The sequence below is a fragment of the Paenibacillus sp. BIHB 4019 genome, from assembly GCF_002741035.1.
In the GTDB taxonomy this organism is placed as follows: domain Bacteria; phylum Bacillota; class Bacilli; order Paenibacillales; family Paenibacillaceae; genus Pristimantibacillus.
Genome location: NZ_CP016808.1, coordinates 7,030,001 through 7,087,671 on the forward strand (window position 1 = coordinate 7,030,001; position 57,671 = coordinate 7,087,671).

The 57,671-nt window shown below is 50.4% G+C and carries 55 protein-coding genes and 1 riboswitch (2 of these 56 running past the window's edge); of the genes, 15 read left to right on the forward strand and 40 right to left on the reverse strand.

From position 1 onward, the window contains the following. The 6 genes from BBD42_RS30415 to queC all read right to left on the reverse strand — a co-directional run. A protein-coding gene (locus tag BBD42_RS30415; protein ID WP_099521208.1) for a hypothetical protein crosses the window boundary here: on the reverse strand, positions 1 to 34 show its 5' end (the start). The gene continues 779 nt to the left of window position 1, outside the view; the window shows 34 of its 813 coding nt (coding positions 1-34); its start codon is at positions 32 to 34; the stop codon falls past the left edge of the window. Positions 35 to 187: 153 nt separating this feature from the next. Further along, a complete protein-coding gene (locus BBD42_RS30420) occupies positions 188 to 1,039 on the reverse strand; it encodes a hypothetical protein (RefSeq protein WP_099521209.1) in 852 nt (283 codons plus the stop codon). A 513-nt stretch (positions 1,040 to 1,552) separates the two neighbouring features. Continuing rightward, on the reverse strand, positions 1,553 to 2,050 hold the full coding sequence (queF, locus tag BBD42_RS30425; RefSeq protein WP_099521210.1) for a preQ(1) synthase: 498 nt from the start codon (positions 2,048 to 2,050) through the stop codon (positions 1,553 to 1,555). Positions 2,051 to 2,244: 194 nt separating this feature from the next. Then, entirely contained in the window at positions 2,245 to 2,982 is a 738-nt protein-coding gene (gene queE, locus BBD42_RS30430; protein ID WP_056040076.1) for a 7-carboxy-7-deazaguanine synthase QueE, read from the reverse strand. Next, entirely contained in the window at positions 2,975 to 3,460 is a 486-nt protein-coding gene (locus BBD42_RS30435; RefSeq protein WP_099521211.1) for a 6-pyruvoyl trahydropterin synthase family protein, read from the reverse strand. Before BBD42_RS30435 ends, queE begins: the two co-directional genes overlap by 8 nt. After that, positions 3,457 to 4,170, reverse strand: a complete 714-nt coding sequence (gene queC / locus BBD42_RS30440; protein ID WP_099521887.1) for a 7-cyano-7-deazaguanine synthase QueC — start codon at positions 4,168 to 4,170, stop codon at positions 3,457 to 3,459. Before queC ends, BBD42_RS30435 begins: the two co-directional genes overlap by 4 nt. A gap of 223 nt (positions 4,171 to 4,393) precedes the next feature. After that, positions 4,394 to 4,437, reverse strand: a riboswitch (PreQ1 riboswitch). A 203-nt stretch (positions 4,438 to 4,640) separates the two neighbouring features. On the opposite strand from queC, the gene BBD42_RS30445 reads away from it, so the two are divergent. After that, positions 4,641 to 5,435, forward strand: coding sequence for an AIM24 family protein (locus BBD42_RS30445; protein WP_099521212.1), 795 nt, complete (start codon positions 4,641 to 4,643; stop codon positions 5,433 to 5,435). Positions 5,436 to 5,515: 80 nt separating this feature from the next. On the opposite strand, the gene BBD42_RS30450 is transcribed toward BBD42_RS30445, so the two are convergent. The 7 genes from BBD42_RS30450 to BBD42_RS30480 form a co-directional block, all read right to left on the reverse strand. Beyond that, positions 5,516 to 5,923, reverse strand: a complete 408-nt coding sequence (locus BBD42_RS30450) for a VOC family protein (RefSeq protein ID WP_099521213.1) — start codon at positions 5,921 to 5,923, stop codon at positions 5,516 to 5,518. 22 nt (positions 5,924 to 5,945) lie between these two features. Then, complete coding sequence (locus tag BBD42_RS30455; protein WP_099521214.1) at positions 5,946 to 6,671, reverse strand: nucleoside phosphorylase; 726 nt, start codon at positions 6,669 to 6,671, stop codon at positions 5,946 to 5,948. Position 6,672: 1 nt separating this feature from the next. After that, complete coding sequence (locus tag BBD42_RS30460) at positions 6,673 to 7,344, reverse strand: sulfite oxidase-like oxidoreductase (RefSeq protein WP_099521215.1); 672 nt, start codon at positions 7,342 to 7,344, stop codon at positions 6,673 to 6,675. Between the two features lie 44 nt (positions 7,345 to 7,388). After that, positions 7,389 to 8,312, reverse strand: a complete 924-nt coding sequence (locus BBD42_RS30465) for an ABC transporter permease (protein ID WP_099521216.1) — start codon at positions 8,310 to 8,312, stop codon at positions 7,389 to 7,391. Between the two features lies 1 nt (position 8,313). After that, a complete protein-coding gene (locus tag BBD42_RS30470; protein ID WP_099521888.1) occupies positions 8,314 to 9,333 on the reverse strand; it encodes an ABC transporter permease in 1,020 nt (339 codons plus the stop codon). Between the two features lie 37 nt (positions 9,334 to 9,370). After that, complete coding sequence (locus tag BBD42_RS30475; protein WP_099521217.1) at positions 9,371 to 10,858, reverse strand: ABC transporter ATP-binding protein; 1,488 nt, start codon at positions 10,856 to 10,858, stop codon at positions 9,371 to 9,373. A gap of 171 nt (positions 10,859 to 11,029) precedes the next feature. Then, positions 11,030 to 12,100: a BMP family lipoprotein gene (locus BBD42_RS30480; protein WP_099521218.1), complete on the reverse strand. Its 1,071-nt coding sequence runs from the start codon at positions 12,098 to 12,100 to the stop codon at positions 11,030 to 11,032. A gap of 238 nt (positions 12,101 to 12,338) precedes the next feature. On the opposite strand from BBD42_RS30480, the gene BBD42_RS30485 reads away from it, so the two are divergent. Further along, positions 12,339 to 13,721, forward strand: coding sequence for a hypothetical protein (locus BBD42_RS30485; protein WP_099521219.1), 1,383 nt, complete (start codon positions 12,339 to 12,341; stop codon positions 13,719 to 13,721). A gap of 136 nt (positions 13,722 to 13,857) precedes the next feature. Here the strand turns inward: BBD42_RS30485 and BBD42_RS30490 are convergent, their stop codons facing one another. Beyond that, positions 13,858 to 14,328: a MarR family winged helix-turn-helix transcriptional regulator gene (locus tag BBD42_RS30490; RefSeq protein WP_099521220.1), complete on the reverse strand. Its 471-nt coding sequence runs from the start codon at positions 14,326 to 14,328 to the stop codon at positions 13,858 to 13,860. A gap of 226 nt (positions 14,329 to 14,554) precedes the next feature. Between BBD42_RS30490 and ilvD the strand changes: the two genes are divergently transcribed. Next, positions 14,555 to 16,240, forward strand: a complete 1,686-nt coding sequence (gene ilvD, locus BBD42_RS30495; RefSeq protein WP_056040057.1) for a dihydroxy-acid dehydratase — start codon at positions 14,555 to 14,557, stop codon at positions 16,238 to 16,240. A 167-nt stretch (positions 16,241 to 16,407) separates the two neighbouring features. Here ilvD and BBD42_RS30500 read toward each other — a convergent pair whose 3' ends face one another. The 3 genes from BBD42_RS30500 to BBD42_RS30510 form a co-directional block, all read right to left on the reverse strand. Further along, positions 16,408 to 17,268: an anti-sigma factor gene (locus BBD42_RS30500; RefSeq protein ID WP_172455677.1), complete on the reverse strand. Its 861-nt coding sequence runs from the start codon at positions 17,266 to 17,268 to the stop codon at positions 16,408 to 16,410. After that, positions 17,265 to 17,843: an RNA polymerase sigma factor gene (locus BBD42_RS30505; protein ID WP_099521222.1), complete on the reverse strand. Its 579-nt coding sequence runs from the start codon at positions 17,841 to 17,843 to the stop codon at positions 17,265 to 17,267. Before BBD42_RS30505 ends, BBD42_RS30500 begins: the two co-directional genes overlap by 4 nt. 121 nt (positions 17,844 to 17,964) lie before the next feature. After that, positions 17,965 to 19,362, reverse strand: a complete 1,398-nt coding sequence (locus BBD42_RS30510; protein ID WP_099521889.1) for a polysaccharide deacetylase family protein — start codon at positions 19,360 to 19,362, stop codon at positions 17,965 to 17,967. Positions 19,363 to 19,528: 166 nt separating this feature from the next. Between BBD42_RS30510 and ytvI the strand changes: the two genes are divergently transcribed. After that, on the forward strand, positions 19,529 to 20,674 hold the full coding sequence (gene ytvI / locus BBD42_RS30515) for a sporulation integral membrane protein YtvI (protein ID WP_099521223.1): 1,146 nt from the start codon (positions 19,529 to 19,531) through the stop codon (positions 20,672 to 20,674). Positions 20,675 to 20,681: 7 nt separating this feature from the next. Here ytvI and BBD42_RS30520 read toward each other — a convergent pair whose 3' ends face one another. Then, the gene (locus BBD42_RS30520) at positions 20,682 to 22,514 is read right to left on the reverse strand and encodes a peptidoglycan D,D-transpeptidase FtsI family protein (RefSeq protein ID WP_099521224.1); all 1,833 of its coding nucleotides are present in this window, start codon (positions 22,512 to 22,514) and stop codon (positions 20,682 to 20,684) included. A 177-nt stretch (positions 22,515 to 22,691) separates the two neighbouring features. Here BBD42_RS30520 and BBD42_RS30525 point away from each other — a divergent pair, with 177 nt between their 5' ends. Continuing rightward, a complete protein-coding gene (locus BBD42_RS30525; protein ID WP_099521225.1) occupies positions 22,692 to 23,648 on the forward strand; it encodes a phosphodiester glycosidase family protein in 957 nt (318 codons plus the stop codon). A gap of 5 nt (positions 23,649 to 23,653) precedes the next feature. Next, entirely contained in the window at positions 23,654 to 24,667 is a 1,014-nt protein-coding gene (locus tag BBD42_RS30530; protein ID WP_099521226.1) for a GtrA family protein, read from the forward strand. A 226-nt stretch (positions 24,668 to 24,893) separates the two neighbouring features. Here the strand turns inward: BBD42_RS30530 and BBD42_RS30535 are convergent, their stop codons facing one another. From BBD42_RS30535 to alaS, 9 genes are all read right to left on the reverse strand, one after another. After that, positions 24,894 to 26,945 (reverse strand): methyl-accepting chemotaxis protein, encoded by a 2,052-nt coding sequence (locus BBD42_RS30535; protein ID WP_172455749.1) that lies wholly within the window; start codon positions 26,943 to 26,945, stop codon positions 24,894 to 24,896. Between the two features lie 377 nt (positions 26,946 to 27,322). Continuing rightward, entirely contained in the window at positions 27,323 to 28,609 is a 1,287-nt protein-coding gene (locus BBD42_RS30540; RefSeq protein ID WP_099521227.1) for a peptidase U32 family protein, read from the reverse strand. Positions 28,610 to 28,635: 26 nt separating this feature from the next. Then, positions 28,636 to 29,568 carry a peptidase U32 family protein gene (locus tag BBD42_RS30545; protein WP_099521228.1) on the reverse strand — a complete coding sequence of 311 codons (933 nt, stop codon included), beginning with the start codon at positions 29,566 to 29,568 and terminating at the stop codon, positions 28,636 to 28,638. A gap of 14 nt (positions 29,569 to 29,582) precedes the next feature. Further along, positions 29,583 to 30,680: an endolytic transglycosylase MltG gene (gene mltG, locus BBD42_RS30550; RefSeq protein WP_099521229.1), complete on the reverse strand. Its 1,098-nt coding sequence runs from the start codon at positions 30,678 to 30,680 to the stop codon at positions 29,583 to 29,585. A gap of 89 nt (positions 30,681 to 30,769) precedes the next feature. Continuing rightward, positions 30,770 to 31,084 (reverse strand): DUF1292 domain-containing protein, encoded by a 315-nt coding sequence (locus BBD42_RS30555; protein ID WP_056040039.1) that lies wholly within the window; start codon positions 31,082 to 31,084, stop codon positions 30,770 to 30,772. Next, positions 31,084 to 31,380, reverse strand: coding sequence for a DUF1292 domain-containing protein (locus BBD42_RS30560; RefSeq protein ID WP_046234390.1), 297 nt, complete (start codon positions 31,378 to 31,380; stop codon positions 31,084 to 31,086). The genes BBD42_RS30555 and BBD42_RS30560 overlap by 1 nt, the downstream gene beginning before the upstream one ends. Positions 31,381 to 31,434: 54 nt before the next feature. Continuing rightward, a complete protein-coding gene (gene ruvX, locus BBD42_RS30565) occupies positions 31,435 to 31,851 on the reverse strand; it encodes a Holliday junction resolvase RuvX (protein ID WP_056040037.1) in 417 nt (138 codons plus the stop codon). Positions 31,852 to 31,872: 21 nt separating this feature from the next. Beyond that, complete coding sequence (locus BBD42_RS30570) at positions 31,873 to 32,136, reverse strand: IreB family regulatory phosphoprotein (RefSeq protein ID WP_056040153.1); 264 nt, start codon at positions 32,134 to 32,136, stop codon at positions 31,873 to 31,875. A 59-nt stretch (positions 32,137 to 32,195) separates the two neighbouring features. After that, the gene (gene alaS, locus BBD42_RS30575) at positions 32,196 to 34,829 is read right to left on the reverse strand and encodes an alanine--tRNA ligase (RefSeq protein ID WP_099521230.1); all 2,634 of its coding nucleotides are present in this window, start codon (positions 34,827 to 34,829) and stop codon (positions 32,196 to 32,198) included. 89 nt (positions 34,830 to 34,918) lie between these two features. Between alaS and BBD42_RS31650 the strand changes: the two genes are divergently transcribed. Next, on the forward strand, positions 34,919 to 35,152 hold the full coding sequence (locus BBD42_RS31650) for a hypothetical protein (RefSeq protein ID WP_150131620.1): 234 nt from the start codon (positions 34,919 to 34,921) through the stop codon (positions 35,150 to 35,152). Between the two features lie 275 nt (positions 35,153 to 35,427). Here BBD42_RS31650 and BBD42_RS30580 read toward each other — a convergent pair whose 3' ends face one another. Further along, on the reverse strand, positions 35,428 to 36,498 hold the full coding sequence (locus BBD42_RS30580; protein ID WP_056040033.1) for an AI-2E family transporter: 1,071 nt from the start codon (positions 36,496 to 36,498) through the stop codon (positions 35,428 to 35,430). A 403-nt stretch (positions 36,499 to 36,901) separates the two neighbouring features. Here BBD42_RS30580 and BBD42_RS30590 point away from each other — a divergent pair, with 403 nt between their 5' ends. Beyond that, positions 36,902 to 38,260: an Nramp family divalent metal transporter gene (locus BBD42_RS30590; RefSeq protein ID WP_099521232.1), complete on the forward strand. Its 1,359-nt coding sequence runs from the start codon at positions 36,902 to 36,904 to the stop codon at positions 38,258 to 38,260. Positions 38,261 to 38,287: 27 nt separating this feature from the next. On the opposite strand, the gene BBD42_RS30595 is transcribed toward BBD42_RS30590, so the two are convergent. The 5 genes from BBD42_RS30595 to cymR form a co-directional block, all read right to left on the reverse strand. After that, complete coding sequence (locus BBD42_RS30595; protein WP_099521233.1) at positions 38,288 to 38,827, reverse strand: HEAT repeat domain-containing protein; 540 nt, start codon at positions 38,825 to 38,827, stop codon at positions 38,288 to 38,290. Positions 38,828 to 38,924: 97 nt separating this feature from the next. Beyond that, on the reverse strand, positions 38,925 to 39,122 hold the full coding sequence (locus tag BBD42_RS30600) for a hypothetical protein (RefSeq protein ID WP_046234401.1): 198 nt from the start codon (positions 39,120 to 39,122) through the stop codon (positions 38,925 to 38,927). 3 nt (positions 39,123 to 39,125) lie between these two features. Further along, positions 39,126 to 39,671 carry a PRC-barrel domain-containing protein gene (locus BBD42_RS30605; RefSeq protein WP_056040027.1) on the reverse strand — a complete coding sequence of 182 codons (546 nt, stop codon included), beginning with the start codon at positions 39,669 to 39,671 and terminating at the stop codon, positions 39,126 to 39,128. A gap of 15 nt (positions 39,672 to 39,686) precedes the next feature. After that, on the reverse strand, positions 39,687 to 40,832 hold the full coding sequence (locus BBD42_RS30610) for a cysteine desulfurase family protein (protein ID WP_099521234.1): 1,146 nt from the start codon (positions 40,830 to 40,832) through the stop codon (positions 39,687 to 39,689). A gap of 21 nt (positions 40,833 to 40,853) precedes the next feature. Continuing rightward, on the reverse strand, positions 40,854 to 41,273 hold the full coding sequence (gene cymR, locus BBD42_RS30615; RefSeq protein WP_056040023.1) for a cysteine metabolism transcriptional regulator CymR: 420 nt from the start codon (positions 41,271 to 41,273) through the stop codon (positions 40,854 to 40,856). A 218-nt stretch (positions 41,274 to 41,491) separates the two neighbouring features. Between cymR and mnmA the strand changes: the two genes are divergently transcribed. After that, on the forward strand, positions 41,492 to 42,628 hold the full coding sequence (gene mnmA / locus BBD42_RS30620; protein ID WP_099521235.1) for a tRNA 2-thiouridine(34) synthase MnmA: 1,137 nt from the start codon (positions 41,492 to 41,494) through the stop codon (positions 42,626 to 42,628). A gap of 120 nt (positions 42,629 to 42,748) precedes the next feature. Here mnmA and BBD42_RS30625 read toward each other — a convergent pair whose 3' ends face one another. After that, positions 42,749 to 44,155 carry a hemolysin family protein gene (locus BBD42_RS30625; RefSeq protein ID WP_237163291.1) on the reverse strand — a complete coding sequence of 469 codons (1,407 nt, stop codon included), beginning with the start codon at positions 44,153 to 44,155 and terminating at the stop codon, positions 42,749 to 42,751. Between the two features lie 267 nt (positions 44,156 to 44,422). Here BBD42_RS30625 and BBD42_RS30630 point away from each other — a divergent pair, with 267 nt between their 5' ends. Both BBD42_RS30630 and BBD42_RS30635 read left to right on the forward strand, forming a co-directional pair. Then, a complete protein-coding gene (locus tag BBD42_RS30630; protein WP_099521237.1) occupies positions 44,423 to 45,025 on the forward strand; it encodes a copper resistance CopC family protein in 603 nt (200 codons plus the stop codon). Continuing rightward, positions 45,022 to 46,107: a copper resistance D family protein gene (locus BBD42_RS30635; protein WP_099521238.1), complete on the forward strand. Its 1,086-nt coding sequence runs from the start codon at positions 45,022 to 45,024 to the stop codon at positions 46,105 to 46,107. Before BBD42_RS30630 ends, BBD42_RS30635 begins: the two co-directional genes overlap by 4 nt. Before the next feature lie 97 nt (positions 46,108 to 46,204). Here BBD42_RS30635 and BBD42_RS30640 read toward each other — a convergent pair whose 3' ends face one another. From BBD42_RS30640 to BBD42_RS30650, 3 genes are all read right to left on the reverse strand, one after another. Next, positions 46,205 to 47,110, reverse strand: a complete 906-nt coding sequence (locus BBD42_RS30640; RefSeq protein WP_099521239.1) for a fumarylacetoacetate hydrolase family protein — start codon at positions 47,108 to 47,110, stop codon at positions 46,205 to 46,207. A gap of 27 nt (positions 47,111 to 47,137) precedes the next feature. After that, positions 47,138 to 47,701: a DUF4362 domain-containing protein gene (locus BBD42_RS30645; protein WP_172455678.1), complete on the reverse strand. Its 564-nt coding sequence runs from the start codon at positions 47,699 to 47,701 to the stop codon at positions 47,138 to 47,140. A gap of 65 nt (positions 47,702 to 47,766) precedes the next feature. After that, complete coding sequence (locus BBD42_RS30650) at positions 47,767 to 49,086, reverse strand: replication-associated recombination protein A (protein WP_056040013.1); 1,320 nt, start codon at positions 49,084 to 49,086, stop codon at positions 47,767 to 47,769. A gap of 439 nt (positions 49,087 to 49,525) precedes the next feature. Between BBD42_RS30650 and BBD42_RS30655 the strand changes: the two genes are divergently transcribed. Further along, positions 49,526 to 49,855: a carboxymuconolactone decarboxylase family protein gene (locus BBD42_RS30655; RefSeq protein WP_099521891.1), complete on the forward strand. Its 330-nt coding sequence runs from the start codon at positions 49,526 to 49,528 to the stop codon at positions 49,853 to 49,855. A gap of 58 nt (positions 49,856 to 49,913) precedes the next feature. Then, complete coding sequence (locus BBD42_RS30660) at positions 49,914 to 50,327, forward strand: cupin domain-containing protein (protein ID WP_099521241.1); 414 nt, start codon at positions 49,914 to 49,916, stop codon at positions 50,325 to 50,327. A gap of 185 nt (positions 50,328 to 50,512) precedes the next feature. Here BBD42_RS30660 and BBD42_RS30665 read toward each other — a convergent pair whose 3' ends face one another. Both BBD42_RS30665 and BBD42_RS30670 read right to left on the reverse strand, forming a co-directional pair. Further along, complete coding sequence (locus BBD42_RS30665) at positions 50,513 to 53,038, reverse strand: glycoside hydrolase family 95 protein (RefSeq protein ID WP_172455679.1); 2,526 nt, start codon at positions 53,036 to 53,038, stop codon at positions 50,513 to 50,515. Between the two features lie 46 nt (positions 53,039 to 53,084). Next, entirely contained in the window at positions 53,085 to 54,173 is a 1,089-nt protein-coding gene (locus BBD42_RS30670) for a Gfo/Idh/MocA family protein (RefSeq protein ID WP_099521243.1), read from the reverse strand. Between the two features lie 312 nt (positions 54,174 to 54,485). On the opposite strand from BBD42_RS30670, the gene BBD42_RS30675 reads away from it, so the two are divergent. Both BBD42_RS30675 and BBD42_RS30680 read left to right on the forward strand, forming a co-directional pair. Further along, complete coding sequence (locus tag BBD42_RS30675) at positions 54,486 to 56,168, forward strand: hypothetical protein (RefSeq protein WP_099521244.1); 1,683 nt, start codon at positions 54,486 to 54,488, stop codon at positions 56,166 to 56,168. Between the two features lie 286 nt (positions 56,169 to 56,454). Further along, the gene (locus BBD42_RS30680) at positions 56,455 to 57,108 is read left to right on the forward strand and encodes a FusB/FusC family EF-G-binding protein (protein WP_099521245.1); all 654 of its coding nucleotides are present in this window, start codon (positions 56,455 to 56,457) and stop codon (positions 57,106 to 57,108) included. Positions 57,109 to 57,284: 176 nt separating this feature from the next. On the opposite strand, the gene BBD42_RS30685 is transcribed toward BBD42_RS30680, so the two are convergent. Next, on the reverse strand, positions 57,285 to 57,671 hold the 3' end of the coding sequence (locus tag BBD42_RS30685; protein WP_099521246.1) for an alpha-L-fucosidase. It continues 966 nt past the right edge of the window; only the last 387 of its 1,353 coding nucleotides appear in the window; its start codon lies off the right edge, out of view; its stop codon occupies positions 57,285 to 57,287.

Genomic DNA, 57,671 nt, shown 5'->3' on the forward strand with positions numbered 1-57,671 from the left:
TGGCCCCGCTGAAATCACAACCATATATTTTCATCCATAAGCCCCTCCACCGTTACTCTCATTCTATTATAATACTTTATTAGCGTCTCCTTGCAATTTCAAAAAAATAGAGCTCGCACCATAAAAAAGATGGCTCCAGTAATAAAAACGGAACCACCTTTTAATTAATCCTGCTATTAATTGCCACTCAGTCCTCCGGCTCTGTTGTGTCGTAGCTCACAAAATACTTCGGCATTCCTCCTCCATTCCTTGCAGCATCTACAATATTTATCTCGAACCCATTTGCCCCATAGAGAATAGGTACTTCAATAGTGAACTCGCCATTTGCAGTAAAAGTTGCTTCATATATCTGATGATCAAGCCATGAATAAGCCGATACGCTTATACCTGAATAATCGCCCAGTATGTCAACGAGCAAGTCGCTAATAACACGCCCGCGAATCATACCAATTTGACCAGAAACAATAATTTCCGGACTATACAATTCGTGCACGGGCTCGCTCATATCTATAATGCATTCCGCCAGCTGATCAATTAAATAATCGTCCGGCCCCAAGCCTACCCGCGGGACGATTACATAATAGCCTTGATCCAACTGAAAGTAGGACGAGCTCGCTGTTACCATGCCATACCAATCGCTAAGTTTGTAGCTGCCCGGAGACATGCCGTTCACTTCCTCCAATATCTTCCCTTTCCACGTCAAGCCGTTCCCCACTACAGCATAGGCATCAAGCGAAAAATAGGAAAGCGGCTCGTTAATCGTATAACTAATGTCGGTATAGTCCATTTCATGATTAAAATCTGGAGAAAAAATATAAGGAGCAACCGCAACATCCGTTACTTGAGCTGGTTGCAATGAAAGCTTTTGATCTCCAATAGAAGATAATGGTACAAAGCCAGACGGCAATGTGATTGGCGCGTTTGTTGTGCCAGCCTCTACTGCCATCGCCCCTGTTGGAAATGAAAACAACAGCATAAAAGCCAGGGTGCAAAATAATATCTTTCTCCGAACAGCTAAGCGTTCAAAAAACAGCTGCATGAAACCCCTCCCGATTTCTATCTCAAATGAATACAAGCTTGAGGCCTTTTGTGCTCCTTCCCTATGTATTTATAAGTGAACGAAACCCAAATTATGTATATCATTGCGCAAGTGGCTTATTCCAAATGTTTAAAGCATTCGATTGAGTGCATTCAATGAGCATCTGAAAAAAAATGGGCCCTGCGTTACCAGTTGGTAACACAGGGCCCGCTCTTCGCTGCATGCACCGGTTAAAAAGGCAGGAGCACAATGCCTACTTTATTAGCTCTACTTTTTGGATGCATGCTTAGAAGCTTTCGCTTTCGAAATGCAGCTGTGGCCACGGCTTCCGCGACTACTACGACTTCCACGGCTGCGGCAGCTTTTGTGGCAGGAATCTTGATTCGCATCTACGTCGGAATACTTGTATTCGTACAAATGTTTTTCACATGGAACGCAATCATGGTCTACTATAATATACGAGAATGGGTCAGGCCTAGCTTGTGTTAAGGCCCTGCGACACAACTATCCCTACTAGCGGTTATCTATTTTTTCCGGGTATAAGTCATGGTTCATCAGGCGGTTTTCCGCCATTTGCTCGTATTTTGTGCCCGGCTTTCCATAATTGCAATAAGGGTCGATAGAAATGCCTCCGCGCGGCGTGAACTTGCCCCAGACCTCAATATAGCGGGGGTCCATCAGCTTGATCAGATCGTTCATAATAATGTTCACACAGTCCTCGTGGAAATCTCCGTGATTGCGGAAGCTGAATAAGTACAGCTTGAGCGACTTGCTTTCTACCATTAACACATCGGGAACATAGGAAATATATATCGTGGCAAAATCCGGCTGACCCGTCATTGGGCAAAGGCTCGTAAACTCCGGGCAGTTAAACTTCACAAAATAATCCCGGTACGGATGCTTGTTGTCAAAGGACTCCAAAATGTCAGGGGAATATTCGAACGTATAATTCGTTCCCTGATTGCCAAGCAGGCTAATCCCCTGCAGCTCTTCTTCTTTTCTTCCACTCATCGTTGTTCGCTCCTTCTCTTATCCTTCATTGCAAACCTTCTATTTCTAAACCCATCAATCTATGCACAGTGAACAAGCGTAACGTCTGTCGCTAACCTCTGGCGGCCAAGCTACCGTTTCGCGTAGAAATATAGAAAAGGGATGGAAAGAACCTATCCTTTCCTAATATTTAAATAAAGCGTTACTCCGCTTGGCTAAACGCCGCGTTTGTTGCCCCACACCCAGGCGTGCAGCTGCGGCAGCACCCTCACCTGATTCATGTCGCTGCGCACCATCACGCGCTCAATCAGCCATTCATACCGTTCCACGAGCTTGTCGCGCAGCTTGCCATTGTCGCCTTCGGCAAGATCATCATTGCCCGCTTGGACGAAAAAAAGCACTCCCGGATACCGCGCGTGGACACTTGCGGCATACGCCAAATCAGCGTCGTCAAATACGACGACCTTCAGGCTAAAGCTGCGTGCCGCCTCCGACAGCCGGCTTACGATCTGGTCCAGCATGTCCCAGTTGGTGACCATGCCGGAGCTGGGCGGCTTGGGCGACAACGTCAGCTCGTCAATGTCGAGCAGCCAGTCCTGCCACTTGCTGCCCTGCGTTTCCAGCGCAACCTGGATGCCTGCGGCATGCAGCCCCTGCACGAGCTCGCCCGCATGGCGAAGCAGCGCCGGATTGCCGCCGGACAGCGTCACATGCGAGAACGCTTCTCCGCCGACGGCGTGCAGCTCAGACATCACTTCCGCTGCGGTGAGCATGCGGATCTCATCCTTGCCTGTGCCGTCCCAAGTAAAGGCAGAATCGCACCATGCGCAGCTGTAGTCACAGCCGGCTGTGCGGACAAACATCGTTTTTTGCCCGATGACCATGCCTTCCCCTTGCACAGTCGGCCCGAAAATTTCCATAACCGGGATACGCGCTTCGGCCTGCTTAAGCATCGGGAGCAGCAGCCTTAGCTTGAATTTGTGCAGCCGCTAGCGGCTGCTCCGTCTTTTTGGGGCGGTAAATGACGTAGCTCGTTGGGGTTTCTCGCAAAAACACTTGAACACAGCGCGGCTTGTTCGCCAGCTGATCCAAATGACTTTGCGTAATTTCATAGATGGTGCGCGCAACGACTTCCGTTGTCGGAAAATGCTCCGCGCTCCGCGCATGGAAATGCTCGTTGTCATCATTTAAATACGTATGGTCAAAGCGGTCATGAATAAGCCGCTTAATGAGAGCAAAATTAACAAGAAAACCGGAAGCATCCAGCTCATCGCCAGCGATCGTCACATTGGCGAAATACGTATGCCCATGAATTTGGGCGCATTTGCCCGCATCGGCGCTCGGAATGCTGTGCGCGGCGGCAAAATGCATATCTTTGTTCAGCTCATAGCTGTAGGGATGTGTTGCGGAAGGGTAAATTTGCTGAATCACTCGGCCATCTCCTCCTTGCGAGAAGACAAATATTGCCGGAGGCCCTGCGATCTGAGCTTGCATGCCGGGCATTCGCCGCAGCCATCTGCAATGATGCCATTATAGCAGGTTAGCGTCTTGTTTCTGACGAAATCAAAGGCGCCCAGCTCATCGGCAAGCTGCCACGTTTGCGCTTTATTCAGCCACATTAGAGGGGTCTCAATGACGAACGGGTAGTCCATCGCGAGATTAAGCGTCACATTCGTTGATTTAATAAAGATGTCGCGGCAATCGGGATAGCCGCTGAAATCCGTCTCACATACGCCGGTTACGACCGTATGTGCGCCAATCTGCTTGGCAAGTATCGCTGCGAACGATAGAAACAGCAAATTACGGCCATCTACGAATGTCGTCGGCAGGCCGCCTTCTGTTTGTTCAATGGCAATATCGTCCCTCGTCAGCGCATTTGGCGCCAACTGATTAAGCAGTGACATATCCAGCACATGATGCTTGACGCCTAGCTCCTCTGCAATTTGTGCAGCAGAGTCCAGCTCCAGCTTGTGGCGCTGCCCATAATTGAACGTCACAGCCTCCACAACGTCATAACGCTTGAGAGCCCAAAATAAACAGGTCGTGCTGTCCTGCCCTCCGCTAAATACGACGACGGCTTTTTTCGCCGCTTGTCCGCCTGGTGCTGTTTGATTTTGCTTCACTTCTTGTGCGGCTTGCATTTCTTGTGTTGCTGTCATCTTTCATTCTCCTCTCTTCAATGCCGGCTAGAGCCGGGGCATGCAGAGAGATCCTTCGAACCTTTTGCCCATAAAACAAGGTGAAACGGCCAAAAGCCATCCTCTGGCGGTAAAGCTGCCGTTTCGCGATGAAATATAAGAGTGTATAAAGGTGAAACTTATACCTTCTTATATTTTAAAAAACGGAATTCATCTTGCCATTCCATTTTCCTTAGTTTTTTATAGAGGGAGTTCGCGAACCTCTCCTGTCGTGATGCGCCGTATGCGGCGTTCACTCCAGACTTTATATTTTCATACCTCTCGTACTATAGCACAGCTGCGGGCCGCTGAACAAGGGAAGACATTGGGCCCATACAAGGATAATCGAGCTTTTTGTCGAATATCATGAGGGACTGGAAATGCTTCACCTTCATCATCCTATAAAATGCATGCAGCAGGAGGAAGATACGTCAATGGCTTTTAAATTAAATAATGTGAAAGAAAACAAAAATGTCTTCATTCAAGATCAAATGGGCGGATTCAGCATTTTGGAATACAAAGAAGATCTCAGCTCCACGAATGCGCTGGAAGCACAAGCGAACTATTTTATGAATCAAAGCAATATGCGCAAAAAACAGCTGATGATTGAGCTGAGCAACAATGAAATTATGATGAGCGCAGGTGCCATGCAGTATATGATTGGCAGCATTGAAATGAATTCCGGCATTAAAGGCGTTGGCGGATTGATGCGCAATTTAGTCGCTGGCGCTGTAACCGGCACGTCCGCCGTTAAACCGGTATACAAAGGGACAGGCACGATTATGCTGGAGCCGACTTATCGCTATTTGTGGCTTATTGACGTGGATAATGACCATATTGTCATCGAAGACGGCCTATTTTTAGCTTGCCACTCGACACTCGAATTAAGCGTAAGCGCACGCAAAACCCTTTCCTCGGCTGCGCTTGGCGGCGAAGGGCTGTTTAATTTAAGCGTCAGAGGAAAAGGCGTGCTCGCTGTGGAAGCGCCCATCCCTTCAGAAGAAGCGGTAGTCGTCGAGCTGCAAAATGATGTGCTTAAAGTAGACGGCAACTTTGCTTTAATGTGGTCAAGCTCCCTTGACTTCACTGTAGAAAAATCCGGGAAATCGCTTTTGGGCTCCGCCGCTTCTGGCGAAGGTCTCGTTAACGTGTACAGAGGAACGGGCCTCGTATGGCTAGCGCCGCTTACCGACTATAAACCGCTGTCTCAAGCAGGAGCACGACGTTAATCCGATATACACACAAAAAAGACCGCGTTCCCTCATAAGGGAGCGCGGTCTTTCGTATGAACGCCTATTAAGAATGCCTATTAGCGGGCAGGCAAGTTCAATTGCCACGATACGCCATATTTATCCTCCAGCCAGCCGAACAACGTGCTGACCGGCGATGGCGACAATGGCATTAATACTTTGCCATCCTCCGCCAGCTTTGCGAAAACCTCGTTGATTTCCGCCTCGCTGTCGCAATTTACGAATAAGGAAAGCGCGGGAGTAAAGGCATGGGGATGCGAATCGCTGAGCTGATTGTCAATGCACATCACCTGCTGGCCTTTTATTGAGAAAATAGCGTGCAGCACCTTAGGCTTAGCGCCAGGCTCGCTTTGCGGATAATACTTTGCGCTTACAATGCCAGCATCCTCGAACGCGGAAACATATAGCTTCATCGCCTCGTCAGCTTGTCCCGAAAACATCAAAAAGGCAAATACCTTCTGTTCCATTTCTCCTTCACTCCCTCTTCATTTATGCGCTTGCCAGTTTCACAGCTGCGTTCAATGCAGCAGCGATTTCCCGTTCGATTGCTTCCGCTACAACGTTCGTATGCGGATCATATTCTTGGGCCAAATCTGCATCGGCATAGCCGTCCAAAGCTAGAATCGCCCCGGCGCGTGCGCCGCGCAGCGTGGCAATAATGTAGAGTGCGGCAATTTCCATCTCGACCGCAAGCGCGCCAGCCTGCTTATACTGCTTATGCGGAATGTCCACCACGCCTGTAAAGAAAGCATCCAGCGTGACGGTAATCCCTTTTTTCACGATGCCGCCTTCCGCCACAGCTGCCGCATAAAGGGCGCTGCTAACTTCATGATCGGCAACCGCTGGGAACCCATCCGGCACCAGCTGCCGCGTCAAGCCGTCTGCGCGAACCGCAGCCGTGCTGACAACTAGGCTGCCGGCCGGATAATCGGCCGAATAAGAGCCCGCTGTACCGACGCGGATCAGCGTCGTAACGCCGCCCTTGATCAGCTCCTCAAAGCATATCGCCGCTCCCGGCGAGCCTACACCATGGCTGACTACCGCAAGGCGCATTCCTTTGTAGGTTCCGACGAAGCTGCGGTATTCGCGGCTGAATGCCAGCTCGCGCTTTTCTTCCAAATGCCCTGCAATCGTCTCCGCGCGTTTCGGATCGCCGCAAACGATAGCAATAGCGGGCAAATCTTCAGTATTCACTTGTAAAATCGGCAGCAGCAAGCTAATCCCACTCCTTTTTATGCCATTCATCTTCAGGCAAGTCTATATCTTCTCCCGAGAAACGCTGCTCCTCGAACGGATCAGCGTAATTGTGGAAGCCGTTGCGCTCCCAGAAGCCTGGGCGGTCTTCCGTCATAAATTCAAAGCCGCGAATCCATTTCGCGCTTTTCCAGAAATACAAATGCGGCACCAAGAGGCGCAGCGGCCAGCCATGCTTCGGTGTCAGCTGCTCGCCATCATAGCTATGGGCGAGCAGCACATCCTCCCGCAATAAATCTTCAAGCGGCAAGTTCGTTTCATAATCCTGATCGGCATAAATCATCACATATTTGGCCTCCGGCTTCACGTGAAGCAGCGGCAGCAAATCCTTGAATTTGACGCCTATCCACTGCGTATCCAGCTTCGACCAGCGAGTCACGCAATGAATATCGTTTACTTGCGTCGTTTGCGGCATCGCCATCAGCTGCTCATAGGAAAACACCGTTTCCTGCTCTACGGCACCGCTAATTGTCAGCGTCCATTCTGCCATATTATACTCAGGCACTTCATTCTCATGCAAAATGGGAAAACGGTCCGTCAGCGCTTGTCCAGGCGGAACCCGGTGGGCGATTTCCGCGGCCACTTCAATATGCCGAACCGGCGCTTTTTTCAAACGTTCAGCTTTACTGATCATGCTCACTTTAACCTCCTTCAATTATGCGGCTTGCAGCAAGGAACCTAGCGCGAGCTTTCGTTTGCCTTGCGCGCCTCCGCCAAATAGCTTTTATCCTTGAAGAAAAACATTGCTATTATCGTTACCACATATGGCAGCATCATCGTAAAATGGACCGGCAGCGCATAGCCCTGCAGCCGGGTGCTGAGCGCATCCATAAAACCAAACAACAAGCTCGCTCCCGCAACGCCAAGCGGATTAGACTGGCCAAGCATCGTCGCAACTAACGCGATAAAGCCGCGGCCAGCCGTCATGCCTTCGGTAAACATCGTAACTTGACCAAGCGACAGCTGCGCTCCGGCAAGCCCGCATAAAACGCCGCACATCAGCACCGCTCCATATTGGATATGCGTAACCTTGATGCCGAGGCTTCTTGCGGCAACCGGATTTTGTCCCGCGGCAAGCAAGCGGAAGCCGGATACGGTTTTAAATAAATAATACTGCAAACAAGCGACGAGAACGATCGATAAATAGACGAGCGGCGAATGGCCGGATACGACATCCCCGACCCAAGGAATATCCTTGATCAGCGGAATATCCCACTTGGGCAGGCCGACCATGCTTTTATCGTAATAAGCGCCTTTGACATCAAAGATCGCCCGCAAGGAAAACGTCGTCAGCCCCAGCGCGAGAAAGTTAAGCGAAATCCCGACGACAATGACGTTTGCCTTCAAATGAATGGCCATATAGGCAAGCAATAAGGAGAACACGAGCACGCAGACGATAGCGAACAATACTGCAAGCCACACGCTGCCCGTCAAATGGTTGCCGACAATCGCCGAGAAGGCGCCAATAAGAATGAGCCCTTCCAAACCGACGTTAAACAGGCCGACCCGCGCGCATAACGCACCGCCGAGCGCTGCAAGCAAAATCGGCGTAATCATGCGGAGTGTCGAAGCGAACAGGGAAACATCAAACAGCTGATCCACCTTAAGCCCCCGCCTTCTTCTTTTTCTTAAAGAATGAATAAGTAAACTTTGCGGAAATAAACAAAATGAGTACGGCCTGAATAATACTTGATACTTCCAGCGGCACATCGGTATTGCGCTCGACGCCCATGCCGCCAGTTTGCAGCGCAGCCAGCAATATAGCAGCGAGCGCCGTGCCTAGCGGATTCGATCCGGCTAGCAGCGTCGCCATAATGCCTGACCAGGCGTACCCGGGAGAGGTAAGTGCGCCATCCAAATAACGGTATTGCGTGCCCAGCACCTCTCCGGCTCCAGCAAGACCAGCAAAACCGCCGCTGACGAACATGCTGTACAGCATCAGCCTTCCGCGATTAACGCCGCCATAGCTTGCGAATAACGGATTTCCGCCCATCATGCGAATTTCATAGCCTTTAACCATATAACGCATAAACCAGGCTAGCGCTATAGCCCCAATGAGCGCAAACAAAAACCCTGCATGCAGGCTCATCCCTTGAAACAGCTTTGGCAGCCACACGCTCTTATCCACCATAACCGTCTGCGCCATTGCTGCGGAGCCGGATCTGTCCATCAATGGGTAGGAAACGACATAGCCGGCAAATAACGACGCTATATAATTGAGCAATAAGGTCGTAATCAATAAGTTCATGCGAAACCGGGCATCCAGCCATCCGGCAAAAGCAGACCATAGCCCGCCGGCAATGACGCCGGCCAGCAGCGCTGCGACAAGCTTAAGCCAAGCTGGCCCCGGCAAATAAATCGCGGTCACTGCGGCGCTTAGCGCGCCGAGTACCATTTGTCCCTCGGAGCCCATATTGAAAAAGCCAGCGCGGAAGGCGAGCGCCACTCCAAGCCCTATCAACATAATAGGCGTAGCGCGGCTTAATGTATTGGTGAAAAAATAAAAACTGCCGAAAGCGCCCTTCCACATCTCGGCATATGTCTCGGTTATAGAACCGCCAACAATCGCAATGGCGATGGCGCCCGCTCCGAGACCGACAATGATGGCGAGAAGCGGCTGCATTAACGCCCCCAGTATTCCTTTAAGCTTGTCCACCCGTTTATCCTCCCGCCATTAACAGACTAATTTCTTCTTCCGTAGCCGTTAAGCCCGGCAGCTCGCCGACGATTCGGCCTTCATTCATAACGAGCACGCGGTCGGACAGCTTTAGTATTTCCGTCAGCTCAGATGACACGAGCAAAATCGCTCCGCCATTAGCCCGCCGCTTCAACAGCTCGCCATGAATAATTTCCATCGCGCCGATATCGACGCCACGGGTAGGCTCCGCCGCAATTAGAAATGGCGTTTCCTGGGCAAGCTCGCGAGCCACAATCAGCTTCTGCAAATTGCCTCCCGATAAATACTGCGCCTTCGTATGAATGGAGCCTGTCTTGATGCCAAAACGCTCGACCCAGCCGCTTACGAGCTGGCGAATCGCCGCGCCGCGCAATACGCCTCCACGCTGATAGCGGCTGGCGTGGCCCATAAGGCCATTTTCCAGCACCGTCGCATCCTTAGCCACGCCCCATTGATAGCGGTCCTCTGGTATATGAGCAAGCCCTTGCTCACGAATACTGCGTACAGACTCGCCCGTAACATCTTTGCCCCGCAGCAGAGTTTGGCCAGAATCGACAGGGGCAAGTCCCGAAATCGCCTGCAGCAGCTCCGATTGCCCATTGCCAGAAATACCGGCGATGCCCACAATTTCTCCGGCGTGAACACTGAGGCTCACTTGATCAAGCTTCGGCTTCCCATGCTCGCCTTTTATCGTTAGCTGCACCGCTTCCAGCACCTTCTCGCCACTAGCCGGGGCTTCCTTCTGCAAATCCAGCAGCTCGCGGCCAACCATCATCCGCGACAGCTCTTCAATGCTCGTATCCGCTGCATTGACCGTACCGCTAAGCTTGCCGTCGCGCAGCACCGTAATGCGGTCAGCTGCATCCATAATTTCCTGCAGCTTATGGCTGATCAGAATGAAGCTTTTGCCTTGTGCAGCCAGCCGCTTAATCGCAACCAGCAGTTCCTTGACTTCAAGAGGAGTCAGCACTGCCGTCGGCTCATCCAAAATAATGATTTCTGCTCCCTGATGCAGCACCTTCAATATTTCTACACGCTGCTGCAAGCCTAGCGAGCAATCCTCTACCTTTTTCCACGGATCAACCGGCATGCCATAAGAAGCGCCCAATTGCTCTGTTATCAGTGCTGCTTGCTTGCGGTCAAAGCGTGCTGTCTTGGCAGGCTCGCGGCCAATGACGATATTTTCAGAAATAGTGAACGTCGGAAAGAGCATAAAATGCTGATGCACCATTCCAATTTTACTGCTAATGGCATCCGATGGACTATGAAACGCCACCTGCTTGCCATCTACAACGATGCTGCCAGAAGTCGGCGTCTCCATGCCGTACAAAATGCGCATCAATGTCGTTTTTCCAGCGCCATTTTCTCCGACTAGCGCATGAATTTCCCCTTTACGCAGCGAAAAATCCACTTCGCTATTGGCTTTTAGCGCTCCGTAGGATTTTGTAATCTTATTCATTTGCAGCAGCATGCGGGCAGCTCTCCTCTCACAATAAACCAAGGTGAAACGGCCGCGCGCCGTCCTTTGACGGTGCGCGGCGTTTCAGTCCGAGAAATATAGAGAAAGTATGGCGAAATCATATACTTTCCTATATTTCAAAAACAAGCAAACCGGCTGCCCGCTGGCAGCCGGTGCATCTTCTTATTTCGCCGCTGGAAGCTCCACGACGATTTTGCCTGATATAATATCATCGGCAATGGCTTTCACTTTTGTTACCGTATCTTCGCCAACAAAAGGGCTAAGTGCCGATTTGCTGTCTTGTGTAACGAATGTAAGGCCTACACCTTTCTCCTTCAAGCCATAGTCAGTTGCTGTAAAGTCGAATTGGTCATTTGCGAATGCTTTAACCGTTTCGTAGGCTACTGCATCTGTGCCTTTCAATTGGGAAAGGACGATATGCTCAGGATCAAGCTCCGTACGGTCGATATCTTGACCGGAAGCGTACAGGCCTTTTTCCTTCGCTGCTTCAAATACGCCAAGATCGCCAACCGCCGACATGCCCGCTACGAAATCCGCACCTTGCGAATACTGCAGCAGCGCAAGCTCTTTGCCTTTTGCCGAGTCATTGAAGTTACCTACATAGTTAATCAAAAACTTTGCATCTGGATTTGTGCTTTTAAGTCCTTGTTCAAAACCATATGTGTATTTCTTAAGCAGCGGCGTGTCCATTGCTACTACTGCACCAACTACATTCGTTTTAGTGGAGAGGCCAGCAGCTGCGCCTAGCAGGTAAGCAGCTTCCTGCTCACGGAACACGACGCTGCGTACGTTCGGCTGATCCACGACTGTATCGATAATCGCAAACGGCTTGTCCGGATTTTCTGGAGCTACTTTATTAAGGGCGTCTTCCGCTTGGAAAGTTGCTGTGATGATCAGATCGTAATTGTCTGCTACCGCTGCGCGCAGGTTTTGCTCGAATGCTGCAGGGTCTGTCGACTCAATTGTTTTTACTTCTACATTAAACTCTTCACCGGCTCTTTTGAAGCCTTCATCCATCGATGCGAAAAACGGGTTAACGCCGATTTGCTCAGGAAGCACGAGCGCTACGCGCTTTTGCTTTGCATTTTCAGGAGAAGCTGTTGCTGTTCCAGCATTTGTAGCCGTGCCCGTATTTGTGCCGGTGCTGCTGTTGTTTGTTCCATTCGAGCCGCAAGCCGCTAGTAATACGACAACCATCAATAATGAAAATGTTAACGCCAGTGTCTTCTTCATCTGTGTACGTTTCTCTCCCTTAAAATAACGAGTATTTTTCTCTTTATCCTAGTAAGCTTATCGGATTTTGTCAATAGCGAATTTTCGACAAAACTCTTGTTTATTCTACATGATTTTCATGAACGTTAGTTATAAAAATACGATGTTGACACAAAATTGTAACAATGCTAGTATAATCGTACTATTCCGAGTCATTTAATATGATATGGAAAAGATTATCCAATACCGGAGGGAATTTATGAGCACAAAATATCCTGCACTAACCAGATCCTTATTGTCCGCTTCTCTGGCCCTATCTATTGCTTTATCATCGGCTGTTCCTATTTATGCAGCTGCCGCTACAACAACAGCAACAAGCACAGCAACAACTGCTGCTTCATCAGAAGCCAAGCTGTTCCTTAAAGAAAAGTTCGGCATAACGTTCACCACCAGCACGATTACAAAAGGACAGTTCATTAAAGCGGTAGCTGATGCGCTTAAGCTGGAGCAGCCGGAAGAGCTTCCTGCCTTCACCGATTTGGCTGAGACCAGCCCTTATTATGCTGCAGCAGCTGCCCTACATAAACAAGGCATTCTTACTTCAACAACCGTAAACGCTGAGCAAAAATTGACAGCAGCTTCCGCTTTGTATATCGCGGTTAAAGCAGCGGGATTGCAGGAGCTTGCCCATACATACCCGCAAGCGAAAATAACAGCTGGTCTGAAGAAGCTGAACATTCCGGCTTCCTCGCTAGGAACAGCAGCATCGCAGGAGCTTGCCGCAGCTGTTGATACGGGCTTGCTGCCAGCCTCCCAGTACAATGCAATCAAAGGCAAAGGGCTGACGCCGCAGCTTGCCGAAACGCTAATCGTGCAAATTCTTTCCTTTAAAGGGGAATACAAGCACTACATCGGCAGCATCAGCGATAGCACGATTTACGCCCAATTGAATGATGCTTTCAAAACTTCCAATATTATCCAGGCACCGGAGCTGCAAACGATTGTAGATACGGCGCTCAAAAATAATTTGGTAACGGGCTACAACTTGAAGGATGCGCGTTTTGATGCCAACTTCACGCCATCGCTATCCCTTACTTATGGACACAGCAACCTGTTGCATGTCATCCAGCTTATCGGACTGCTGCGCAGCGAAGGCATTGACGCCAAAGTTCAGCTTGAGCCAAAAACATCCGCCTACGTCTTCATGAAGGAATGGGGCGAGCCGCCAACAAAGGACACTGAAAACTATAAAGTGGTTCAAATCGAGAATGGCAATTATATTACGTATGCGAAGGAATTCGATATCGCCTTTGAATTCAACAATGCAGCGGATAAAGCCCGCTTCCAGCCTATTATTTTGCAATATGCGAAAAAAGACAAAGCCGATCAGCCGGGCCTGATTTATGGCTCATGGTTCCAGCCTCTTTACTATTCCTCAACCAAGCTTGATGAATACGAGGTCATTACGAACAATAAAATTACGGGAACCGGCTATTATTATGCCCAGTCCTTCTCGCTGAATGATCAGTCGAAAAATATCGTAGAGGGCTTCCATAAGCTCGATCCAGCGGTCAACATTAAATCCTATACGTTCTGGGTAGACAAGCCATTCCATAACTACTTGAATGGCGAAGGTCTATAAGCATAAGGCCAAACCATCTGGTGGTAAAAAGGGATAAGGGATTCCTTCGTGAAAACGAAGCGAATCCCTTTTTTTTGATGTGAACGCTGTTGAAAATCATCTGCAAGAAGGCGACAGCCCGGCCTTTCGGCGGGTTTTAAGCGTCGCTGCTGTCCTCGCGCTTGCGCTCCAAATTTTCACTCATTCTCGTGAACATGCTCACCGTAATGTCCATATCCTCCAGCGAAAACCCTTCATACAGCCTGAGCATGAGATCTTCGCGGACGCGCATAATGCCATCAACCAATTGCCGCCCTTCATCCGTTATGGTGAGCAGCACAATGCGGCGGTCCTCTTCACTGCGCTCACGGTCAATATATCCAAAATTAATTAAACGATCGGCGATACCCGTGACCGCACCGCTCGTAATTTGCAGCAATTCCGCCATAACTGATGCTTTCTGCGGCCCATGCTCGGACAAAAGCAATACCATCTTTGCATCCGTCATGCCCAGCCCTTTCACATTAAAACGATTCCACTCCGCATGGATTAGCCGTCTGAGCTGGCGAAAAGCCTCATCCATCTCGCGCATTTTTTTTATTCTTTTTTCCGAATTTTCCTGTTTCATCTAAATCCCTCACGATACTGGATTTCTTCACGGCCTAATGAAAATTTTTTTTCTAGCCATATGAAAACCACGATAATTATACTTTTCCTACTACTATAGCTTGTTTTTCCTTGATAGCCAAGCCAGAAGCCATTTATCGCATATAAGTCCATCAACCTTACTAGCCAATGCTTGTCCTCTGTGTTAAACTCAAAGGTATCGACTTTTCATACAGGAGGGAATTTTAATGGCACCTAAGAAGATGCGTTCAGACATGATAAAAAAAGGATTTGACCGTGCACCCCACCGCAGTTTGCTGCGTGCAGCGGGAGTAGCGGAGGAAGATTTCGACAAGCCCTTTATTGCTGTTTGTAATTCCTATATTGATATTGTACCTGGCCATGTTCATTTGCAGGAATTCGGCAAGCTGGTTAAACAAGCAATTCGCGATGCTGGCGGCGTTCCTTTTGAATTCAACACCATTGGCGTTGATGACGGTATCGCTATGGGACACATTGGCATGCGCTACTCGCTGGCGAGCCGCGAAATTATTGCCGACTCCGTAGAAACCGTTGTAAATGCGCACTGGTTCGACGGCATGGTCTGCATTCCAAACTGCGACAAAATTACACCGGGCATGATGATGGGCGCGCTTCGCGTCAACATCCCGACGCTGTTCGTCAGCGGCGGACCGATGAAAGCAGGTAAAACATCCGACGGCCGCTCGATCTCGCTCTCCAGCGTTTTTGAAGGCGTTGGCGCTTACCAAGCAGGCATCATCGATGATAAGGGCTTGCTGGAGCTTGAACAATTCGGCTGTCCGACTTGCGGCTCATGCTCAGGCATGTTCACCGCCAACTCGATGAACTGTCTTGCTGAAGGCCTTGGCCTCGCGCTTCCAGGCAACGGCACGATTCTTGCCGTAGCACCTGAGCGCAGGGAATTCGTTAAGCAATCGGCTACTCAACTGATGAAGCTGATTGAGCTTGGCATCAAGCCTCGCGACATCGTAACGAAAGATACGATCGATAATGCTTTTGCCCTTGATATGGCAATGGGCGGTTCCACAAATACCGTTCTTCATACGCTGGCACTTGCACATGAAGCGGGCATTGACTACCCAATCGAGCGCATCAATGAAATTGCAGAGCGCGTGCCGCATTTGGCTAAAATCGCTCCGGCTTCCGATTACCACATCGAAGATGTGCATCTTGCTGGCGGCGTTAGTGCTGTACTGAATGAAATGTTCAAAAAAGAAGGCACTCTGCATGGCGATTGCATCACTGTAACGGGCAAGACGCTGCGTGAAAACGTAGAGGGCTGTGAAATTCAAAATACCGACGTTATTCGGACCATTGATAATCCGCATAGCGAGCGTGGCGGACTTGCTGTACTGTTCGGCAACCTTGCTCCGGGCGGCGCAATCATCAAAGTCGGCGCGATCGACAAATCGGTTAACGGCTATCATAAAGGTCCTGCTATTTGCTTTGATTCCCAAGATGAAGCTCTTGCTGGCATCGCTAACGGCAAAGTTAAAGAAGGACATGTTGTCATCATTCGTTATGAAGGACCTAAAGGCGGCCCTGGCATGCCAGAAATGCTCGCTCCTACTTCGCAAATCGCTGGTATGGGCCTTGGCGCTAAAGTCGGTCTCGTAACCGATGGCCGCTTCTCCGGCGCATCCCGCGGCATCAGTATCGGCCACGTTTCACCGGAAGCGGCTGAAGGCGGGCCAATTGCTTTCGTACAAGACGGCGATATCGTTGAGCTGGATATGAACAACCGTGGCATGAACGTATTGATCAGCGACGAGGAGTTCGAGAAACGCCGTGCTGCATGGCCGGGCTTCGAACCAAAAATCAAACGCGGTTATCTCGCGCGTTATTCCCACCTCGTTACAAACGCCAGCCGTGGCGGCGTAATGAAAATGTAGTTTAAAGCTAGCAGCGCTTCGGCGCTGCTTTTCTTTTTGCCCCTATATAAAAGAAATAACGAAAAAGCACGCTTATCCGCATTAACTGCGAGCAAGCATGCTTTTTCTTGTATCGTCACGCCGATTTGCCGCTAAAAAAAGAGCTACTCTAGCTGGCCTGTCTGCAATTAGGAGCTAGACGTCTCGCTTTGGCTCAAAACTCCTGCAAGCACCATCGAGCCTCTAGGCTCCACCCCGTTCGCATCCGGCTCCTGCGTAATAGCAATTTGATCATATTCATCCGGATTAAAGGTAAAATAAAGCGCCCCTACCCCTTCATTCGGCAGAAACGTCCCCGCATTAACCGGCTTGCCATCCTTAAGCAGCCAAACCTGGAACGCTTCATTGCCTTGAAGCTTAGGCAACTGCTCGACCTGAACGATTAAATGCATCCCTTTGCTATCGACGCTAATCGTTGCCCGCCCCTCGGCTACAATGCCTGCTTCCGCCGGCTTAAGCGAAACGACACCGTTCACCTGTGAAGCAGCAGCTGGACTTTCCGCCGCCGCAATCTGCTGCTGCAGCTGCTCCAGTTGGCTCGATAAATCAGCCGCCTCATTTCTTAGGTGGTTAACCTGCTGCAATAAAAAGCCCGATAGAATAACAAACGAAGCCGCGACACCAGCCATAACACGAACAATCCAACGTTTTCGCAATTGAGCCTGTAATTCCGCTGTATGCTGCTGCGTTTGACCTAGCGACGCTTCATTCTCCGTGACTTCTGCCGTTGCCTGTGAAGGGATAGGGTCTGTCGCTGGCTCAGATTGCAGTACAGCAGCCAGAATACGCTGTCTCATACCGGCTGGGGGTTCTACCGAATCAACTGCAAGGGGCAGACGAGTGATAATAGGCTGCAACTCTTCCAACGTCCTCCTGCATTGCTCGCAATGCGACAAATGATGTTCAAATTGCTGAGCTGCTTCTGCATCGAGGCCTCCAATTGCATACATCTCCACGTCATCACAAAGTGAATCAATAGGTTTAATCATTGCCGCACTCCCTCCTTCCATGTATGTTCAAATCGTTTGCGCAGCTGGCGCAGCGCCAGCCTGACCCTGCTTTTAACGGTACCAAGCGGAATTTGATGCTTGTCCGCTACCTCTTGCTGCGTATAGCCCATATAATAGATCCACTCAACAACCTGTTTCTGGTCATCATTCAGCTGTCCAATGGCTTCTTTCATTTGCTCCCCTAGCATGCGATCCTCAACAACCTTCTCCGTTGTTAGTGGATCGACGGTTCGCTCCAAAATCATCTCTTCCTGAACCTGCTGTGGGCGTCTTCCTTGCTTTCTAATCCAATCGATTGCAAGATTGCGCGCGATTGCAAATATCCAGGTGCTGATCTTTCCGGATGCCTCCTCGGTTTCAACCCGTGAAGCCGCATTCCATATCCGCACAAACAGCTCTTGCACCACTTCCTCCGACGCCATAGCGTCCTTCAACATGCGATAAACGAATGAATAGACGGGACGTTCATAACGATCGTACAATTGCTCAAGCGCGGATGCATCTTGCCGTGCGATCTGTTGAATCAAATATTCATCAGATGTCGGTTCCCCCATGCTGGGATAGCCTCCTCTATAATTAAGTGGTCGTTACTATACCTACCAACGCAGTCCACCAAACGCACCTTTTTCTCTATTTGAAAACTCCGGCTGCCTGTAAACAGACGCCGGAGCCCAATTATATGACAGAGGTGCTGCCATCCACAGAAACAGATTCCACTGCTGCAGTTTGCGTCTTATGCAAGTTCGCCTCTTGCCCGGAGCTGACGCGCAGCAGTGCTGCTTGCATATTTTGATAAGCTTGCATTTTGCTCATTGGCATGAGCAGCAAACAAGGATCAAGCGCTTTTCTGCGCTGTTTGCTTTTCTTATTTCGTTGTTTCTTCGTCAACACGCGCATGAGCAGCCGCAAATAAATTCGGGTCGTGCGAGCAAATAAACCGTTAGGCAAAGGGAACACTTCAAAACCAAACCGATCAGCGCCCTGATGAATCATCGTAATGCCATATAATGCCTTCGCCTCGCCTGCCGCTGGATCACGCGCTAATTGGCTGGCAAGCATTGGCAATGCAGCTTCGACTTCTCGCAGCATCCGAATTCCAGCGGCAAGCGGCGTTGCCGCTTCTGCGGCAATGCCAGACAGCTTGCGGTTATCGAAATGCAGCTCCACAACGCGGTCTCCCTTGTTTAAACGCTGGCCATCTGCAAGCTCAATCGGTTGGCCGCTGTAAGCAATCGTTCGATAATGGAACGCCGGTGGTGAATCTTCCCCTACCTGCTTAAGTTGAAACAGGAGATGGAATACTCGCTCATATTGCAGCCACAGCGTTATAAGTGATTTTTTCCACCAAGACTGCTGGCGCTCCTTTGCCCGCTCTGTCAGCTTAATCATTTCTTCAATGGCAACAAAACGATAACCTTGCTTGCGGCCTTCCTGCAAATAAGCTTCAAGAGCGACCAGCATATTAGCAGGAGCCTCATGATGGGCACCGGGCGTTTGCCCGCAATCATGGAGCAGCAGCACTTCGCCAGGGCGGAGCTTCTTGAGCATTTTTCGCTTAAGCCGCTCCGCGCCCAGCCTCTTGTTCCAATCGCCGAACATCGATGACCATAATACAATTTGCAAATGTCCAATCCCAGCAAAATCAAACACATTGATAATGCCCCAAGGAGGCCGATAATAATTGGAACGGCTCCCCGTTGCCTCTCGTATTATTTCGCATGTACGCTCGATCTGACGCTTGACGGACCTTGGCCGCATAAACCAATTTGTTCGATGAACATAATTGTGGATGCCAAGCGTATGACCCTCCTCATGTATTTTGCGTAACAGCTCCGGGTGCGCTTCGCCATGTGCGCCAACGATGAAAAAAGTCGCTTTCGCATCATAGCGAGCCAGCAACTCAAGCAGCTTTGGCGTATAGACAGCATCCGGGCCATCGTCAAAGGTAAGGGCAATTTCCTTCTTTACCAGGCCTTTCTTAAAAACCCGAAATCCGAAAGTACGACTGATAAAAGCAGGGAGGAAAGCGTAGAACGAGAAAAAATAAAGAGTCCAGACAACCAAGTTCTCCATATATGTTTCCCCACCGTTATTAAAATTTTTGCTGCATGGAATCGGCGATAATCCAACAACGATAACTTTAATTGTATCATAAGGCATCAAAAAATAGGCAGCAAAATTAAAATTATAGTACAATCAAAGCGAGATATACGAAATTGGAAAAGAGAGGTTTTCAGTTATGCTACCGTTTTATAAAAAATATTGGCGAACCGCATTCGACATTGCACTAATCGCACTAACGGTTTATTTAATTATGCTTACCTTTAGTCATTTTTATCGATTGGCTACACCTATCATTTTCTCCTTTGTTATTTTTATGTGCATTGAGCCGCTGGCACGCAGGCTGAACAAGATCGGCATTAAGAAATCCATCGCTTCAGGCATATCGATTTTATTGTTTTCCATTCTTATTGTATCCGCCTTCTCGGGGCTCGGTTACATTATTTCGAAGCAGGGCTCCGAGTTTCTGGACAAGCTGCCCGAATATCAGGCCATTCTCAAGGAGCAGCTGGATCTTGGCACTTCAAAGGTGCAAAATAAAATTCAGGCCCTCCCGCCTGAGCTCGTCACGCAAATTACGGAATACATCCAGGGTGCTGCCGAATATGTGCCGAATTTGGTCAAAGTTTTATTTGCCGGAACCGTCGGCTACGTCTCCTCGTTCTCCAGCTTTATGTTCAACTTTCTGGTCGGTATTATATTAGCTTATTTCCTTAGTATTGAAATTAATGACTGGAAAAAAACAGCGGCGGATAAAACGCCAAAAACGTTTAAAAAAGCCTTTTTCTTTTTGCGTGAAAATGTATTAAAGGGCATTACCGGCTATTTGAAGGCGCAAACCAAGATGATTACGATTACGTTTTTCGTCATCTTCATCTCCCTCCTGCTGCTCGGTGTCAAAAATGCCCTTGTAGTCGCCGTCATCTCCGCTATTTTTGATGTGCTGCCGCTGCTTGGCGTAGGTACAATCTTCATTCCTTGGGTTATTTATTTGTTTATCGTGGGGCATACCTCGCTTGCGGTATGGCTGTCCGTATTGTATCTCGTCGTCGTACTGGCGAGACAGCTGTTGGAGCCAAAAATTACGGGTGATACGCTCGGCGTATCTGCATTTACGATGCTGGCGTTTATGATTATTTCGCTCAAGCTGTTCGGCATTGCTGGTGTCATCTTATCGCCCGTGCTCATTATTTTGCTCAAAACCTTATATGACCAAGGCTTCTTCCATCGCTGGATCAGAGCGCCGCAAGGCGAATTCGACAACCAGGTGCCGCCTCCAGATGCTGGAGGCCCAGGCAGTTCGCCAGTTCCTCCAAGCGTTTAAATTCGCTTTACCGCTTCGCTATAATATCCATGACGCCGCGAAACAGTTTCGTCGCCTGATTGCTTGTACCAGGACTTCGGTTCTCAGCAAGCACAGCGACGGCGTATCGCGGCGTATTTGTCGGTCCGTAGCCGATAAACCACTGGTGGACGCGCTCCTTCCCGCTGAGCAGCGTCTGTGCCGTACCGGACTTCCCGGCAACTGGCCATAGACCATCGCGAATAGAGCGGCCCGTTCCACGCTCAGTGACCGCCTTCATCCCTTCCAGCAGCATGCCTGCGGTTCTCGCATGTATAGGGGTCCCGGCCTGCCGAGCTTGCAGGGGCTTCAGCTCCACCATTAGCTGCCCGTTCGCATAACGGATTTCACTCACGATTCGCGGCTCCATCCGCTGTCCGCCATGTAAAATCGTCACGACCAAATTCGCCGCCTGCAGCGGCGTCATTCTGACATCCCGTTGGCCGATACCGCTTTGAGCCATAATGCCCCCGTCTACGTCAAGGGTAGGCTTGTCCTGCAATTGCTGCCAGATGCTCGCAGCAAACAACTGTCCGCCCTCCTCCTCGCCAAGCAGCCGCAAACGCCCGGCAAACGGGCCAAATGGTGATTCCGCATGCCAGCCAGCCGGTGCACCAACGCCAAGCGCCGCTGCGGTCTGATACAGCTCATAGCCGCTCAGCCGCTCAGCAAGCGTTGCAAACACAATGTTGCAGGACTGGGCTAATCCTTCCTCAAGCGTCAAGCTTCCGTGGCCGTCTTGCTTCCAGCACGTTAAACCATATTTTCCATACTTCCCGCTGCATGTGAACACTTCTTTTTCGTCGACAACACCAGCCTCAAGCGCCGCCGCTTCCGTTACGAGCTTGAAAATCGAACCCGGAGCAACCGCTTGGAGCGCATGATTCGACCAATCGGTTGCCTCATTGCGGTCCAACTGCTGAGGGTTCATCTGCGGCCGGGATACCATGCTGACGATATCTGCATTTTGCGCATCCAGCACGACGATCGCTCCTGCTTTCAAGCCATTTGCATCCGCATAAAGCTCAAGCTGCTGCTGGAGTTTTAAATCCAGCGTCGTCTTTACCTTCAGCGGATAATATTCGCTATCCGGCTGAAAAACCCTTAGACCCAGCCCCTGCAGCGGATGGCGCTTTCCATCGAGAAAAAAAGATACCGATGTGGGTCCGTTGCCTCTGAGCAGCGTATCCAGCGATTTTTCAAGTCCAGCCCCGCCGATTTCATCTGTCAGCTTGCGCTTGCCTGATGCCAGATCCGCCCTATAAGCCTGCTCCAGCCATTCCGGGTGCTGGCTTATAAAGCCTATAGCTTGTCTGGCATTAAACTGCGGCAAATACCGATTGTGATAAGGCAGCACCTTGACTCCATTAATATGGAGCTGCGAAAGTCCAGCCAGCTGGCTCGCGGACAAGCTCAAAGGCACTTTCTGTCCTTCCTCCCGCCAAAAATCAGCACCCTTCAGCGTATCCCATTTTTCCGCTAATTGATCGTAGGACACATGCAATAGCTTCGCCAGCTTGCGCAGCTCTGCCGCATCTCCCCGGGCCTCGCTCTCCACTGGAAACAGCGCCAATGCAGAATAGCTTTCCCCTGTAATGGCGCTTCCATAACGATCAATAAAATCGCCGCGTCCTGAATCGAGCACCAAATTTCGCTGCCGCTGTATTGCTGCCTTATGCTTCCAGTCGGTATGCTTGCCAATTGTCTGTACAGCAGGCTGCGCCAAGCTTGGCACCAATTGCAGTGTCGCCAGCCGGATCAAATAACCTGCCATTATAACCGTTAAAAGTACTGCTACAATTGCTGCACGTCGCTTGACCATTTCCGCAGCCCCCTTTTCCCTTCAGTATGGCCTTAATGCCAACGCATAAACAGCGTCGCCCTTTCCTTAAGCCCTTCTGCACCTGCTCCAGCTGCCAAAAAAATAGTTCAGTTTCATTTAAGGTAGCCCAAGTATGATAGCCATCAAGAACTTACAAGAAGAGGTGATGCTTCTATTATGAAGACGCAAAGGAAGGCAACCAAAAAGAAAAAACGGATATGGCTGATTGCAGCGATCGTAACGCTCTTAGGCGTTGGCTCATTGACATATGGTCTCGCAGACCGTTATTTGATCAAGCACGTCGAAGTCGTCGTAACAGACAATACCGCAGCATCCACCAGCTCAAACGAAACGGCCGCAACTACTGATGTCCAAGCCACTTCAGATGACTGGAATTACACCAGTGACGATATCCAAATCAAAATCAACCAAGTGCAGACCGGCTCTGGCTCAGACCTGATTACGTATTATGTCGCAGATGTCACCGTTAAAGATGCCAGCAGCCTGCGCTCCGCATTCGCCGATAACAGCTTTGGAACGAATATTGTGGAGGATACATCGGTCATCGCTTCCAGCAATCATGCTATTTTTGCAATCAACGGCGATTATTATGGCTTCCGTGACGACGGAGTTATTATTCGCAACGGCACCGTATATCGCGATGAACCGGTGCGGGATGCGCTGGCCCTGCTGAATGACGGAACGATCCAAACTTATGACGAAACAGAAACTTCTTCCTCTGACCTGCTTGCAGAAGGTGTCACCAATACGTTGTCATTCGGGCCGATTCTGATTCAAGATGGCAAAATCACTAGTGATTTCAGCAATGTTAAAATCGATACCAATTTTGGCAACCGCTCCATTCAAAATGCGAATCCAAGAACTGCGATCGGCATGATTGCCCCGAACCATTATGTGTTTGTCGTAGTAGACGGGCGGAAGGAAGGATATAGCCGCGGAATGACACTGACCGAGCTTGCTGACGTCATGGCGGGTCTTGGAGCTACAGAAGCGTACAACTTAGATGGCGGCGGTTCATCGACGATGTATTTTATGGGCAGAGTTGTCAATAATCCGCTTGGCAAAAACCAGGAGCGTGGCGTCAGCGACATCCTTTACATTGGAGAGGAGTAATCATCATGACCATTTTAATTCCGTCCTACGAGCCAGATCATCGGCTGCTTGATTTGATCCAGCAGCTGCATGCGTTCCAGCTTGAGCCCATCGTCATTGTCGATGACGGGAGCGGAGCCAGCTACCGTGAAATTTTCGAAGCGGCTGAAGCGTCCGGCTGTACCGTTATAACCCATGAGGTCAACCTCGGGAAAGGACGCGCCTTGAAAACAGGGTTCGGCTATATCCAACAATCCGGTCTGCCGGGCCATGTCGTCTGTGCGGATAGTGACGGGCAGCATCTGCCCCATGACATTAAGCGGATTTTCGAAAAGCTGCTCAGCCAGACAACGCCAGGCATTGTGCTGGGCAGCCGCCGGTTCAGCGGGACCATTCCGCTGCGCAGCCGCTTTGGCAACTCGGTTACTCGGTCAGTCTTCTCCCTCACTACGGGGACTAAAATTTATGATACGCAAACCGGCTTGCGCGGCTTTTCACTTGCAATGCTGGACTGGCTATGCCAGATTCCCGGCGAACGGTTTGAATATGAAATGAACATGCTGCTGACCGCCCATCGGGATGGATATAAAATTACCGAGGAATTTATTGATACCGTATATTTGGATCATAATAAATCCTCCCATTTTCGTCCGCTGATCGACTCTTTCCGCATTTATTTGCCGATTATAATGTTCAGCACGTCATCCCTGCTGTCGGCGCTGCTAGACTTCACGCTATTATTTCTTATTCAAAGTATTAGCCACAATCTATTCTTGTCCGTCGTTGCAGCAAGATTATGCAGCTCCATCTTCAACTATACAATGAATCGAAAGTACGTGTTCACGGGCGGCAAAGTATCCAAGCTTCATCAGTCGCTGCCTAAATATTTTTCGCTGGTTATTCTTGTGCTGCTCTTAAATTATGGCTTGCTATATTTTTATAATGAAACACTGATAATTCCCCTTGTCATCGCCAAACTGCTGACCGAGGCCTCTATATTCCTTTTCAGTTATTGGGCCCAGCGCAAGTATGTGTATTAGGGTGAAAAAACGGGCTACACTGCATGAAAAGCTTGGCTTCCGATCGCCATTACCCTTGCATTACTTCGAATAAGCCTCAATATGTAGAAATGCCGGGGCAAAAGCGAAAGCTGACGCTTCTCCAGCACAACCTTTTCATTCCGTTACGCATTTTTCACCTTAATTTTTCAAAAAAAGCCGTTTGAACGGGAAAGCACCCCGTTCAAACGGCTTTACATACAGCTTGCTATTCGATTTTGAATTTTGCGAGCGAATCTTTCAGCTCGCGCGATACGCTGCCCAGCTCTTCCGACAAGCTGACGAGACCATCGCTAATGCTAAGCTGCTCGCTGCTGAGGGAAGCTACCTCTTCCGATGTAGCCGAAGACTGCTGTGCTACTGCGCTGACATTCGTCATCGCCTCGGACAATACCTCCTGCGATTTGTCCAGCTCCCCGATGGAGTCCGTTACGGAATCCAGCTTGTGTACAAACTGCACCATCTGCTCCTGCACACCTACGAAAATATCCGTCGCCTGCTTCACAGAAACGATTTGCTCCTGGAATAAAGGATAGGCATCCGATAATACGCTAACCGTATTGTCAATTTCCCCTTGGATTTTTTCCGTAATTTGTCCTACGATATCAATTGATTGTCGGGATTGATCAGCCAGCTTGCGGATTTCATCAGCTACAACCATAAAGCCTTTGCCCGCTGCGCCTGCCCGCGCCGCTTCAATTGCCGCATTCAAGGACAAAATATTTGTTTGCTTCGTCAAATTGTTCAATACATCCAAAATTTTAACGATAGAGCCTGTGCTGTCTTTAAGGCTGTCTACCTTCTCCACCATAGAGCGGGTCATTTGCTCGGTCTGTCCAGTCTTATGGCTCAGTTCGCCCATGTAGGCCGCTCCGCGCTCACTCGCCTTCTCTACCTCACCAGCTGCACGCACAATTTCCGCATTCGCCTGCTTCACCGTTTCCATCTGCGTCGAAATATTGCCGCTCAAATCGCTGCCGCGCTCTGCCTCAACAGCAAGGCTTGAAGCGCCATTTGCGATTTCTTCGGTTGCGACTGATATTTCCCGTGAAGAGATCGCGGTCTTCCGTGATACATCCGTCAGCTCGCCTGCCGTATGCAGTACAGTATCCGCAGATTGCGTAGCCTGCTTCGCCAAATTAGTAATTTGCGTCATCATATCGTTGAAGCTGTCACTCAGCTCGCCGATTTCATCGGAACGTTTGCGAATAGCAGAACGAACCGTCAAATTGCCCCGTTGTCCCTCATTCATCAAATTGCGCAAGTTCGTCAGCGGCTGTGCAATCGTTCTAATGACGAGGAAGCCAATCGCAATCGCAAGGAATACAGCTACAATTGCAGTAATAATCGTCATATTGCGAATGACTTTAGCATCCTCTACCAGCGTATCTACCGGAATGAGGCCCAGCAGCTTCCAATCAACGGAATCAAATGTTTTATATACCGTCAGCATGGATTCGCCTGCGTTAGTGTTCAATTTTTTGGAGCCTTCTATTGCAGCGTCGCCTTCCGTTGGAAGAGCTACTGGAGCTGGCTGCCCAATGAGTTCATTATTAGGAGCCGCAATATAATTATTTTGACCATCTACAATTGAAAGCTCACTGCCAGGTCCCAAGGATACTTCTTTGAATCTTTCCTGGATGCTTGCCAAATTAATTTCAATCAGCAGCATATAGGAAACTTCATTAAGCGTGCTATCCTTCAAAAGACGGCTGATGCCAACCGTCGGCGCTCCGTTCGCACCGCCAAAGCCTTTCGGCTGGGTCTCAATCCATAGCGCCTTGCCGTTCGACTCCTGCACCTTGCCGAACCATTCTTCCTTCTTCATCGCATCGGAAGCAACAGAAGATGCATTTCCTGCTGTTACGACTGGCAGCTTGTTATCCAACGGCAGCAAGTAGAGTGCCTTAATGCTAGAATTTCCAAGCACGTAATCCTGCATTTTGTTCGATAGTTCTCGGCTTGCTTCAAAGCGGGTATAATCGTCCTCGCCATCACGCATTTTACCAATCAACGTATGTAAGTCTTTGTTAATCAAAATTTGCATCGTCATTTCTTCATAGTTGTCCAAAATAATGTTCAAGTTCGTCGTTACCTGGCTGACCGTCTGAAAGCTAGCCCCGGAAACTTTGCGCTCGACAATCGTTTTCGTTTGCGAATATGCAATTAGACCTACTGCCAGAACGCAGGCTACGATGCTGGCAAATATAATTAAAAACAGCTTCGTTCCTACGGATTTATTAACCTGGTTCAGCTTCATTTCCTTGGACAGCGATAAAAGCTGCTTGGATGAGCTTTTCCCGTATTTGCCTGTCTTAGAGATGATTTTTTTCATAATCGGTTTAGATCCGCTCCAAAATCCAGAAAGGGCTTTCATAGATTTCCCTGATTCTGCTTTTTCCCTCGCAATTTTCTTCGACTGAGTTTTGTCCTCATTTTTTTTCAATGATGACACCGCCTTTTTTATTTGTTACGGACTAGGTCTCTAGAAGCGTTCAATATGTTGTCAATGAATCCTTGTGCTCTCTTTTCTTATGTAGCCCCTAATTCTATATATCGGTTTTCATCTCACAAATAATTAATAAATAATAAAAAAAACACTATTTTCAAAAATCGAAAACAGTGTCCTGGTCCTAGTTATTTTTTTATCATTAGTTTACGCAGCATATCCATCGGTTCAACAGGTGCCAGCGTCTTGATGTGGATGCGCTGAAGCGGGTGTCTTGCGGCATCCAGTTCCTGCCCCTTGTCATCGGTCATCTGCGTAATCGTCTGTTTGAAGAAGCGTCCGCCGGGACCTACAAACTCAACTTCCTGTCCCAGTTTGAAGTGATTGCGCTGCTCAACAACCGCAACTCCAGTCTCTTCGTTGTATTCCAGAACAACCCCTGCAAAATCATAAGGAGCTGGCTTATCTTCCGGCTCATAAATATGATCCTCTGCACCCGGTGTATCGAGAAAAAATCCCGTGTTAAGCGGACGATTCGCCGCTTTGAAAATTTCATCCAGCCATTCCTGCTTCAGCACGAAATGTTCCGGATCTTCAAAATAGGAATCAATCGCTTGACGATACACATTTACAACGGTAGCAACATAGTGAATGCTCTTCATGCGGCCTTCAATCTTGAAGCTGTCTACGCCAACATCAATGAGCTCCGGCAAATATTCAATCATACACAGGTCTTTAGAACCCATCGTGAATTGATCTTCGCCTTCGGAATACATCGGCACATCATCAACAAACAAATCGTATTTCCAGCGGCATGACTGCGAGCAGCCCCCGCGGTTGGAGTCACGGTCGGTAAAGTGATTGCTCAGTACACAGCGGCCGGAAAAGGAAGAGCACATTGCGCCATGAATAAAAGCTTCGATTTCGATATCGACATGCTTTTTAATTTCTGCGATTTCTTCAAAGCTCGTTTCTCTGGCAAGAACGACGCGCGGCAGTCCTTCTTCCTTCCAAAACTGTACCGCCTGCCAGTTGAGCGTAGATTGCTGAGTGCTCAAATGCGCTTCCAGCTTAGGCGCTACTCGCGCAGCCGTCTCAATAATAATCGGATCAGCTACAATGATCGCTGATATGCCGACTTCCTCCAAATTGCGCAAATATTGTTCAAGCCCGCCGATATCCTCATTATGCGCATAAATATTCGTAGCAACGAACACTTTTGCGCCATAGCGATTGGCAAACTCAACGCCTTCCCGCATTTCCTCAAAGCTGAAGTTGCCTGCATTGGAACGAAGGCCGTATTTTTGCCCGCCAATATAAACCGCGTCAGCGCCATAGTGGATGGCGAATTTCAGCTTTTCCAAATTGCCTGCCGGGGCAAGCAGTTCAGGACGATCGAGCCTATGGCGTTTTCCCTGATAGCGGGTTTTCGCCGGGTTCGTCGCCCCTGAATATGTTTTTTCTGCGACTGTCATAGCAGCTGCACCTCCTGCTCAATTCCTCAATACACCTGTTCTTTATAAAAGAAACCAAAGCTCAGCTCACGCTGCGGATCTTGCGCTTCTTTAATCGGGTCCAGCCACTCATCCTCAAAACGGTAGCCTTCCGGATCAGCCATATAAGCGTCAATGACGTCGCGATATGCCCGAACTACGATTTCATTATATTCCACCGACTTGAGCAGCCCTTCAATCTTCAAGCTCTCCACGCCGATTTCCATCAGCTCATGCAAGTTTTCCAGCATGCAAATATCATCCGAGCTCAAAATATGCGTGCCGTTGGCATCCTCATATATAGGGAAACGCTCGTCTTTGCGTTCAGCTTCCATTACGTATAGCCCTTGCTCCTTGCTTGCGCTGCCAAGCTTGCCGGAGTCTTCCTGATGATCCAAATAGCTGTTCACGAGCGAGCGCTTGGAATGATAAATATTCGTCAAGCCGTGAACCTGCACCTCGATTGGCATTGTCGAGTTTTCTTTGATTTCAATAACCTGCTCCATATTCAGCTCACGGGCAAGCACAAACCGCGTAGCGCCGCGCTTTCTCCAATATTCAGCAGTCGCATAGTTCGTTGATGTCATCTCGGCATTCCAATGCAGCGGCATGTTAGGAGCAGCAGTCCGCGCAGCCATCAATACAGCGGGGTCACCGAACATAATGCCGTTGACTCCAGCTTCGGCCAGTGCCTGCAAATAGCCAGGCAACGATTCAACGACATGATTGTGAATCAAATTATTTACCGATACATAAATGTTAACACCATGTGGCGCTGCCAGCTTCACTGCTTGCTTGATCATTTCCAAATCAAATTGTCCAGCAAGGCGCATGCCGTAGCGTGCTTCTCCAATCAGGAAAGCATCAGCTCCGGCAGCAATCAGACGCTCCAGTTCCTCCAAGGATGAAGCTGTCGTTAATAATTCAGGCTTTACCGCCATGTTTCTTACACTCCTTACTTAGACTGCGCAGTTTTGTTGCTGTTGGCAATATTATTGTTATGCTCGCTAAAGGTTTTAGCAAACAGATGCTGTCCGGTTCCGTCTTTCTTGGTTACATAGAAAAAATATTCCGTTTCCTGCGGATAAAGCGCCGCTTTGATCGAGCTAAGGCTTGGCGCCGCAATCGGTCCCGGCGGGAGCCCATCTACCAGATAGGTGTTATAAGGGCTGTCAACTTTAAGATCCTTATTGTATAAACGTTCCTTCGGCTTATCGAGCGCGTATTGCACCGTTGCATCTATTTGAAGCTTCATTGGCTTGTTCAGGCGGTTATAAATAACGCTCGCAACGATCGGACGCTCCTCGTCAACGACGACCTCGCGCTCGACAAGGGATGCAATCGTAAGCAGTTGATGAATCGTCAGCTTGCGTTTCTCCAGTTGGATCGTCCAATCATTCGGAAGCTGGTCAAGCTTTACATCAAGCTCGGAAATCATACGGTTCAGTATTTCCTGCTCCGTGCTGCCCTTCTTCATTTCGTACGTTTCTGGAAACAAATAACCTTCCAGCCGGTGATGCAGCTTGGCATCAGCTGAAATTTCATTGACTGCATCCGCATTCGTCCACGTTTGCTGCTTATCGGCCAGCTCCAAAAATTTATCCTTGTCGATCAGCTTCTCTTCCGCCAGCTTATCGGCAATTTGCAGCACCGTAAGCCCCTCTGGAATCGTAAACCGGATCGTCTCCTGCTTGACGGTGCTGCCGCTGTTCAGCATAGCGATGACATCTGCCTTATCCATACCGGGATTCATCGAATAGGTGCCCGCTTGAAATTTGCCGCCTTCTTTCTCCAGCTTCAAATAATACTTAAAGATCAGGGCATTTTTAATAATCCCTTCCTCCTGAAGCACATCGGAAATTTGGCTCGCTGAGGCGTTGTTCGGAATGACAATCTGCTTGGCCTCTGCCGTCTTAGTTGGCTCTAATTGAAGCCACAAATAAATAAATGCGCCGCCCACCACTGTAGTGATAACGCCTAAAATGCTTAAAAATACGTAAAAAGCGATACGAACCTTGCTAGGCCTAGATGACTGCCTCTTTGCGTTGTCCAACCTGCTTTCCTCCTAATTCCCCAATACGTCGAGAAAAAGAGCGGTGTGCACCGCTCCTTTTCTCGATGTATACGTATAATAAAGCTTGCTTAAGGCCGCTCATCGCCAGCAAATAACAAATCGTCATAAGCTTCAGACGCCAGTTCCCATTCTTCATCATCCTCAATCGTTTCCAGCTCCGGCTCTTGGCCAGCTTCGCCAATGACGCGGAAAAGCTCCACTTCATCCTCGCCCTTCATCGCTTCCGACTGAAGCGCTGCATAAACGTAGGAGCCGAGCTTAAACTCGGCCTTGATGACGAAGGTTTCCATAACGCCGCCGCCCGCAAGGAGCTCGATTTGAGGACCGAAGGCTTCCCGCAGCCGCTCAAGCGGCTGCGGGATCAGTACCTCGCCTTGATCCATTAATTTTCTTCCTCCAATTCGCCGAGAAGCGTATTAAACGTCTCCTCCACGATGTTCCATTCTTCTTCATCTTCAATCGTGTACAGCTTAAGATCGTCGCCATCTTCCTCATAGCGGAAGGCGTAGACCTCATCTTCCTCTTCGCTCTCACCAACGAGCGGAACGACCATCATATATTTCTGATCAGAGCCATCCACTTCAAACTTCATGATGACTTCGAATTCTTCTTCATTGCCGTCTTCATCCGGAATATAAATAATTTCCGGCTCTTCGAACTGCATATCATCCTTTGTCATCTTAACCCTCACCTTTTCGTTTTGTGCATTGCGCCAAAATAGCTTTCGCTCCTGTTAACGCAAGCCCTTAGAATCGAGATAATTTTGTAAAATGAGCGTTGCCGCCATTTTGTCCACTACCAGCTTTCGCTTCTTACGGCTGACATCCGCTTCTATGAGAGTACGCTCTGCGGCTACAGTAGTCAACCGTTCGTCCCAAAGGTGAACAGGCAAGTGTAGTTTCTGTCGAAGCTGCTCTGCGAATTCAATACTAATTTCGCCTCGCGGACCGATGGTGTTATTCATGTTTTTCGGTAGTCCCAAGACGATTTCACTAACCTCATACTGCTGCGCCAATTCGGCAAGCCGATCCAATTCGCCATTGTCACGGCGCTTCTTCACGACCTCGAGCCCTTGCGCAGTCCAGCCAAAAGGATCGCTTACCGCAACACCAATGTTGCGATCGCCGTAATCGAGTCCCATTGTTCTCATTGCTTGTCCGGCTCCTGACTATTATGTTTTCTTATTGTTCAAATAAAACCGGACAAGCTCTTCAATGAGTTCATCGCGTTCCTTCTTGCGAATCAGGCTCCTGGCGTTGTTGTGCCGCGGAATATACGCGGGATCACCGGAGAGCAAATAGCCTACAATCTGATTAATCGGATTGTACTCTTTCTCCAGAAGCGCCTCATGCACAGACAGCAAAATGTCCTGTGAGGAGGTTTCCAAACTTTCCGGCAACACATCAAACTTCATCGTTTTGTCCATGGAACTCATCGCCAGCACCTCGCTTTCCAACTACATTTCAATGAGATTACTATCGATACACATTCCTATCATATCACATTTGCTTGGGCGAGAACCAGTTCTTCCGCAAGTTTCAATGCTTCTTCCAATTTGGAAGCGTCCTTGCCGCCAGCCTGCGCCATATCAGGACGGCCGCCGCCGCTGCCGCCGCACACTGCTGCTGCTTCTTTAATAATTTTGCCAGCGTGGAGGCCCTTCTTCACCAAATCGGCCGATACCGACGCTACGAGGCTGACTTTATCCTCTTGAACAGCGCCAAGAATAATGACGGCGGAAGGCAGCTTCAGCTTCAGCTCATCAGAAATGCCGCGCAGCGCGTCCATTGATGGCGCATTTACTTGAGCGCTAAGCACCGTAATTTCGCCAATCTGCTTCGCTTGCTGCTCCAGCGAGCCTGCTTCGATCCGGCTCAGCTTCGCTTGCAGCGATTCGTTCTCGCGGCCAAGCTCCTTCACCTGCGCATGCAGCGCTTCGATACGCTTAGGCACATCCCCATTGCTCGATTTCAGCAATGCTGCTGCTTGCCCCAGCAAATCAAGCTGGCTTTCCGTGTAGCTGTAAGCGTGACGGCCTGTAACAGCTTCAATCCGGCGCACGCCGGAACCTATGCCGCTTTCGCTAATCAGCTTGAACACGCCGATTTGCGAAGTGCTGGCTACGTGGCAGCCGCCGCAAAGCTCAAGGCTGTAGTCGCCGACTTGCACGACGCGGACGACATCGCCATATTTTTCACCAAACAAGGCCATTGCGCCCATTTCCTTCGCTTCTGCAAGCGACTTGTTCGTAATGGTCACATCGGTGCTGTTCCAAATTTGCTCGTTTACACGGCGCTCGATTTCTACAAGCTCCTCATCGGTAATGCTGCCAAAATGGGAGAAGTCAAAGCGCAGGCGCTCCGCTTCCACAAGGGAACCCGCCTGGTTGACATGAGTGCCCAGCACTTCCTTGAGCGCTTTATGCAGCAAATGGGTTGCCGTGTGGTTTTTAATGACGTCCTCACGAACCGCTTTCGCTACAGCCGCCTGCACTTTCTCGCCCGTCTTAACGGTTCCCGATACTACGAGCGCATGATGCACGCTTTGGCCATGCGGCGCTTTCGTCACGTCTTTCACTTGCAGCGAGAAGCCTTGGCCCGAAATAATGCCGCGGTCGCCAATTTGTCCGCCGCTCTCCGCATAGAACGGGGTACGGTCCAGCAGCACAAACACTTCGCTGCCTTCGCCTGCGCTGTCAATCAGCGCATCCTCTTGCACAATCGCCGTAATAGTCGATTCAATTACCAATTCATTATAGCCAACAAATTCGCTTTTAACCGTGAATTCGCCGAGTGCTCCGCCTTGAATCTTCATGCCGCCTGTATCCTGGCGAGCTGCCCGCGCGCGTTCACGCTGCGCTTCCATAGCTGCGTCGAAGCCTGCACGGTCAACGGTCAAGCCATTTTCCGCTGCAAAATCCTCCGTCAGGTCAAACGGGAAGCCATACGTATCATACAAGCGGAATGCATCCTCGCCGCCGATTTCCTTGCCGCCTGCTGCGCGCGCCGTGTCGACAAGCGTCGTGAGCAATGCCAGACCGTCGGATAGCGTTTCGTGGAAACGTTCTTCCTCTGTACGAATAACCTTCTCAATAAATTCGCGTTTGGATACAACCTCGTCGTAGTACACGCCCATCACTTCCCCGACAGTAGCGGTCAGCTCATGCAGGAATGGACGGTCGATGCCGATCGTTTTTCCATAACGAACCGCTCTGCGAAGCAAACGGCGAATAATATAGCCGCGTCCTTCATTAGAAGGCATAACGCCGTCGCCGACTGCGAAAGCGACCGTACGGATATGGTCAGCGATTACTTTCAGCGCCACATCATGCTCATCGTTCACATGATATTTCACCCCAGCAAGCTCGCATGTACGCTCAATAATAGGCATGAACAGGTCGGTATCAAAGTTCGAATCGACATCTTGCAAAATCGAAGCGAAACGCTCCAGGCCCGCGCCTGTATCGATGTTTTTGTTTGGAAGCGGCGTATAGCTGCCATCCTTGTTATGGTTGAATTGCGAGAATACGAGGTTCCATACTTCCAGGAAACGCTCGTTTTCGCCGCCCGGCCAGCATTCTGGATCGTTCAAATCGCCGTATTTGTCGCCGCGGTCATAGAAAATTTCCGTACATGGTCCGCATGGGCCTTCGCCGATATCCCAGAAGTTTTCATCCAGCTTGTAGATGCGCTCCTCTGGCAGGCCGATTTTTTTGTTCCAGAACGCGTATGCTTCCTCATCCTCCGGGTAAACCGTAACCGACAGGCGCTCTGGATCGAAGCCGATCCACTCCTTGCCCGTTAGAAACTCCCAAGCCCACGTTATCGCTTCTTCCTTGAAATAATCGCCAATGGAGAAATTGCCGAGCATTTCAAAAAAAGTATGGTGGCGGCGCGTTTTGCCGACATTTTCAATATCGTTGGTGCGAATGCACTTCTGCGAATTCGTAATCCGCGGGTTTTCCGGAATGACGCGTCCGTCAAAATATGCTTTCAGCGGCGCCATGCCTGCATTAATCCATAGCAGCGATGGATCGTTGTGCGGCACGAGCGATGCGCTCGGCTCGATCGTATGTCCTTTGCTTTCAAAAAAAGCGAGCCATTTTGCCCGAATTTCACTAGCCTTCATAGTTGATACGCCTCCAATAAGTTTCATTAATTTGCCCCTGCATTTTGCCGCCAAACCTGCTTTAAAACATCAAAAAGTCCCTGTCAGTTATGACAGGGACGAAAACTCGCGGTACCACCCTGGTTATCGCCGGCATAAGCCTTGCCCTATTTCTAGCGGCACAGCCTTGCAGCAGCAATCTCCTCGTATGGACGATAACGGGTCCTCCCGGTGAAGTTCATTCACACTCCGAAAGCAGCTTTCAGCCATCCTTCGCCATAAAAGCTCTTGCAGCCAACGCCGATTACGGCGAAGAAGCTTCATCTCTGATTGGCGGTCTATAGCTTACTTCTTTTTCATCAACGATTTCCATTTAAAATATAAGAATTTATAAGTTTTGCACTTATACATAGGCTTATATTTCTCCGACAAAACTCTTCGCGCGTCCCCGAAGGACGATGAAGTCATTTTTGCTTTAAATATAAGAATTTATAAGTTTCACTTTTATAAATGGGCTTATATTTCATCGCGAAACGCAAGCTCTGCCTCCAAAGGACGGCGAAAGCCGTTTACGCTTGAGATGTACTAAAAAAGAGTATATCGGCAGCAAGGCCTGCTGTCAAATAATCTTTCGCCGTACATAATAAGCAAACATATGCTGGACGATGACCTTAAGCGCTGCGAAAATCGGAACGGCGAGAATCATCCCCGCAACGCCCGCGACCTCTCCTCCGACCAGCAGAGCGAAAATAATCGCCAGCGGATGCATATGCAGCGTCCTCCCCACCACCTGAGGGGAAATGATGTTGCCCTCTAAAATTTGGCATAGCGTATTGATTACCGCAACGAGAATCATCATTTTGACCGATATGGTCGACGCCATCAGAATAGCCGGAATCGCCCCCAGAAACGGGCCCAAGTAGGGAATAATGTTCGTAATGGCGACAATGCCGGCAAGCAGCAGCGCATATTCCATTCCGATGATCGTGTAGCCGATATAGGCGAGCACGCCGACGATCAGGCAGACCAGAAACTGCCCGCGTATGTAGCTGCCAAGCGCCGAGTCGATATCCTTCATCAGCCGGACGGTGTTTTGGCGATGCGATTTGGGCACATACGTAATGATCGTCCGCTCAAACACCTCAAAATCCTTCAAAATGTAAAACGCCAGAAACGGCACAATAAAGGCAATGAACACCGTATTCAGCACCGACCCAATATTGTTGATAAAATGGATCAGCGTTTCCGAAAGCTTGCGCTCCATATGGAGCAGCGACTGGTTCATGCCATCGCGCAGGCTGTCCGGCAAAAACGACGTATTGTTAATGTCGGTCACCAGATTTTGCGCCTTAATCGTCAGGTCCGGCACCCGCTCGTTGAGCTCCTGCACCTGCATCGCAAGCATTGGAATAACATTGACGAGCAAGACGGTCAGCGCTGTGAAAAATACCGTATAGATGAGCAGCACCGCCATCGTTCGCGGAACTTTACGTTCATGCAGCATCGTCACTACCGGGTTCAGCACGTATGAAATAATCATGGCAACGATAAATGGCGCAAGTATCGCCTTGAGGAAAAAATAAATATTCATAAACATTGGCTTGACCAATATAAGCAAATACAGCGCCAGCAAGCCTAGAATTACATAGACCAACCACACAAACAGACGGCTTTTTGTGAACCGTTCCACTTTCCCTCACCCCCCGCTCGCTTACCAAGGTGAAACGGCTGTCGCCGTCCTTTGACGGCGGCTGCGCGTTTCAGTCCGAGAAATATAAGTCCATTCATAAGTGTGAAGCTTATAAATTCTTATATTTCAAAAGGCCCATAGGCCAATCTGCTACAGTATATGTACAAGCGGGGAAAATCATCCATGGTCATTGCAGAATCTCGCTTGGAAACGGGGAGCAAGCTAAATAGAGGTCTTTTTGCATCATACAAAATTTTGCTATCATTGACATATTGGGCTTTGAGCAGGGACATGCCCGAGCACTTTTCCATTGACAAAAATGTTTCCCAGGAGCAATATTGTTTCATAGAACAAACAAATGCGACAGCTCCAACATCTGAGCGTTAACGAAAGAAGGGTTTTTATGAGCACACAGTCCGATCAACTGGATAAAAAGTCTGGCTGGCTCCGCGCGAGTGGAAGTGTCAGCCTTGAAGAAGTGAATTCCTCTATTCATATACCGAAAAATGCAAGCGGCTTTCGCAAATTTCTCGCCTTCGCTGGCCCCGGCATGCTGGTCGCCGTCGGATATATTGACCCCGGCAACTGGGCAACGTCCATTGCGGGCGGCGCAAGGTTCGGCTACACGCTGCTAGCCGTTATTCTTATCGCTAACTTAATTGCGATTTTGCTGCAAAACCTGTCGGCAAGGCTCGGTATCGTGACCGGCCGCGATCTTGCCCAAGCGACCCGCGACTCCGTCGGCATCAAGGGCGCGGTCATTCTGTGGCTGCTCGCCGAGCTTGCCATTATCGCGACCGATCTGGCCGAGGTTATCGGCTCCGCTATCGCGCTGAATTTGCTCTTTGGCCTGCCCTTAATCGGCGGCATTCTCATTACGACGCTAGATGTATTTTTGCTGCTGCTTTTGCAGAAGAAAGGCTTTAGGCTTATTGAATCGCTCATCATTGTACTGATGGCTACGATATTCGGGGTGTTTGTGTTCGAGGTCATTATTTCGCGGCCGGATATTTCAGCGGTGCTTTCCGGGTATGTGCCGAAGTTTGAAATCGTGAGCAGCCCAGCTATGCTTTTCGTATCCCTGGGCATCCTTGGCGCAACCGTTATGCCGCATAATCTGTATTTGCATTCCTCCATCATTCAGACGAGAAAATATGAACGCACGGAAACGGGGCGCCGGGAGGCGATTAAATATTCCCAATGGGATTCCGGCGTTTCGCTTACGATTGCTTTTCTGATTAATTCCAGCATTTTGATTTTAGGGGCGGCAGCCTTTTATGGAACTGGCCTCAATGTAACAGAAATCGAAGGCGCCTACCAGCTGCTTAGCCCAACGCTTGGCGTCAGCATTGCCAGCACCTTGTTTGCCGTTGCCTTGCTCGCTTCAGGCCAAAGCTCAACGATTACGGGAACTTTAACGGGGCAAATCGTGATGGAGGGTTTTATTAAATTTACGATCCCTTCTTGGCTGCGCCGTATTGTGACACGTTTGCTAGCTGTCATTCCAGCTCTCATCGTCACTTGGCTGTTCGGCACGCGCGGAACGGGAGAGCTGCTGCTGTGGAGCCAGGTCGTTCTCAGCTTGCAGCTTCCCTTCGCCATTATTCCGCTCGTGCTGTTCACAAGCAGCCGAACCAAAATGGGCGTGTTCGCCAACAAGCCATGGGTCAAAGTGCTGGCCTGGCTATGCGTCGGCGTTATTACAGCGCTAAACCTGTTCCTTGTGCTTTATTTATTCGCCACTGGGCATGAGCTAGGGTAATAAGCGGCTCAACCCAGCGGCCTTCCTTTATTCTGGCTCCACGCGATTAGCCGATATCCAGTCAAGAGCTTCCTTTGCCGCGGAAGCCTCTACCGGGGTATCCGGCTTTTTTTGTGCTTGCTCCAGTCTTTCAAGAATAGAGTCATCCACTAAAGCCGGACTAATAATCGACAACGCCCATGCTGCCCAGAAGCTCGGCTGCTCCTGATTCTGTTCCTGATGCTGCTCCTGATTTTGCTTAGCTGCCCAAATCTGCTGGAGCGGTTTAACGCTTTCACTGCCTATTCTAACCAAGGTCAATGCGGCGGCCATACGCAGCTTCTCATTGTCTTCATCAAGCAGCGCCGCAACCTGTTCAGCCGCAGCTCCAGACAGCGGGCCCAGCTCGCCGAGCACAATAACCAGCATCGTACGCACAGGATCTTTTGCAGCCCTCAGCTGCACAAGCAACTCGGGTACGATTTTTCCGCCTTCGTTTTTCAGCGCATGGATCGCTGCAAGCGCATCTAGCGGATTTTCGCTTGCAAGCTTCGCTATTTGGGCCTGCACCTCATTTAATTCGGCCACTTTAACACCTCCTCGCCCTTCCAATGTCATTAAAAAAGAGAACAGCCAAATGACTGTTCCCTTCTAATTGTATGTCAGTATGCAACCATGCATAACACTAGGTCGCATGGATTTGTGGCATTTCATCTTCAAAAAACAGATCATCAAGTGAACTAAGCGTCCCGTCTTCCTCCACTTGGTACACGGACATCTTCTCTCCGTTGACGGTCAGTTCAATGAAGCAGCCCCAGCAATAAAATTGATGGGAACCTATTTTTCCTATATCTTTCGAATTGCAGTTGGGACATCTCATCATCTTTCATTTCTCCCTATTCTCCGAATTGGAAGCTGCGACAGGCTCCAATTCTGCTTCACTGACAGCAGGAACGATAATCGCGTCTTCCCCGAGCAGCACGGCATCTGAATCCTCGGGAGCTCTGAGCCACTTGCGCCCTTCCATCAGATCCGATATAAAACCGTCCGTAAGCTCAAAGCCTACTATTGGTGTACCCATAAATGGATGAAAATAAACGTCCGATACTTGTCCAAGCATCACGCCGTGTATAGTCACCATAGGCATACCCTTGAGCTGTACTTTACTGGTGCAAAACGTTCTGCCCAGCTGCTCAAGCTTTGTTTTCTGCACAGCTGCTTCGTCGGAAATAATAATCGCGTCTACACCGCATGTCAGCACCGCATTCCAGCTCACCGTCTTGACGACATTAGCGAACCAGCCGCTGCTTTCGAGCACGAGACCTGTAACGTTCCAGTGGGAGTCAAAAATCGCATCCTTGATCGTGCCTTCGCGCTTGCCGGAATGAATGACCAGCACGGGCAGACCGATCAATTGCTGTAGTTTAATCACGGCCGGGGAAGCCTCCTAGGCGTTATTACGGATGCGCTGCACAATCGTTGCAACTTTTTGCGCTGCGGCACCCAGTTCCTCCTTAGTATTCCCCAATCCGAAGCTGAATCTTACGGCGGAAGCCAGCCTTTCCTCCGGCAGCTTCATCGCCCGCAAAACGTGGGAACGCTCCAGCGCCCCTGATGTGCAGGCTGATCCGCTTGCCGCTGCAATGCCTGCCATATCGAGATTCATCAGCATCGTCTCGGTATCGACACCGATAAAGCTGATATTGACGATATGCGGAAGTGTCTGCTCCGCCGCGCCATTGATGACGATATTTATATCCACATTTTTCCTAAGCAGCTCTACCCATTCCATACGAAGCTCGCTTAAAAAATGTTGCTTGTTTTGCGCTTCGTTCACACAAATTTCAACCGCTTTGGCGAAACCGGCAATGCCGGCGACATTTTCAGTACCCGCACGGCGCTTGCGCTCTTGTGATCCGCCCTGCGTGGTCGCCTCAAAGGGGGTGCCGGCAGCGATATATAACGCGCCAACCCCTTGCGGGCCATTGATTTTGTGGGCGGAAAAGCTCATCAAATCGACCGGCAGCTCATTCAGCTCATAATGGGCCGTACCCAAAGCTTGCACAGCATCGACATGAAAAATAACGCCTCGCTCATGTGCCAGGCGCCCGATGTCTTCAATCGGCTGCAAACTTCCTACCTCATTATTGCCGTGCATAATGCTTATAAGCGCCGTATTCGGCTTTATAGCCTCAGCCACATCAGCAAGCGATACTTGTCCATGCTCGTCAACGGGCAGCAGCGTCAGCTCGAAGCCTTCGCGCTCAAGCGCTTCGCAGGGATGCAGCACCGCATGATGCTCAGCTTCTGATGTAATGATGTGGTTTTTGCCTTGCAGCGCCAGCGCGCGGACAACACCCTTAATCGCCATATTGTTGCTCTCCGTGCCGCCGGACGTAAATACTAGCTCAGCAGGCTTGCAGCCAATTGCGGCAGCGATCTGGTCGCGAGAGCGGTTAATATGCTGCCGTGCCGCGCGTCCGAAGGCATGCATGCTCGATGCATTGCCTCCCGGACCCTGCATCACTTCCAGCATCGCGCGCGCGACATCTGGATGCATTGGCGTCGTTGCGGCATGATCGAAATAGTGCATAGCTTGTCTATCTCCTTCTATTTAAATGTAGAACATGTAGCTGTCTGCTTTGCCTGGATCTTGGAAGCTGACCATGTCCTTAAGCGTAGTCGAGTCTAGTACGGAGGCGATGCTGTCGCGAATACGCAGCCACAGATCACGCTTCGCCGGGTCATCCTCTTCGGTAAAATCGACTGGGGAAATCGGGCCCTCCAGCACGCGAATGACATCTCCAGCTGTAATATGCTCAGGCTCCTTGGACAAAATGTAGCCGCCATAGGCACCGCGAATGCTTTTCACAAGTCCGGCGTTGCGAAGCGGGGCAACGAGCTGCTCCAAATAATGCTCGGACAAGCTATTGCGTTCAGCTATGCTTTTCAAAGAGATTGGTCCTTCGCCAAATTTTCCTGCAAGCTCCATCATTATCGTTAGGCCATAGCGGCCTTTCGTTGATATTTTCATAAAAGGGCACCTCGTTTTCATTAGTTGTGTTGCCTTAAGCAGCCATGACTGGATTTAAATCATGGTATTCCCATATAGCTTATATGTTAGCATATAGTGCAAGGAACATGCGAGAAAAGCTTGTCATTCTTCGCAAAAAAGTTTTTTGTGCAGCGATAAATGTATGCTACAATGAGAGATACTCGTTTTAGAGGTTGAATACAAGGCGGTGTAAGCAAATGGCAAAATCCAAACAAGAAACTAGAGTCGTTGTCGGCATGTCCGGAGGCGTAGACTCTTCTGTAACCGCACTGCTGCTGAAGCAGGAAGGTTATGATGTTGTCGGCATTTTCATGAAAAACTGGGATGATACCGATGAATTTGGTCACTGCACAGCAGAGGAAGACGCGGAAGACGTTCGCCGCGTATGCGACCAAATCGGCATTCCGTATTATACGGTTAATTTTGAGAAGCAATATTTCGATAAAGTATTCACTTATTTTCTGGATGAATACAAGCGCGGCCGTACACCGAATCCCGACGTCATGTGCAACCGGGAAATCAAGTTCGGCGATTTTCTCAAAAAAGCAAATGAGCTGGGCGCCGACTACTTGGCGACAGGCCATTACGCGCGCGTAGAACGTACGCCGGATGGCGAGACGAAGCTGCTGCGCGGCGTGGACAGCAACAAGGATCAAACTTATTTCCTCAGCGCGCTGAACCAGAAGCAGCTCGCGAAGGCGATGTTCCCGATTGGGCATCTGCCGAAGCCAGAGGTAAGACGGCTTGCTGAAGAGGCAGGCTTGTACACCGCGAAGAAAAAAGACAGCACCGGCGTCTGCTTCATCGGCGAGCGCAACTTCAAGGAATTTCTGAGCGGCTATTTGCCAGCCCAGAAGGGCGACATGGTCGACATTCGCAGCGGTGAAGTCAAAGGCAAGCATGACGGCCTGATGTATTATACGCTTGGACAGCGCCAAGGCCTTGGCATTGGCGGCTCCGGCAATGGCGAGCCATGGTTTGTAGCGGACAAAGACCTTGAGCGCAACGTTCTGTATGTGGTGCAAGGCGAGCAGCATCCGAGCATGTATTCGACTGGGCTAATTGCCAGCGGCATGAACTGGATTGCGCCAGAGCAGCCGGAAGCTCCTTTTCGCTGCACAGCCAAGTTCCGCTATCGCCAAGCTGACCAAGGCGTTACCGTGACACCTGGGGCTGACGGAACGGCACATATTGCGTTTGACCAGCCGCAAAAGGCAATTACGCCTGGCCAAGCCGTCGTACTCTATGATGGCGATGTTTGCCTGGCAGGCGGAACCATCGATATCGTAGAGAAGATTGAAGTCGACGAAACGGCATTCCTCGCCGCTCGTTAAGTATTATCCGCTTGCATGGCTAAATGCATTTGGCATAACAACATCAGCACAAAGCAAGGAACCTTTCCACCGATGGACATCGCCCGGAGGAGGAGGTTCCTTTTTTTATGTGCAGCGCCCTTAGGTTCCAGTTCCAGTTCCTGTTCCTGTTCCCTTCCCTTTTCCATCAATGTTTCCAGCGCCACCCTTTACCCCCTCATTTTCCTTGTCTGAAGGGGAAGCAGCGAGCCGGCTCACGCGAATACGGGAAATGCGGTAATGATCCGTCTCCTCGATGACGAGCTCGAAATGGTCGGCTACTTTTACACGGTTGCCTTTGCGGGGGAGGTTTTCCAATTGGGAATACATCCAGCCGCCAATCGTATCAAAGTTGTCACAGCTAATATTCGTCCCGAGGCAGCTGTTTACCTCCTCAATTTGCATCATTCCGCTAATCGAGTGGCTCCCTTCGCCAAGCGGCTCAATCATTGCCCGTTCCTCGTCAAACTCATCCTGAATTTCACCGACGATTTCCTCCATAATGTCTTCCAGCGTCACGATACCTGAAGTGCCGCCATATTCATCTATTAAAATCGCAATTTGCGATTTGCTCTCCTGCATTTGGCCAAGCAGCTCCCGAATGAATATCGACTCCGGAACCGTCATAATCGGGCGTAAAATCTGACGGATGTCGGTCAGCGTATGCTGCGCATCCTTCCATAAATCTTTAATATGGACAAAGCCGATAATATCGTCCTTGTCGCTTTCACAGACGGGATACCGCGTGTGCATTTCGGCAAGCGCCATCTGTTTATTTTCCTCAAGCGATAGCTGGGCATACAAGCAGATGACCTCCCGGCGGGGAATCATAATTTCTCTCGCATGCGTTTCTGTAAATTTAAAAATATTATCAACAAGCAGCAGCTCCGTATGATGAATGAGTCCGCTACGCTGGCTTTCCTTGAGCAGCAGCCGAATGTCCTGACTGGAGTACGCATGAACGGGGCCAGCTCCCATCCGGACATCGCCATCCTTAACTAGCCAACTAGACAATACGTCCAGCAGCCGCGCCATCGGATACACCATTTTATGAAAATAAAACAAAGGTGCGGCTGCGGCTGCAACGACCTGCTCTGCGCGCAGTCCTCCCAGCGCCTTCGGAACGAGCCCGCCGCAGACGCTGTGCAGCACGGCAGCCAGCAGCAAAGCGGCTGCTACCGCACCCACTTCCACTACGATTGGAGCGATTGGGACTAGCCCATTCACTCCATCAAGCCATGAACCAAAGAGCAGGCGGAACGCTGGAATACCCATCCAGCCCATTCCAAGCGATGCGACGGTTAGGCCAAGCTGGCATGCGTTTAAATAAGTACGAGGCTCGCGCAGCATGGCGGCAGAAACAGCAGCTCTTTTTGATAAACGGCGCCCGGCATGCAGCCTTTGCAGCTGATCGGAGCGCAAACGCAGCAGAGCCGCCTCCGCCGCAGCGAAAAAACCGTTAGCCAGCAATAACCCTGCAAACAGCACAACCTGAATCGTTTCACCCAATGCGGCTTCGCCTGCCCTGCCCCAGAAAATGCTCCGGTGGCGGTAGGCGCACCCCCTCGTCCATCTCTCGCCGTTTTCAGTGACGGTAATTATGTGTATTCGTCTTAGGCCGTACATTATTCAGCATGGACCTAGCGTTTTTTGCAAAAGTTCATAAAGTCGCCTATAATTTGCGGCAAGGGAGGCCGTATGTCCCCCCCCTATATCTGATATAATGCTAACAGCTTGCTACAACATATTAAGCTTTGGCTTACAAGGAGGAACAACATGAAACGAATCATTTTAATTATGCTGGCTGTTATTTGGCTAATTCCGGGTGCAGCTTTTGCCCATTCCAAAATCGAGCAGGCGACACCTGCTGTAGACGAAACGGTAACTGCATCACCTGCTCAAATTTCGCTTTCTTTCAATACCGATATTGAGAAGCTGAGCACATTCAAGCTCCTAAACGCGGCCGGCGAGCAAGTCGCAACCGATGAAGTCGTTGTAGATGGAAAAACGATGAGCGGAGCGGTACCTGCCGCGCTGGAAAACGGGATATACACGGTAAAATGGGCGATTATTGGCGCTGACGGCCATGCGATTGAGGGCGATTACAGCTTCACTGTCAATGCGCCGGAAGCTGCTGCAAGCGAGCAGCCCGCATCGGCATCCCCTTCCCCTGAAAGCTCGTCAACGCCTGATGCAGCGGCTAGCGAGTCACCTGCCCTTGAAACGGCAAGTCCTGCGGCAAGCGCTGTGCCGGCAACAGACACCGCCACCCAAACGGAGGGAAAAGCCAGCAGCTCCACAACGAGCGTAATCATCATTGTCGTCGTCATTCTCCTCATTGCCGTGATCGCTGCCGCTGCGAGAAGACGTAAAAAATGATTTATTTGAGCGAGACGCTTCTATATGTATGCTTTGCGTTGTTAATGGGCGCATTTACTTTGCGTCTCGTGCCGGAGGGCAAGCGACCGCAGGTTATTGTCCCTGATCGCTTGCTGCTTGCCTGCGCGCTCGCTATTCCTGTGCTTTCGTTTGTCCCGCTTGATCAAACGGCACGCACGTTCGCAGCAGATTTTGAACTCAGCTATGGGCAAATGATGAAAAGCCTGCTGCTTGATGCCGTAGCAGGCAAAGCCTTAATCTGGACCCTGCTTAGCTCCCTCGGCCTGTCGGTCCTGCTCGGAATGAAATCCTTCCGGCAGGACCGCCATATGCCGAAGGTTGGGCTGTTTATAACGTTGCTGCTTGCCGTATGGCTCGGTTATGCCAGCCACGCCTCATCGCTGTATGGGCTGAAAGGAATCGTCATTCACAGCGCCCATTTTATAGCCGTCACGATTTGGCTCGGCATTGTCATTACGATAAGCTTGTTTTCGAAGGATGAAAGCCACTGGGAGCCGTTTTTATCCTGGTTTTCAACGCTCGCCTTCGGCTGTTTTTTCGTAACCATTTCAGCGGGCATTACACTAATGACCTTTACGACGCCCGAATACGTAAACGCCTGGATGCTGCCGTATGGGCAAATGCTGTTAATCAAGCACCTATTGCTGCTGCCGCTGCTGCTGCTCGCGTATTCGAACGGCTTTGGCTACAAAAACAAGCTTAAGCATAACGCCGCTTTCCGCCCGCTCCCTTGGTTTAAGGCAGAAAGCATCGTCGCATTGCTGATTTTTATCGCCACAAGCGTGCTAGGGCAACAGGCTCCGCCGCATGAGGTGAAGGAAACGCTGCAAACAACAGCACCTTCTTCTCTGTTCACAACGATTTATAAAGGCAGCTTTAGCCCTGATATTACGCTTCATTTTTCACTTGGGCTAGATAGCTGGCTGTTGCTTGCATCAGCTGTTGTGATGATTGCCGGTTTTTTCCGGATGTACCGCAGCGAACAGCTGCTGCCTGCTTTTGCGATGGGTCTGCTGGCTGCTGCCTTTGGTTACGGCGCACTCATGTTTGCCATTGCCTGAGGAAAGGGATTGGAGAAGCACTTATAAAATTTATAGCAAAAAAAGCAAGGACGCTGGCGGCATTAGCCTGGGCTTCCTTGCTTTTTTATTGCGTTCATTATTGCTCCCGAACCATAAGATTCGTCAAGCTGCCGAGCTTTTCAATTTCGATCGTAACGCGGTCCCCTGCCTTGAGGAAGCTTTGCTTGTCCGCCGGATAACCGAGCATGACGCCTTCAGGCGTACCCGTCAAGATGACATCGCCCGGCAATAGCGTCATATGGCGCGAAACATAGCTGACGATTTCCTTGCAGCTGAAAATCATATCGCTCGTGTTCGAATGCTGGCGCACCTCGCCGTTTACGATACATTTCATATCCAGCTCATTTGGATTTCCGATCTCGTCCGCTGTTACGAGATAAGGACCGAGCGGCGCAAATTTGTCGCATGTTTTGCCGAGCAGCCACTGGCCTGTCCGCATTTGCAAATCGCGAGCCGACAAGTCATTGGCAGCGCAGTAGCCGAATACGTAGCTGAGCGCTTCCTCCTCCGTCACATGCTTCGCTTCTTTGCCAATGACAATCGCTAGCTCCGCCTCATAATCCACCTTCTCGGAGGCAATAGGAAGCGGCACTGCTTCTCCATGCGCAGCGAGCGTATTGTTGAATTTGCTGAACAAAATCGGCACCTCGGGAATGGCCGCATTGGACTCCTCCGCATGCTTGCGGTAATTGAGGCCGATGCAGAGGATTTTGCCAGGGCTTGTCACAGCAGGGGCAAACGTCAGCTCCGCTTCATCGAGAAATACCGGGCCAAGCTCCGCTGCGCGGCTTATCGCTTCATCCGCCAGACGGTGAAGGGCTTCAACGGCCTCCGCCCCGCCTTCAATGACCTGATGAATATTTTGAGGTACGGATGCACTGCCTTTACAAGCTACGCTGGCTGCCGCAACATCGAGAATGCCTTGCTCCGTCTTTACTCCCAAACGCTCTGCACCTTGCTCCGTAAATGTTAACAGCTTCATAGGTTTATACAGCTCCTTAGTTTGGCGTTATTTTGCGGAATCCGGGTCGGCGGCCCAGAAAAAGGTTTCTGCCGTTTCGTCTTGGTCGCACCCGCGTAAAGTGTAGACCTCATCCCCACGATCCGTCTGCTTCGTTCCTATTCCTTCGCAGATCGTGCTTGGCCTGCCTAAATCGGAGCCAAACGCATCCATTCCATTGTCAAAGGTATACAGGATCGCATCCCCATTATAGACCAGCTCATAAAAAATAGGATCGCCTTCTATTGTATACTCCGTAAGCCGAACCTTGCCCGACTGCTTAAGCGCTATATTTTCAATAAAAGCATCCCATTTGTCCAAATTGTAATAACGTCCATGAACATTTACAACGTCGCCATTATCAGCCGCCTGCTCCGCTAAATACGGCTCTTCGACCTTTGGAAATACGCTTTCCAAAGCGCCGCTCGGGTCCGTTATAGCTGTTGGCTCCGCTTCCTTTACGATTGGCGAGGGTTCCGTAACTGGCGAGTGCCCCGTCTGAACCAGATTATTGCTGCTGCAGCCTGCGAGCAAAGCAATTGCCGCAACTAAGCTTGCGTATTTCAACATCATGCCCACCTCCTGCCCTTCAGACGAAGGCTGGCAGAAGAAGGTTGCCATTTCTGTCCCTCAAGCGGCTATTTCTTCCCCTTCGGACGTTTCCGCAGCTCTTGGTTTTGCCGGATTTTATCCTCCATGCCCTGCTCGGTTGCCTGGTAAAAGCTCATTTCCCGCAGCTTGTCCGGCAAATATTGCTGCTGCACATAATGCCCCGGATAATCATGCGGGTACTTGTAGCCTTCGTGGCCAAGCTGCGCCGAGCCTTTATAATGGGTATCGCGCAAATGCAGCGGCACCTCGGCTGCGCCAAGCCCCTCCATCATCGTCATCGCTTTGCCGATGGCCAGCGCCGTCGCATTCGATTTTGGGCTTTCTACCGCAAACAAAATCGCTTGCGACACATTGTATTTCGCCTCCGGCCAGCCGATTTTGTGATAGGCGTCCATGGCCGTTACCGCCTGCACCATCGCTTGCGGATTCGCAAGCCCAATGTCCTCGCTGCAAGCGACGATCAGCCGGCGGATAAACGTCATCGGGTCCATGCCAAGCTTCTCCACCGCGTACAAAAACCAGAACAGCGCCGCATCGCTGGAGCCGCGAACGCTTTTATGAAACGCAGACAGCACATCGTATTGCGTCGATTGATCGGCTTTGACCGCGCGATTGCGAATTGATTCCTGCGCGACCTCCAGCGTAATATGTACCGAGCCATCCGGCTCAGAAGGCGTCGTCACCGCGGCCAGCTCCAGCGCGTTCAAGGCGCGGCGAATGTCGCCGCCTGCCATATTCGCAATATGCGCCAGCGCCTCCTCGTCGCAGTGCAGCTCCATAAAGCCCAGCCCGCGTCCCTTATCGGCCAGCGCCCGCTTCATCGACTCCAGCGCATGCTGCGGGCCGAGCGGCTCCAATTGGAACAGCGTCGAGCGCGACAGAAGCGCCCCATTTACATGATGGAACGGATTTTCCGTCGTCGCGCCAATAAAAATAATAATCCCCTGCTCAACCGCTGGCAGCAGCGCATCTTGTCTTGCCGTGTTGAAGCGATGCACCTCGTCGAGGAACAAAATGGTTTTTTTGCCATACATCGTCTTGCTCAGACGGGCTTGCTCAATTACTTCGCGCACATCCTTCACCGAAGCGTCAACGGCGTTCAGCTTGACGAACTCGCCCGCTGTCCGCTTGGAAATAATGTTGGCCAGCGTCGTCTTGCCGCAGCCCGGAGGGCCGTACAGCAAAATGGACGATACCTGATCCCCTTCAATCGCCCGGCGCAGCAGCTTGTCCTCTCCAATGATATGCTCTTGCCCAATATATTCATCCAGCGTCTGCGGCCGCATCCGGTCGGCTAACAGCCTCGCCCGCGGCGTCTCCGCTTCCTGATAAGAAAATAAATCCATCTGCTCACAACCCTCTTCCCTATTCCTATCGATCATAGCATATTCGCTTTTTATTGCGCCACTGGCTTCATCGCTGTGTAATTTCTATTAGAACATGGGTATTCATTACATAAGGAGGGATGCGCCATGCCATGGACAAAAGAAGACTATTCTGATTCACTCAAAAACGTTATGGCACCCGTTCGCATTCAGCTTTCGTTGATGTAAATAATTAAACAATTTTATAATATCTGTTCAGTAATTAACAAATCGCTCTAATCTAACAATTGCGCTCTTTTTCTGCAAGTGTTTATAATTATAGACGGATGTTCTTTATTATATCAATGTACATTACAAATATCGTCGTGTTAATAAAAAGCTTTATGAATACATTTCCGCAAAATTTGCGACAATGCAGCAAGCTATGCATAAAAACCGTCAAGCGAAAGGAGCCTATAAAATGCCAGATGAAAAAGAACTTACAGCCGCGCAGAAAATGATTGGTGATTTTGCACCAAAGCTGGTTCAGTTAAATGATGATGTTTTATTTGGAGATGTGTGGGAGCGTAAGGAGCTTTCGCCTCGTGAACGCAGTTTAATTACTGTATCTTCTTTAATTACGGGCGGCAATACGCAGCAATTAGGCTTTCATCTTAATAAAGCAATGGAAAACGGGCTATCGGAAGAAGAACTTAAAGAAGCCATTACACATCTTGCTTTTTATGCTGGATGGCCAAAGGCGATGTCTGCTATTATGGTCGCTAAAGAAGTCTTTTCGAAAGAGAAGTAACGAAATGGATGATTCGCCCTACCCAACAACTAAATGAATGAGACGAGGAGCATAAAAAATGGCCCAAGCAAAGAATTTAGCTGAAAGTGTCATCTTCCCGAAAGGTCAAAAAATCACGAATAACTATTTTATTGGAGGAGCTTGGCTTGAAATGCTAGTTCCTGCTGATTCTCCCCTCAATTGCCCGATTGGCAATGTAACGTTCGAACCAGGTGCAAGAAACAACTGGCATAAGCATGCAGGCGGACAAATTCTGCTTGTAACGGGCGGCACAGGCTACTACCAGGAAGAAGGCAAGCCAGCACAAGTCATTCGTGAAGGAGATGTCGTGGAGATTCCTTCGGATGTGAAGCATTGGCATGGAGCTACAGCGGATAGCTGGTTTGCACATATTGCGATAAGCACCAATATCCATATGGGCGAGACCGAATGGTTGGAGCCCGTAACGGATGAGGCGTATGACCAATTATAATTACCGGCTGATTCTAAAGCATATTGTCGGTAACCCGCTCAAGTTAATTCAGTAAGCCATCCTTTATATTCTGTATCCATGCTGAGTTTTTCACAAAAAAAAGACGCACAAAGCGCTTCCCCGCTTGTACGTCTTTTCTTTTTCTAAAGTTATTTATGACAATCACAGCAACCTCTTCATGCCGCTTATTCGCCAGCCCATATCGGATGAATAACATACGTTCTCCCCTGCTCCGCCTGAAAATAATACTGCAGCGGCGTACGCTCCTCCACCTCCGGCATGCCCTCTTCGCCCTGCGGCTGAATCCGCAGCGCTGCACCTGCATACAGCACACATGGGCCGCTGCGGTGGGCAAGCAGCTCTGCCGCCTGCAGCTTGCCATCACGCCAGGAGATGGCGACCTCGAAGCCGCCGCGGGCGCGGAGGCCGCTGACGCTGCCGGCTGGCCAAGCGTCCGGCAGCGCTGGCAGCAGCTGCAGCCTGCCCGCATGCGACTGCACGAGCAGCTCGGCCATTCCAGCTGTTACGCCAAAGTTGCCGTCAATCTGAAAGGGCGGATGCGCATCGAACAAATTCGCATAAACGCCGCCCCGCTTGAAATCCATTACCCCATCATCCGGGATAAGCGTGAGCATCCGCTTAATTAGCGCATACGCCCGATTGCCATCACCGAACCTTGCCCATAGATTGACCTTCCAGCCGAGGCTCCAGCCTGTTCCCCCGTCGCCACGCCGATCCAAGGCGATGCGGGCGGCTTCATAAAGCTCCGGCGTACTTTCCGCTGACCAGCCATCACCCGGATAGAGCGCATATAGATGCGATACGTGACGATGAAACCGATCCTCGTCCTCGTAGTCTTGGGACCACTCTTGCAGTTGGCCATGCTTGCCAATGCTTGCCGGGAGCAGCTTAGGCAGAGCAGCTTCCAATTGCTGCAAAAAGTGCCGTTCCTCTGCGTATTCATATTCCGCTTTCAAATCCGGTCCCCATTCCCGTTTCTGTCCCTTTCCCTTTCTCTGTTCCTGCTCCTGTTCCTGCTCCGCTTCAAAGCAGCTTGCCCTTTCGACTGCCGCACAAGCACTAATTTGCTCATGGGCCGCCAAACAATGCTCAAACAGCTCGCGAATGAGGCTCATATCCATCGTTGATGCAACGCTCAGCGCTGGCGTTCGTCCGTCCTCCAGCCGGAAGCGGTGCTCCGGCGAGGTGGAGGGGGAAGTGACGAGCATGCCCTGCTCGTTTTCAACCAGCCAATCCAAATAAAACTGGGCCGCGCCTTTCATAACGGGGTAAGCTCGCTGCGCTAAGTAGCCGATATCCCCGCCAAAGCGATAATGCTCCCATAAATGCTGGCAGAGCCAAGCGGCACTCATCGGCCAGTTCGCCCATAGCGGATTGCCATGCCCGTAATCGCCTGGTGGCGCGGATTGCCGCCATATATCCGTATTATGATGGGCAGTCCAGCCCCGGCAGCCATAATTAACCTCTGCGGTTGCCTGCCCCGTTACGGATAAATCGGCAATAAAGTCCAGCAGCGGCTCATGGCATTCGGCCAAATGGCACAGCTCCGCAGGCCAATAATTCATTTGTGTATTAATATTGAGCGTATAATTGCTGCTCCAGATCGGCCGGGCATCCTGATTCCATATGCCTTGCAAATTCGTCGGCTGCGTGCCTGATCTGGAACCTGCGATCATTAAATAACGTCCGTAATGAAACAGCAGCTCTACGAGATGGGGGTCAGTTGCGCCATATTCGGCGATTCTTTGATTCGTCGGAAAGTCTTCAGGCAAGCTGGAGCCTTCTAGCTGAAAAGCCACTCTGCCAAATAACGTTCGGTGATCGTCACCATGCGCACGAAGCAGCGTTTCGAATGGCTTCTCCACAGCCGCTGTCAAATAGGCGCCCGCCGCCAGCTCAGCATTTTTGCCCTCTGTCCCTGGGCAGCGGTCATAGCCATTAAAGCTGGTTGCCGCTGAGACATACAGTGTCGCCGTTGTCGCCCCTTCCACATGAAGCCCATCCGCGTCCGCCGACCATGAGCCCCCAGCGGCCTGAATGCCAAGGAGCGCAGCAAAACGCATAGCCTTCGTCGTATCCGGCTGCCCGTACCGAATCGGCTCATCCGTCTCATAATAATTCGGATAAACCTGCTCCGGACAATAACCGGTAAGTAGCAGACCGTCACGTACAGGAGCGGTGCGGCTGCGCAGCGGGCTGCTGAGACTTGCCTTGAAGCTCAGCTTCCCGGGCTCGCTTGCAGTCAGGTGGATAACGATTACCTGATCGGGATGCGAAGCGAATACTTCCCGTGTATAAACAACCTTGCCTATTCGATATATCGTTCTCGCGATTCCGTTTGCCATATCGAGCTCGCGCCTATATTCTTCCGTCAATTGCCCGTGATAAAAGCGGAGCTGAACATCGCCTAGCGGCATATAGCTTTGCGTATAAGGCCCCATTGTCGAAGCTTTGCTTATTCGCTCAGCCTCCTCGTAATCGCCCTCTTTGATACAGCGGCGTATGTCTGCCCAAGCCGCAAGCGCTAACGGATTATTCCAATTCTGCGGGCTTCCCGACCAAAGCGTATCCTCGTTCAGCTGAATGCGCTCCGCATCAACACCGCCAAAAACCATCCCGCCAAGCCGCCCGTTCCCCACGGGAAGAGCCTCCGTCCAAATGCTTGCCGGCTTGTCATACGTCAGCTTCATGCTGCTCCCCTCCCTATCCGGCCCCAATATGAAGCCTGAAAGCTTGCTAAACAATACCGAATTCATCCTTTATATCCTGAATGCGGACAAGCTGGCCGCCGCCGCTTGCGCTGCGTTCCATTGCTGCCATCAGGGCAAGCGTGTGTATCGCCTCTGAAGCGTCAGGAAGCGGAAGCTCGCCACTGTCTAAACATTCCGCAAAATATTCAATATAGTTTTGGTACTCGCCTGCATGATGGCTTTTGCCTTCAAAGCGGAAATAGTAGTCATGCTTGTCTTCAAACGAATAAGAGGCTGTGCCTTGCTCAGCAAAATGCGTATGGTAGCTTAAATTCGGATATTCCGCACGCGATATGCCATTCGTTCCGCGCAGCACGCAGCTTATAGATGGCTCGACCGCCTGCCCTAGAGTCGGCATTGTATAATTGCCGGAAATTTGCGCCATTCGTCCCTGCCCATCCCGCAGCAGAAAACGCATCGAGTCCCAAGTATCGACGGTGCCGTTGCCGCTTTCGCCGCCAGCATCTATGCTGCGGCCGAAGCCTACAACCTCCGTTACGCCGGGCAAATACCAGCGAACGAGGTCAACAGCGTGGATCATAAAGCCGTACATCCAGCTAAAGCCTTTTTGGCGGCTCCAATCCTTTTCAAGAAACCAGCGTCCGTCGGTTATATATTGCGCCTCCACCATTTGAAGTGCGCCATGCCGCTCCTGCTCGTAATCGCTGCGCTGATGAAGCATCGGCTCGAAAAACCGCGAGCTTTGCCCTACAAATAAACGCTTGTCTGTCCCTTTCATGATGGCCAGCAGCTCCTGCGTGCCCTCCAAGGAAGGCAGCAGCGGCTTCGTGCAGATGGCATGCTTGCCCGCCTCCAGTGCTTGGCGGATATGCGTCAAATGCAGCTGGTCTGGCGTATATATCGCAATGACGTCAATTAAAGGGTTTTCCAATAAATCGCTATATTTGGTTGTCCAGCCATGAAAGCCGAATTCCTCCGCCCGCTGCTGGCAAAGCTCCTCATTTAAATCGCATACCGCCACCAGCTCATACCGCTCGCTCGCCAGCGCCGCCGACATAATGCTGCGTCCTTCCCCAAGCCCAATTACACCTAACCGATAACGCTGTTTAGTCATCTCATTCACGCATCCTTTGCTTTTTGTAAAATGGTAAAAGGCTGCTGATGGCGTGTACGCTGCAGCTCCCGCTTCTTCTCAAGTATAGCGAAGCGCCTTGCCGCTTACTTGTCTGGACAAGGTCGTTTATTTGCGATTTTGTTCAAAAATCGGCATGCTTCCTCCCTTTAGCCTGAGCCACCACTTCTGCCCCACGCTTTATGAACAAGATTGCAAACCAGCCTGCCTTTTTAGCAAAGAAAGCGTTTCCTCCGTCATGTTAAAATGGAGCCAGCAAAAAATCTTACATCCAAGTAAAGGAGAATTTGGCTCATGAAATTCGGCATGCAAGGAACGGTCATCGGCTGGCAGGACCCTTGGGCGCAGACGGCTTCAGAGCTTTATATGCGCACGGGAACAGGACAAATCTATCCTTCACAGGACCCTCCGCCAGGAAGGCAGGCTTTTATGGAGCAGCTTAAGCAGCTGCAGGCCGATTTTTACGTGCATCATGTGTTTCCCGGCCTTGAGGGCCAGCAGGAGCTGCTCGCTGACATGCTCGCCTATGGAATGGAGCTTTGCCTCGGCAATGAATATGGCAACATTAACGGCCCGTGGGAAGAGGGAACGAACCGCTACGACATTCCAGACGAGCAAATCCGGCTGGCAGCGGCAAGCGGACTGCTCATTGGGCTGCTCTTCGATGAGCCTGAGCATTTGCAGATCAATGCGGCGCAGTATCGCAAGGATGGCTGGTTCCCGCATTGGAGCAGCCTAACAATGGAGCAGGAAAACGTCGCTGCTTTGCGGGAAGCCTTGACCGCTGCGGTTGCAAAGCGCGATGCCCATGTCCGCTCTATTGTGACCGAGGTCCAAGTGCCAAGCCCCTCACCCGGCACTTCTAATGTGCCGCTCATTTCCGAGCAGGTATTTCCCGTGTTGTTCCACGCCCAGGCGCGGGGAGGGATGGCCCTTTGCCCCAAAATAATGAAGGAGTCGTTTCAATCGCTCCAGCTCGCCACGGCGCTAGGTGCAGCCAAGCAGTACAATCGCCCTTTGTGGCTGTGCGCCGATTTATGGGGACCGGATGCCGGCGAATGGCCGATTCGCACCCCGGGCTTTCCCGGCCATTCGCCAGCGGAGTTCGCCTCCGCACTCAGAATGGGTTATTTAATGAGTCCTACCCATTTATTTGTTGAAAATGTTGATGCGCTGATGCGATTCGACGGACACAGCTTTCAGCAAACTGCGTTTGGAGACGTCTGGCAGCAGTTCAGGCAGGAATTTGTCGCTGCCCACCCGCTGCCTTACAGCCACATGGATGCCAGTGCCGACATCGCCTTCATTCACTCCGACGACAGCAACTATGGCCAAAATGAGCGGCCCTTCGGCAGCTTGGCTGCTGCCATGCCGCAGGAAAGCCAGAGCATTTTTCACGTATGGCATTTGCTCAGCCACCGCACCATTCCGGCACATGGCAGCTGTATGCACATTCCCGGCTATACGTTCCCGCGCCATCGCTTGAAGGCCTCCATCGCTGAAGAGCGCTTCCCGCTATGGAAGGGAGCGCAGCTTCCACCAGCACCAGCAGCAGCCGCTGCAAACAGGGATGGAACCGCAGCGGTTCATCCATTATTTTTCCCGCTCAACAATGTGCTCGTTTACGATGAATTCGCGGCCGAGCCGCAGCTTGCCGGCGCCAAGCTCATTATCGCAGCTGGAAGCTCGCTGTCATCCGGCACGCTTCGCGCCATGAGGCGGCGCGCCGAGCACGCAGGCGCGGTCGTCCTTGTTGCGTTGTGGCTGCTGCCCGAAGCGTGGAAGCAGCGCTGCATCTTCCCCGGCGGCGGCGCTTGGCTCCCGACGGCTGACTTTCTCAGCGACGAAACGGCGGAGCTCGCCCGCCCGTTTCTTGGACGGCCCGATTGCTGGGTTCAGCGCTTCGGGAATAAGGAGGTTCATTTTCACAAAGGGGATCACGGCGGATTTACACTGGATTTCGAGCTTAATGGGTAGCGCAAAGCAGCTTGAAAGCATGCTGTGGATGGGATTTGCTATTGAGAAGCGGGGTTATTTTGACTATAATAAACGGTAATTCAATATAAAAGGAGGTCGGTATGGATGGCAATTAGAGATTGCCGGATTGGCACAGCCCACTGCGGAGCAGGTTTTGGAAGCGATACTTTGCATGGGCGCACTCATAACGGATACGTTATCGCCTAGCCACGCTTATGTCGTTTCTAATACTTGGCTTTGCACCTTATTTTCTGCACGATCAAAACAAATAAGGGGCTGAACCTAAATGAATAAACCATTTATTAGAAACCATCAATATAATGTGATTAAAAAACAAGCCGGCATTTTGCAGCATGCGCTCGGCACAGTTGCCGACCGTAAAATTTTGGAGTCCGTTAAATATACGACCGAATCTAAAATTTTGGAGATGTTCCCAGACGCAGCCGCCGAGCACAAGCAAATGCTTGAAGCCGTCTCGACGCTGCAGACGAAAGAGGATTTTGCCAAGTATTTGCGGGAATTGGAAGCCTATTTAACGGAGTTTCCGGCCATTACGGCCAAGCAAATCCAGAAGCTTTTTCCCAAAAATAAAAAGCTCAAGCTGCCCGATCTAGCCGCTATCGACTATCGCTATGTCACTTATTTAAGCTGGATCGATATTGCGAGCAACAAGCTGTTTATCGTTTATCCGGCAAATGGCCAGTTCGTTGGCGTCGAAGGACGCTACAACCCGACGAACAAGAAAAACTATTGCTTTGTGTGCAATCGGTTTGAGGAGCTTGCTTTATTTTCAGCCATAACGAAAAAAAGGCCTGCAGGCGCATCCCCCGACTACTACAAAGCTGTTGGTAACTACATGTGCGCCAACAGCCATGACTGCAACAACAATATTACCGATACGACCGCACTTGAAAAATTTATTGAGGCGGTAGTTGGGTAAATAGCGGAATGGTGCTGCGCTGTTTGACATGAACACAGCAGACAGTGTCCGGCCATGTAACGGCTTCAAAGCGCGTACCGATGCTCAATCGGTACGCGCTTTTTGTATGAAAGCGGAATAGTAAAAGCCGCTGACGGTGAATACCTATACAGGCATCCTGTCAGCGGCCGATGTGATTATTTTAAAAACAGTTCAATAACCGGAACGGTGACGTTCGGTTTTTTCACTGGCAGCTCCAATGTAAGCGTATCGGCAGCCCGCCCTTCGTTAAAGGCGCCTGCCTCCATCGTCATTTCCTGCTCGCCCTGGACCATCCGGATTTCAGAAGCATCATGGAGCAGCTGGGCATAGGCGATTTTGCCCGAGAAGCCGTATAGGTGCAAATGCTTGAACGGCCAGCTGAAAATATGCAAATACAGCCGATTCGTCGATGGGTTATACGTAAAACGGCAATCCTGCGGGCTGGCATATTCCTCCGGCGCTGCCGTACAGCCATAGATGGAACGGTTGTGCCGCCGCATCCAGGCGCCAATTCCCTTCAAGCGCTCCACCGCGCGTTCATC

Bases quoted from the DNA above. Each gene is read 5' to 3' on its own strand.
- BBD42_RS30420 (WP_099521209.1), bottom strand. From the start codon at position 1,039: ATGCAGCTGTTTTTTGAACGCTTAGCTGTTCGGAGAAAGATATTATTT.
- queF (WP_099521210.1), bottom strand. From the start codon at position 2,050: ATGAGTGGAAGAAAAGAAGAAGAGCTGCAGGGGATTAGCCTGCTTGGC.
- queE (WP_056040076.1), bottom strand. From the start codon at position 2,982: ATGCTTAAGCAGGCCGAAGCGCGTATCCCGGTTATGGAAATTTTCGGG.
- queC (WP_099521887.1), bottom strand. From the start codon at position 4,170: ATGCAAGCCGCACAAGAAGTGAAGCAAAATCAAACAGCACCAGGCGGA.
- BBD42_RS30445 (WP_099521212.1), top strand. From the start codon at position 4,641: ATGGCTTTTAAATTAAATAATGTGAAAGAAAACAAAAATGTCTTCATT.
- BBD42_RS30450 (WP_099521213.1), bottom strand. From the start codon at position 5,923: ATGGAACAGAAGGTATTTGCCTTTTTGATGTTTTCGGGACAAGCTGAC.
- BBD42_RS30460 (WP_099521215.1), bottom strand. From the start codon at position 7,344: ATGATCAGTAAAGCTGAACGTTTGAAAAAAGCGCCGGTTCGGCATATT.
- BBD42_RS30470 (WP_099521888.1), bottom strand. From the start codon at position 9,333: ATGCAGCCGCTTCTCGCCATCATTGTCGGTCTCGGAGCGGGCGCCATC.
- BBD42_RS30475 (WP_099521217.1), bottom strand. From the start codon at position 10,858: ATGCTGCTGCAAATGAATAAGATTACAAAATCCTACGGAGCGCTAAAA.
- BBD42_RS30480 (WP_099521218.1), bottom strand. From the start codon at position 12,100: ATGAAGAAGACACTGGCGTTAACATTTTCATTATTGATGGTTGTCGTA.
- BBD42_RS30485 (WP_099521219.1), top strand. From the start codon at position 12,339: ATGAGCACAAAATATCCTGCACTAACCAGATCCTTATTGTCCGCTTCT.
- BBD42_RS30490 (WP_099521220.1), bottom strand. From the start codon at position 14,328: ATGAAACAGGAAAATTCGGAAAAAAGAATAAAAAAAATGCGCGAGATG.
- ilvD (WP_056040057.1), top strand. From the start codon at position 14,555: ATGGCACCTAAGAAGATGCGTTCAGACATGATAAAAAAAGGATTTGAC.
- BBD42_RS30500 (WP_172455677.1), bottom strand. From the start codon at position 17,268: ATGATTAAACCTATTGATTCACTTTGTGATGACGTGGAGATGTATGCA.
- BBD42_RS30505 (WP_099521222.1), bottom strand. From the start codon at position 17,843: ATGGGGGAACCGACATCTGATGAATATTTGATTCAACAGATCGCACGG.
- BBD42_RS30510 (WP_099521889.1), bottom strand. From the start codon at position 19,362: ATGGAGAACTTGGTTGTCTGGACTCTTTATTTTTTCTCGTTCTACGCT.
- ytvI (WP_099521223.1), top strand. From the start codon at position 19,529: ATGCTACCGTTTTATAAAAAATATTGGCGAACCGCATTCGACATTGCA.
- BBD42_RS30520 (WP_099521224.1), bottom strand. From the start codon at position 22,514: ATGGTCAAGCGACGTGCAGCAATTGTAGCAGTACTTTTAACGGTTATA.
- BBD42_RS30525 (WP_099521225.1), top strand. From the start codon at position 22,692: ATGAAGACGCAAAGGAAGGCAACCAAAAAGAAAAAACGGATATGGCTG.
- BBD42_RS30530 (WP_099521226.1), top strand. From the start codon at position 23,654: ATGACCATTTTAATTCCGTCCTACGAGCCAGATCATCGGCTGCTTGAT.
- BBD42_RS30535 (WP_172455749.1), bottom strand. From the start codon at position 26,945: ATGAAGCTGAACCAGGTTAATAAATCCGTAGGAACGAAGCTGTTTTTA.
- BBD42_RS30540 (WP_099521227.1), bottom strand. From the start codon at position 28,609: ATGACAGTCGCAGAAAAAACATATTCAGGGGCGACGAACCCGGCGAAA.
- BBD42_RS30545 (WP_099521228.1), bottom strand. From the start codon at position 29,568: ATGGCGGTAAAGCCTGAATTATTAACGACAGCTTCATCCTTGGAGGAA.
- BBD42_RS30555 (WP_056040039.1), bottom strand. From the start codon at position 31,084: ATGGATCAAGGCGAGGTACTGATCCCGCAGCCGCTTGAGCGGCTGCGG.
- BBD42_RS30560 (WP_046234390.1), bottom strand. From the start codon at position 31,380: ATGACAAAGGATGATATGCAGTTCGAAGAGCCGGAAATTATTTATATT.
- ruvX (WP_056040037.1), bottom strand. From the start codon at position 31,851: ATGAGAACAATGGGACTCGATTACGGCGATCGCAACATTGGTGTTGCG.
- BBD42_RS30570 (WP_056040153.1), bottom strand. From the start codon at position 32,136: ATGAGTTCCATGGACAAAACGATGAAGTTTGATGTGTTGCCGGAAAGT.
- alaS (WP_099521230.1), bottom strand. From the start codon at position 34,829: ATGAAGGCTAGTGAAATTCGGGCAAAATGGCTCGCTTTTTTTGAAAGC.
- BBD42_RS31650 (WP_150131620.1), top strand. From the start codon at position 34,919: ATGACAGGGACGAAAACTCGCGGTACCACCCTGGTTATCGCCGGCATA.
- BBD42_RS30590 (WP_099521232.1), top strand. From the start codon at position 36,902: ATGAGCACACAGTCCGATCAACTGGATAAAAAGTCTGGCTGGCTCCGC.
- BBD42_RS30600 (WP_046234401.1), bottom strand. From the start codon at position 39,122: ATGATGAGATGTCCCAACTGCAATTCGAAAGATATAGGAAAAATAGGT.
- BBD42_RS30610 (WP_099521234.1), bottom strand. From the start codon at position 40,832: ATGCACTATTTCGATCATGCCGCAACGACGCCAATGCATCCAGATGTC.
- cymR (WP_056040023.1), bottom strand. From the start codon at position 41,273: ATGAAAATATCAACGAAAGGCCGCTATGGCCTAACGATAATGATGGAG.
- mnmA (WP_099521235.1), top strand. From the start codon at position 41,492: ATGGCAAAATCCAAACAAGAAACTAGAGTCGTTGTCGGCATGTCCGGA.
- BBD42_RS30630 (WP_099521237.1), top strand. From the start codon at position 44,423: ATGAAACGAATCATTTTAATTATGCTGGCTGTTATTTGGCTAATTCCG.
- BBD42_RS30635 (WP_099521238.1), top strand. From the start codon at position 45,022: ATGATTTATTTGAGCGAGACGCTTCTATATGTATGCTTTGCGTTGTTA.
- BBD42_RS30640 (WP_099521239.1), bottom strand. From the start codon at position 47,110: ATGAAGCTGTTAACATTTACGGAGCAAGGTGCAGAGCGTTTGGGAGTA.
- BBD42_RS30645 (WP_172455678.1), bottom strand. From the start codon at position 47,701: ATGATGTTGAAATACGCAAGCTTAGTTGCGGCAATTGCTTTGCTCGCA.
- BBD42_RS30650 (WP_056040013.1), bottom strand. From the start codon at position 49,086: ATGGATTTATTTTCTTATCAGGAAGCGGAGACGCCGCGGGCGAGGCTG.
- BBD42_RS30655 (WP_099521891.1), top strand. From the start codon at position 49,526: ATGCCAGATGAAAAAGAACTTACAGCCGCGCAGAAAATGATTGGTGAT.
- BBD42_RS30660 (WP_099521241.1), top strand. From the start codon at position 49,914: ATGGCCCAAGCAAAGAATTTAGCTGAAAGTGTCATCTTCCCGAAAGGT.
- BBD42_RS30665 (WP_172455679.1), bottom strand. From the start codon at position 53,038: ATGAAGCTGACGTATGACAAGCCGGCAAGCATTTGGACGGAGGCTCTT.
- BBD42_RS30670 (WP_099521243.1), bottom strand. From the start codon at position 54,173: ATGACTAAACAGCGTTATCGGTTAGGTGTAATTGGGCTTGGGGAAGGA.
- BBD42_RS30675 (WP_099521244.1), top strand. From the start codon at position 54,486: ATGAAATTCGGCATGCAAGGAACGGTCATCGGCTGGCAGGACCCTTGG.
- BBD42_RS30680 (WP_099521245.1), top strand. From the start codon at position 56,455: ATGAATAAACCATTTATTAGAAACCATCAATATAATGTGATTAAAAAA.